This is a genomic window from Bradyrhizobium neotropicale (genome assembly GCF_001641695.1).
Lineage (GTDB): Bacteria > Pseudomonadota > Alphaproteobacteria > Rhizobiales > Xanthobacteraceae > Bradyrhizobium > Bradyrhizobium neotropicale.
In genome coordinates this window covers 249,750-299,710 of record NZ_LSEF01000100.1, presented here as the reverse complement: position 1 = coordinate 299,710, position 49,961 = coordinate 249,750, and the positions used below count along the sequence as shown (strand labels likewise).

The following is a 49,961-nucleotide window of genomic DNA, read 5'->3' as shown; positions in this document are numbered from 1 at the left end:
CCCTCACCCCAACCCTCTCCCCGCAAGCGGGGAGAGGGAGTGGAGAGAGCGCGCAATGACCGTATTCCAATCCGTTGCGATGATCGGCGCGGGCGCCTGGGGCACGGCGCTTGCGACAGTAGCGGCACGCGCCGGGCGCGCCGTGACGCTGTGCGCGCGCAACGCCGAGCACGCGGCACGGATCGCGTCGACCCGCGAAAATCCGCGGCTGCCCGGCGTGCAGGTCGCTGCTGAGATCGTCGTCACGAGCGAGCTGGCCCTGGCGGCCCGCGCCGACATGTTGCTGATCGCAACCCCGGCGCAGCACTTGCGCGGCGCAGTCAACATGCTGGCCGCACATCTGACGAAACCGACGCCCATCGTCGCCTGCGCCAAGGGCATCGAGCATGGCACGCGCAAATTCATGACCGACGTGATCGCGGAGGCGGCGCCGCACGCGCAGCCGGCGATCCTGTCGGGCCCGAGCTTCGCCGATGATGTCGCGCGCGGCCTGCCGACGGCGGTGACGCTGGCGGCGAAGGATGAGGCCTTGGCGAGCGCGCTGGTTCAGGCGCTGGGCTCGCCGACGTTCCGGCCCTATCATTCGACCGATGTTCGCGGCGTCGAGATCGGCGGCGCAGCCAAGAACGTCTTGGCGATCGCGGTTGGCATCGCGGTCGGGCGCAAGCTCGGCGCCTCCGCCCAGGCTGCGCTGACGACCCGCGGCTTCGCCGAGCTCGCCCGCTTCGGCCGCGCGCTCGGCGCGCGCAGCGAAACGCTCGTTGGCCTTTCCGGCCTCGGCGATCTGATTCTGACCTGTTCGAGCCTGCAGTCGCGCAATTTCGCGCTCGGCCTCGCGCTCGGACGGGGCGAGCAGCCGCCTGCCGGCAAGCTCGCCGAGGGCGAGTTCACCGCACCGGTCCTGATCGAACTCGCATCTTCGCAAAACATCGAGATGCCGGTATCAGAAGCCGTCGCGGCGATCCTGAGCGGCAGGAGCACGATCGACGCCGCGATATCGGGACTTTTGACGCGCCCCTTCAAGGCAGAGGAATGAACATGGCGTACTGGCTGGTGAAATCCGAACCGTCGGTGTGGTCCTGGGACCAGCAGGTGGCCAAGGGCGCCAAGGGTGAAGCCTGGACCGGCGTGCGCAACTTCACCGCGCGACAGAATCTCGTGAACATGAAGAAGGGCGACAAGGCATTCTTCTATCATTCCAACGAGGGCAAGGAGATCGTTGGCATCGCCGAGATCATCAAGGAGGCCTATCCCGATCCGACCGACAAGACCGGCAAGTTCGTCTGCGTCGACATCAAGGCCGACAAGCCCTTGCAGACGCCGGTGACGATGGCCGCGGTCAAGGCCGAGAAGAAGCTCGCCGACATGGCGCTGGTGAAATATTCGCGCCTGTCGGTGCAGCCGGTGACTTCCGAGGAGTGGAAGCTCGTCTGCAAGATGGGCGGGGTATAAGCAGCCTCGAATGGTAGGGTGGGTTAGCGCAGCGTAACCCACCGCTCCTCTCACCCGCGGGATGGTGGGTTACGCCTTCCGCATTCGCTCGTTGAACGACCGCATCTGTGGTCGGCCAACCCACCCTACGGCGTCGGCGTCCCATCCTCTTCCAACACCAGCGGCAGCCCGAACTCGGCGAACATCCGCGGCTCCAAGAACATCGTCACCGTCGAAATCCGCTCGCCCTCCAGCGTGAGCACGTGGATCGCGTTGGCGGCGAGGCGCGGGTCGGCCTCGGTGCGAGCATAGACGGCGAAGGCCGGCTGGCCGTTCGCAGCGGTCGGAACGAGACGCATGCCGCGACAGCTCTGCCACGCAATCGCGAAGAAGGAACGGATCGCCTCGCGTCCCGCATACCATTGCAGCCACGGCGGCATGGTGAAGGTCGCATCCTCCTTCAAGAGCGCAACGAAGCCATCGAGATCGTGACCTTCCCAGGCGCTGAGATAGCGGCTGAGAAGTTCTTGCTGGGCGGTATCCGGCCTCGCCGCGACTTGCGGCCGGCCGTCGGGATACCGCTTCGCCAGCGTCTCGCGCGCGCGTTGCAACGCGCTGTTGATCGAAGCTGTGGAGCCGCCGAGCAAGGTGGCCGCTTCGGTCGCGGCCCAGCCGAGCACGTCGCAGAGCAGAAGCACCGCACGCTGGCGCGGCGGCAATTGCTGGATGGTCGCGACGAAAGCAAGCTGGACAGCCTCACGCGACACATAGCGCGCTTCCGGATTTGGCCGATCGTCGGCGATACCGTCGAGCTGCGAGTCCGGATAGGGCTCGAGCCACGCGATTTCGGTCGCAGGACCGCTCTCCGGCATCCCTGAGGCGGCCGGACCTTGCCGATCCGGCAACACGCGTTGCGCGATCTTGCGGCTTTCGAGCGCGTTGAGGCAGGCATTGGTCGCGATCCGGTAGAGCCAGGATCGAAACGTTCCACTGCCTTCAAAGCTGTCGAAACTGCGCCAGGCACGAAGGTAGGTTTCCTGCACGAGATCCTCGGCCTCGTGCAGCGAGCCCAGCATGCGATAGCAGTGCAGCCTGAGCTCGCGCCGGAACGGTTCGGCGAGGCGTTCGAACGCCGCGCTCGTGCGCTCCGGCAGCGGCACTTGCTGCGATGTCTCAGCCGCGGTCATGGTCATTGAGATTAGACCTCCAACGCTTTTGTTCAAGGCCCGCTGCTTCAGGACGTAGCTTCGAGACCCTTGCCGGTCACGATGAACGCGTTGCCCTTGGCACGGTCCGGCTGGGTCACGAGCTCGATGACGCCGTTTGCGACATGAGACGGTCCGGGCGCAGAGGCCATGCCACCGATAAAGTCCGCAGGGGTGATGCCGAGATAGCGGGCATAGCCGGCAACCGCATGCCTGCCGAGATCGGTGTCGGGCATCATGCGCGGCGCGAGCGCAGAGAAATGCAGCCCGAGGCCGAGGCGATCGGATTCCTTCTGCGCGTAATTCGCGATGAAGAGCTGCGTGCGCTTTGCGCCGGCATAGCCGCCTGAATTCGGCGAGCCCGCGAGCGCCGCGCCGGAGGAGATGACGATCACCGACGTACCAGGCGCGAGCGGCCAGCACAGCGCCGCCTTGCAGAAGTGAAACGCGATTCTGACATCGGTCTCCCAGTTGATCGCGAACTCGTGCCAGTTCTGCTCGTAGAACGGCGCCGCCGGCGGAAGCGCTCCGGCGCACAGAACCAGGACATCCGGCTTGTGGACGCCGAACGCGCGTGCCGGTGCGTCCTCGTCCGTTGCATCGAGTGGAAGAATGCTGATGCCGGAGACCTGTTCGGCGAGCTGCCTGAGCATGCGCTCCTGCCGCGCCACCGCGAGCACCTGGGCGCCCTGATCGTGCGCGACTTCCGCGATTGTCCGTCCGACGCCGCGGCTGGCGCCGATCACCGTCACCCTCTTGCCTGCCAATGAATGCATGGCGCCCTCCATCACGCGAGACCATAGGTGAGGCCGAGCTTGCCGCCCGGAAGCTGCTGGACCTTGCAAAGCTCCAGCTCGCGGCGCTGCTCGGTCAGCGCGAACAGTCCTTTGCCTGGACCTGCGATCAGCGGATAGACGATCAGCCTGATCTCATCGACGAGGCCGGCATCGATGAAGCTTGCGGCAATCTGCGCGCCACCCATCAGATAGATGTCCTTGCCGGCCTCTTGCTTGAGCGCAGCGATGTCGTCGCGCTTGCGCAGGATGCGCGTGTTCGGCCAGGCCACGGACGTCACCGTGGTGGAGAGGACGTAATGCGGGGTTTTTGCGGCGAAGCGGGCCCATGCGAGCTCGCCCGGCGTCGGAGCAGTGCCGGTGATCCAGGCCGGCTTGTCCGGCTCGGTCTGGATCCCCGTCCAGTACCGCTCATAGCCGGGATACATTTTGCCCCCGAGCACGCAGGCGTCGATCTCATCCGTCAGGCCGTAATCGTCCGACCAGGCCTCGGCCCAGTCGGCCATGTCCTGCGCTGCCTCCACCTTGCCGTCGACGGACACCTTGAAGGCCGTAATCAGCTTCCGCATCTCAACTCTCCCTGGCGCCGGCCGCAATGGCCGGTCTCATCGGGTAAGACCGGCGGAGGGGCGGGAATTCATCGGTATCCGGAAGAAATTTTTTGGACGGGTTGGCGCGGAAGACGCGCTCACGTCTCCGGCAGGGCGAACACCTTGCATGGCGATGCGATCCCGCGCAGCGGATGCTCGCCGAGCGGAACCAGCGGGAGGTCGGTTTCCGCCGCGAGCGCGCCAGATACCAGCACGGTCTCGCGAAGCGGCTTGCACAATCCCTCGAGCCGGCTCACCAGATTGACCGCCGGTCCGATCGCAGTGAAATCAAGACGATTGGCGGCGCCGATGTTGCCCCACAGCATCTCGCCGAGATGCAAGGCCAGACCGAACGACAGCGGCGGCAGGTTCTGGCTGCGCCGCTCTTCGTTCAGATGCGCCATCCCGGCCCGTGTGGCGGATGCCGCCTTCAGCGCAGCATCGCATGCGCCGCGGCGCGCTGCGCCCGTCACCGGAAAGATCGCGAGCATGCCGTCGCCGATGAATTTCAGCACCTCGCCGCCGAAGGCGTGAACCGCGCCGGCGATGCGGTCGAACCAGGCGTCGAGCGACGCGATGACGACACCAGGAGAAGCGGTTTCCGAGAGCGCGGTGAAATCGCGCAAATCCGCATAGAGCAGCGCCGCCTGAATGGTCTCGCCGACGTCGCGACGCAGCGGCGCCGACAGCACCCGCGCCGCGCTGCGACGGCCAAGATAGGCCTCCAGCGACGCGGTCAGTGTCGCGCGCGCGGCGAGCGTTGCGAGCGGCGCCGCCGCAAAACGCGCTGCCTGGCGCAGGGCATCGACCTCCTGCGGCGCGAACGGACGCGCGCCGGCCCACGCCAGCAGGGGCGCATTTTGCGCCTCGCCCACCGTATCCTCATGCACCGCGCCGGAGGCCAGTTCCGCAAGCCAGCGCCGACCGGCATCGCCGGGCGGGTCGGGTGCAAGTCCGGTCGGTGCGAAGCCGAGCGCCTCGATAACCTCGCCACCCTTCGCGCGCCACAACCAGGTTCGTCGCGCGATCAGGGGATGCGGCACCTCCAGCGTCAGGGCGCCGGCTGTGAGCGGCACGCCGTCGGCGACCAGATGCGCGCCGAGTTCCGCAAGCAGGCGGTCGGCACCTAGGCTATCCGAGGCGGCGTCAACGAGCCAGGCGAGGGTGGGGGCGAGTTGCATGGGCCGATGATGGCGAAGGCTGAGCATCTTTGTCACGGGCAATCCTTGACGAGCCGCTTTGCCGCCGCCATGTGCCAGTGTCAGCCCAGGGAAGATCGCCGATGACCGAGCCGTTCATACTGCGACGCGAAACCCAGATCGCGGCCCCGCGTGCCACCGTTTTCGCCTACCTGACCGACCCCGACAAAATCCTGAGCTGGATGGGATCCGACGCGACGATGGAACCGCATCCGGGTGGGGTCTACCTGCTCAAAGGCATCGGCCCGCGCGACGGCGTGGCCCGCGGGGCATTTCGCGAAGTCGTGCCGGTGCATCGGCTGGCCTACACGTTCGGCTGGGAGGGCGGCCAGGAAGTGCCGCCCGGCTCGAGTTTGGTCGAAATCGATTTGATCGAGCGCGATGGCGGCACGCTCTTGCGCATGACCCATAGCGGCCTGCCGTCCGCGGAACAGGCGGCCGCCCACAACAAGGGTTGGGCGCATTATCTGGGCCGGCTCACGGTCGCCGCTGCGGGCAGCGATCCTGGTCCGGACATGGGCGCGTCAACGAAGTCGTAGTTGCAACCGTAGGGTGGGCAAAGCGTAGCGTGCCCGCCATTCGTGCCTCGATTCGGAGCGGGATGGTGGGCACAGCGCTTCGCGCCTTTGCCCACCCGACGGCAGCACGACGCTACACCGCTGCGGTCGCCACCACCTGCGCCAGAAGCTGCTCGCGCCTGGCCTGCGAACGCTGGCCTTTCATGGTCGCGGCGAACCGCTCGAGGATGCCGTCCTCGAAGGCGGTGACGATGGTGTCGTGCACATAGCTCCGCCGGCAGATCGCCGGCGTGTTGGAAAGCTTATCGGCTGCGGCACGGATCGCTTCCAGCACCTGCTTCTTGCGACCGCGCTGGCTGGTCGCCGGCGTGATCCGCGACAGCGATTCCACGACCACCGCCGATGCCATCAGCGTGCGAAAGTCCTTCAGCGAGATCTTGATGCCGGCGATCTCGCGCAGGAACGCGTTCACCTGCGTGGTATTGACCGCGCGCACGATGCCGTAGGCATCGCGGTACTGGAACATGCGCTTGCCCGGGACGCCGCGCAAAATGCCGACGGCGCGCACCAGCTTGGCCGCGTCGCATTCTTTCCGCACCGCCTTGCCGCCCTTTGCCTTGAAGGTCAGGACGAAACTGTCGTCTTCCAGGGTGACGTTGGACTTGAGCAGCGTGGTGGCGCCGCGCGTTCCGTTGAGGCGGGCATAGGATTCATTGCCCGGACGGATCGCGGTGCGGGCGATCAGCTCGATCACGGCCGAGAGCGCGAATTCGCGCGTCGGCTCGTCGCCCGACAGGAACATCGAGACCTTGCGCCGGATTTTTGGCAACGCGCCGACGAGCTTTTCCAGGCGATGCGCCTTGCGGTGCTCGCGGACCTTTTCCCAGTCGGCGTGATAGCGATATTGCAGCCGGCCCGCGGCATCGCGTCCCACCGCCTGAAGATGCGAGCTCGGGTCGGCCGAGTAGCGCACCTCGCGATAGGCCGGCGGCACCGCCATGGCGTGCAGCCGGCGAATGGTGCGGGCGTCGCGGATATGCGCGCCGTTCGGGCGGACGAAGGAGTAGCCCTTGCCGCGCTTGATGCGCCGGATCGTCAGCTCGTTCTGGTCGCCGAGCCGCAGGCCCAGGCCCTTGGCGAGCGCCTCGACCGAAGGCGCACGTGCCGTATCGAAGGTCTTTTTCGGGCTCAGACGCCCGGGAGCGGGCGGTTTTGGCCATTGTCCGAGGGCCTTGGCCAGCGCAACGGCTGCAGGATCGGCTGAAGCGGGCCGCATCGTCCCGAAATTCTGCTGATCCGTCATAGTCTTATGCCTTAACCCTGCCTGTTGTCGGTCAATGCCGCTGCTCTGATTTTTGTTCCGAAGGGTTTCTCTTGACCCCGGGGAGGCCATTTAGGGTGTTCCGAACGGCATTGCGAGTCCCGAATCAGTGAGGAACGGTTGCTAAATACCGCCATGGCGCGCATGGGGTCCCTGCGGGAGCCGGTTCTGTCGATTTGGGTAAAAAGGTCGAAGGGCTGCCGGCGACCTGTTTCGGTCCTGCGACAGTCAGGCGGACCGTCTTGATCCGCCGCATGGCCGTCCGCCCACCGAAGGTCCAGCTTGTGCTCCTTGTCGGGCACCGCTAGCCCGACGCATAATCAGCGCAACGATCAGGTCGGCTTGTCCGTCGCTCGTGTTCGGCTGGCCGCATGTGGAGGGAAGCATGTCCGAGAAGATCTACGACGTTCCTGCGGAGTGGGCGAAGCGCGCCTGGGTCGACCAGGCCAAGTACAAGGAGATGTACGCCCGCTCGATCTCGGACCCGAACGCTTTCTGGGCGGAACAGGCCAAGCGCATCGACTGGATGAAGGCGCCGACCAGGATCGAGAACGTCTCGTTCGCCCCCGGCAACGTCTCGATCAAATGGTTCGAGGACGGCGTCCTCAACGTCGCCTGGAACTGCATCGACCGGCATCTTCACAAGCGTGCAAATCAAACCGCGATCATCTGGGAGGGCGACGACCCCTCGCAGTCCCGGCACATCACCTACAAGGAGCTGCACGACGAGGTCTGCCGGATGGCCAACATCCTGCGCACCCGCAATGTCAAGAAGGGCGACCGCGTCACCATCTACCTGCCGATGATTCCAGAAGCGGCCTACGCGATGCTGGCCTGCGCGCGGATCGGCGCCATCCACTCCGTGGTGTTCGCCGGCTTCTCGCCGGACTCACTCGCCCAGCGCATCAACGACTGCCAATCCAAGGTCATCATCACCGCCGATGAAGGCCTGCGCGGCGGCAAGAAGGTGCCGCTCAAGGCCAATGTCGACGCGGCGCTCACCAAGGCCGAAGGCGTCGACTGGGTCATTGTCGTCAAACGCACCGGCGGCAAGGTCGAGATGAATCCGTCGCGCGACCTCTGGTACCACGACGCCGCCAAGATGGTGACGACGGAGTGCCCGGCCGAGCACATGCATGCCGAGGATCCGCTGTTCATCCTCTATACGTCAGGGTCGACCGGAACGCCCAAGGGCGTGCTGCACACGTCTGCCGGCTATCTCGTCTATGCCGCGATGACGCATCAATACGTCTTCGACTATCACGACGGTGACGTCTACTGGTGCACCGCCGACGTCGGCTGGGTCACTGGCCACAGCTATATTCTCTACGGGCCGCTGGCGAACGGCGCGACCACGCTGATGTTCGAAGGCGTGCCGAACTATCCCGACAATTCCAGGTTCTGGAATGTCATCGACAAGCACAAGGTCAACACGTTCTACACCGCGCCGACCGCGATCCGCGCCCTGATGCAGGGCGGCGACGAGCCGGTGAAGAAGACCTCGCGCGCCTCGCTGCGCCTGCTCGGCTCGGTCGGCGAGCCCATCAATCCGGAAGCGTGGGAGTGGTATCACCGCGTCGTCGGCGACGATCGCTGCCCGATCGTCGACACCTGGTGGCAGACCGAGACCGGCGGCATCCTGATCACGCCGCTGCCTGGCGCGACCAAGCTGAAGCCGGGCTCGGCGACGCTGCCGTTCTTCGGCGTGGTGCCGGAGATCGTCGATGCCGACGGCAAGGTGCTGGACGGCGAGACCACCGGCAACCTCTGCCTCACCCGGTCATGGCCGGGCATGATGCGCACGGTCTATGGCGACCACGCCCGCTTCGAGCAGACCTATTTCTCGACCTACAAGGGCAAGTATTTCACCGGCGACGGCTGCCGGCGCGACGCCGACGGCTATTACTGGATCACCGGCCGCGTCGACGACGTCATCAATGTCAGTGGTCACCGCATGGGCACCGCCGAGGTCGAGAGCGCATTGGTGGCGCATGAGAAGGTGTCGGAGGCCGCGGTCGTCGGCTTCCCGCACGACATCAAGGGCCAGGGCATCTACGCCTATGTCACCCTGATGGCCGGCATCGAGCCGAGCGAGGATCTGCGGAAAGAGCTCGTGACCTGGGTGCGCAAGGAGATCGGCCCGATCGCCTCGCCCGACCAGATCCAGTTCGCCCCCAGCCTGCCCAAGACCCGTTCGGGCAAGATCATGCGCCGCATCCTGCGCAAGATCGCCGAGGACGAGCCGGGCAGCCTGGGTGACACCTCGACGCTGGCCGATCCTGCCGTCGTCGACGACCTCGTCAAGAACCGGCAGAACCGCAAGTCGGCGTAAGCCATCCCCTGTCGTTCCGGGCGCGCCATCGCGCGACCCGGAATGACAGCGGTACACACCCTCACGCACTTGTCAGGACACACGCCGGGCGCGGCGGTCCCTTTCCCGCCGAGTGTTGTTTTCTAGTCATTTACTTTATTTCGAACATTTCCGTTGTTCCCCCTGCCGATTGGCCTGCTGTGGCGGCGCACGGAAACCATCCGGTTAACAAGCGCGGTTAAGTTTATGTGGGTGAGGCGACGATTGCCGGTTTTGCGTAGATTTGGACGACCCGTTCGGTACAGGGGGAAGCATTGATGTCGATGAGGATTGCTGTGGCGCTAGCTGCCACCATCGGGGCAGGGGTCTTGATGTCGACGGCGGCCGAGGCGCGGCCGGAAATAGTTGGGCTGCATGCAGGCGAATATTCGCCGGGCACAATCGTGGTCAGAACTAACGAGCGCAGGCTCTATCTCATTCTCGATGACGGCCACGCCGTGCGCTACCCGGTCGGCGTCGGCAAATCCGGTAAGCAGTGGGCCGGCACCACCCACATCGAGGGCAAGTACCGCAATCCAGCCTGGTCGCCGCCCGCCGAGGTGAAGCGCGACAAGCCGCAGCTTCCCGACGTGATCCCGGGTGGCTCGCCGCGCAATCCGATGGGCGTTGCGGCGATGACGCTGTCCGGCGGCGAATATGCGATCCACGGCACCAACGTGCCGGGCTCGGTCGGCGGCTTCGTCTCCTACGGCTGCATCCGCATGCTCAACGACGACATCACGGATCTCTACGGCCGCGTTTCCGTCGGCACGACGGTGGTCGTGACACGCTGACGCCTTAGCTCAGAACAGAATTGCGAGAGCCGCGTTTCGACGCGGCTTTTTCATTGCCAGAAGCGCCAGCCTCGCGCGCACCAGCCGTCGCGATGGCCGCCATTGTAGCTGCGCGCATAACCGCCCGCGAGCAGTGCGGCCGAGACATTGGCAGTGTGTCTGGTCGCGACGTCGGCGAGAATGCGGCCGTATTTCTCGGGCCCGAGATTGTAGATCGTCACGCTGCCCTGGCCGAGCAGGCTGCGCAGCGCGTCAGTGGCGGCTTCAGCCTTGTCCAGCTCTTCCTGACAGGACGCTTTCATTTCGGGCGCATCGATGCCGCGCAGGCGAACCCGCGCGACGAGCCCACGCCCGTCGCGCTGATGCACGCGCGCCAGAAAGGTGTCGCCGTCGATGGTGCGGATGACATCGACAGGCTGGCGCGCGTCGGGACTGCCGCTCTGCAGGATGATCTCTGCATCCTGCGCCCGCTCATCGGCCGCATGCGGTAGCGGCCAGTTCGTCCCGTGCCGAAAGGTGAGCACCACCGCCGTCACGACAACGACCACGAACATCCACGGCAGCAGTCCGGAGAAACGACGACCGAATGGCGAACCGCTGAACTGCGGTCGAAATGAATTGCCTGGGTCGAAGCGCGACATCCACGCACGCTATGGCTGAGTCGGCCAGGCCTGCAAGAGAACCTGAAAAACCAGAGCCTCAGAAGTCCGAGGCGATGCCCTTGCGCTCCCAGTCACCGTAGCGAGTCGGCTCGGGTCCTTTCGGACCCTGTAGTTCCTTTGGCGCAGCCTTGGCAGCAGCCTTGGCATGAGCCGCGGCGGCCTGCCGGCGCGCTTCGGCTTCGGCCAGCGCGCGCTGCGCGGCCGGCGACAGCGGCTTGCGGTCGGAAACGGAGGGCTGATCAGTCATCGTCTGGCTTCCTAGCGCAGGACGGTGGCGCGCGCGACGCCCAATAACGCATTGCTGAAATGGTCGTGACGGGCTGAAAACACCAGGGAAGATTCTTACATTTGGCATATTCGCATGCCACAGATGAGCTTGTTAAGGCATGCGCCCATTATGGCGGAACTGCCGCTCGCTCAGAACCTTACCTCCGCATGCCATCTCAACGTTTCGCCCCTCCGCCCGAAGTGCCTGGTCTTGCGGCACGGCGGATCGCCGCCGACATCGTCGACGGCGTGCTGCACAAGCACCGCACGCTCGATGACCAGCTCGACGGTGGCGGCGCCCATCCCGGGCTGAAGACGCTCGCCGATCGCGACCGCGCGCTCATGCGGCGTCTGGTCGCGACGATCCTGCGCCGGCTCGGCACGCTCGGCCATGTGCTGTCGCGCCTGCTCGACAAGGGCATTCCATCCGACGCACCGCGCGCGCAGAGTGCCCTCCTGATCGGCGCAGCGCAGATCCTCTGGATGGACGTGCCTGATCACGCCGCGGTCGATCTCTCGGTCCGGCTGGTGCAGTCCGACCGGCGCGCGGCGCGCTATGCCGGCCTCGTCAACGCCGTGCTGCGGCGCTGCGCACGCGAGGGCAAGGCGCTGGTGGACGAAGTCGCTACGCAATCGCTCGACTTGCCGCCATGGCTGCTGGCGCGCTGGACTGCGCATTATGGCGAGGCCACCGCACGCGACATGGCGCTCGCGCTCGGCCACGAGCCCTCGCTCGACCTGACCGTGAAAGCGGAAGCTGCGCAATGGGCGAGCCGCCTGCATGGCGAGGTGCTGCCGACCGGAACGGTGCGCACGCTGCTGCATGGTTCGGTGACGATGCTGCCCGGCTTCGCCGAGGGCCAATGGTGGGTGCAGGACGCTGCCGCCGCGCTGCCGGCCCGCCTGTTCGGCGACATCGCCGGCAAGTCCATCGCCGATCTCTGCGCCGCTCCCGGCGGCAAGACCGCGCAATTGGCGCAGGCCGGCGCACAAGTCACGGCGATCGACCGCTCGCCCGCCCGCGTGGCGCGCCTGCGCGAAAACCTGGGGCGACTGTCGCTCCAGGCCGAGACTGTCGTCGCTGACGCCGTCGAATGGGCCGGCCCTGCGGATGGCTTCGACGGCATCCTGATCGACGCGCCCTGCACCTCGACTGGCACGATTCGCCGTCACCCGGATGTGGCGTGGCTCCGGCAGGAGACGGACATCGCGGCACTGACCGCGCTCCAGCAGCGGCTGCTGCGCAAATCCGTCTCGCTGTTGAAGCCGGGCGGAATGCTGGTCTACTGCACCTGTTCGCTGGAACCGGAAGAGGGCGAGCAGGCCATCGCCTCGCTCCTTGGCTCCGAGCCCGCGCTTCGGCGCGTGCCGATCGCCGCGTCCGAGGTCGCCGGCCTCAGCGAGATCATCACGCCCGAGGGCGACCTGCGCACCCTGCCCAGTCACCTGCCGCACACCGACCCGAGGCTCGGCGGGCTGGACGGATTTTTCGCCGCCCGACTCGTTAAATCCTGATTTTGCACCGGATTTCGTTTCGCCAACGCTGATTCGCACCCTTTCAAGGTGGTGTCGGCCGTCCGATTTTGGGATTAATAAGGATTCGTCGGAATCCCTCTCCCCCTTCAAGGCAAGGCGTGTCGGTCGCTCAACGCAGACGTATCTCGACGCTGGTCATGAACCGCTTTGCGCGGAACATGCTTGCGCGCGCGAGCGGCGGCTCCGTCGCCTTGTCGCGGGTCTGGCCGGGCCGGAGCGACCGGCTGATTATCGCGCCCCACGATCTGCGCACGGCGGACGCCACGCGCGCCGCCGAGATCTATGCCGGGCGCTTCGTCTTTGCCGGCAAGATCGTCAACTGCCATGGCCGCTCGATCTTCGATCTCGAGCCACCGTCGGAAGACTGGGAGGTTGCCCTGCTCGGCTTCGGCTGGTTGCGCCACCTGCGCGCCGCCGACACCGCGCTGACGCGAGCGAATGCGCGCGCGCTGGTCGAGGACTGGATCTCCAACCCCGCCAACAAGCGCCGTCCGGTCGCCCGCCGCGCCGACGTGCTGGCGCGGCGCGTGATCTCGCTGCTGTCGCAGGCGCCGCTGGTGCTCAACGACACCGACAACAAATTCTACCGCCGCTATCTGCGGGCGCTGGCGCGCGAAATCCGTTTTCTACGCTTCACCATGGTCGACATTCCGGACGGGGTGCCGAAGCTCCAGGTGCTGATCGCGCTGTGCTATACCACGCTCTGCCTTGCCAACCAGGCGCGCCACATCCGCAGCGCCTCGAAAAAACTCTCCGATGAATTGCAGCGGCAGATCCTGCCCGACGGCGGACACATCTCCCGCAATCCCGGCGCGCTGATCGAGCTGCTGATCGACCTGTTGCCGCTGCGGCAGACCTTTGCCGCGCGCAACATCGCGCCGCCACCGGCCCTGCTCAACGCGATCGACCGGATGATGCCGATGCTGCGCTTCTTCCGGCACGGCGACGGCAATTTCGCGCTGTTCAACGGCATGAGCGCGACGCCTTCGGACCTGCTCGCCACGCTGCTCGCCTATGACGACACCCACGGCGCGCCGATGGCGAACATGCCGCATACCGGCTTCCAGCGCCTCGACGCCGGCCAGACCACGCTGATCATCGACACCGGCCCGCCGCCGCCGGCCAATGTCAGCCACGACGCCCATGCCGGCTGCCTGTCGTTCGAATTGTCCTCGGGCATCAGCCGCATCGTCACCAATTGCGGCATGCCAACCACCGGCCGTGACAACTGGCGGCCGTTTGCCCGCGGCACCGCCGCGCACTCGACGCTGACCTATCACGACACCTCGTCGTGCCAGTTCGTCGAAATGTCGGCGATGAAGCGGCTGCTGCACGGCGCGCTGGTCGTCAGCGGCCCCGTCGAGGTCGAGAGCTACCGCGAGATCGTGCAGAACGGCACGCTGCTCACGACCTCGCATGACGGCTATCTCGGCAAGTTCGGCGCGATCCATCGCCGCGTGCTGATGGTCGCCAATGACGGCGCGCGGATCGACGGCGAGGACACGCTGTCGCCGCCGCAGGGCGGACGCCTCAAGGGCGGCGATGCCGACTTCGCTCTGCGCTTCCATCTGCATCCGGCTGTGAAGGCGAGCCGGCTGTCGGATGCCCGCGGCGTCATGCTGGTGCTGCCGAACCGCGACGTCTGGACCTTCGAGGCGCTCGACGACAAGGTCGAGCTCGAGGACAGCGTGTTCCTGGCAGGCAATGACGGCCCGCGCCGCACCGCGCAGATCGTGATCCGGCAGGATGCCCGGCAGGCGCCCTCGATCCGCTGGAGCTTCGTCCGCTCCACCGCTTCGCCGGCTGTCACCAATGCCCGCCGCAACGCGCGGCGGGAGCCGGAACTTCCGCTGTAGACGCGCGGCCCGCAGCCCTATCTGGTCGTTGTGAAGAACGCCGAAAGCTGCTAACGAGCACGCGCTCGCGCGACTGGCGACCTTGGATGGAGCACCATCGGGAAGCGCGGGACTAAGCTGCCGCGCGCCTGGGCATAGGTACTCCCTTAGACAGAGGATCTTGCTCATGACTGAGACTGACCGTCCCCGCCGTGTCACCCGCGCCCTGCTTTCCGTTTCCGACAAGACCGGCCTGATCGAGTTCGCCCAGGCGCTTGCCGCTCATGGCGTCGAGCTTATCTCGACCGGCGGCACCGCCAAGGCGATCGCCGCGGCCGGCCTCAAGGTGAAAGACGTCTCCGAGCTGACCGGCTTTCCCGAGATGATGGATGGTCGCGTCAAGACGCTGCATCCGAAGGTGCATGGCGGCCTGCTAGCGATCCGCGACAACAAGGAACATGCCGAGGCGATGAAAACGCACGGCATCGCGCCGATCGATCTGCTCGTCGTCAATCTCTATCCGTTCGAGGCGACCGTCGAGAAGGGCGCCAACTTCGAGGAGTGCATCGAGAACATCGACATCGGCGGCCCCGCGATGATCCGCGCCGCCGCGAAGAATCATGACGATGTCGCGGTCGTGGTCGAGGCGCAGGATTATAAGGCTGTGCTCGACGAGCTCGCCGCCAACAACGGCGCAACCACGCTTGCCTTGCGCCGGCGTCTGGCCGCAAAGGCTTATGCGCGCACCGGCGCCTACGACGCCGCAATTTCTAACTGGTTCAACCGGCAGCTCGAAATCGACGCGCCCGACTTCCGTGCCTTCGGCGGCAAGCTGATCCAGTCGCTGCGCTATGGCGAGAATCCGCACCAGACCGCGGCGTTCTATGCAACGCCGGACAAGCGGCCGGGCGTGTCGACCGCACGGCAGTTGCAGGGCAAGGAGCTCTCGTACAACAACATCAACGATACCGATGCGGCCTATGAATGCATCGGCGAGTTTGACGCCAAGCGCACCGCGGCCTGCGTCATCGTCAAGCACGCGAACCCCTGCGGCGTCGCGGAAGGCTCTGACCTCGTCAGCGCCTATCGCAAGGCGCTCGCCTGCGATTCCACCTCAGCCTTCGGCGGCATCATCGCGATGAACCGCGCGCTCGATGCCGACACCGCGCGCGAGATCACGAAGATCTTCACCGAGGTGATCATCGCGCCCGACGCCAGCGAAGAGGCGATCGCCATCATCGGCGCGCGCAAGAACCTGCGCCTGCTGCTGGCGGGCAGCCTGCCCGATCCGCGCGCGCCAGGCCTCACCGCCAAGACGGTCGCCGGCGGCCTTCTCGTGCAGAGCCGCGACAATGCGGTGGTCGACGACATGACCTTCAAGGTCGTCACCAAGCGTGCGCCCACGGATGCCGAGATGCGCGATCTCAGATTCGCGTTCCGGGTGGCAAAGCACGTCAAGTCCAACACCATCATCTACGCCAAGGACCTCGCCACCGTCGGCATCGGTGCGGGCCAGATGAGCCGGGTGGATTCAGCGCGGATCGCAGCACGCAAGGCGCAGGATGCAGCGAACGAGCTGAAGCTCGCCGAGCCGCTCACCAAGGGCTCGGTCGTGGCCTCGGATGCGTTCTTCCCCTTCGCCGACGGCATGCTCGCCTGCATCGAGGCCGGTGCCACCGCCGTGGTGCAGCCCGGCGGCTCCATGCGCGACGACGAGGTGATCAAGGCCGCCGACGAGCACGGCATCGCCATGGTGTTCACGGGGACGCGGCACTTCAGGCACTAACTCTCAACGAGCTAGCGTAGCCCGGATGGAGCGCAGCGAAATCCGGGTTTCGCAACTTCGCAACGACGGCCCCGGATTGCGCTTCGCTCCGTCCGGGCTAGGCGGCTAATCGCGCACCCGCATCAACAGCCCCAATCCCGCGGTGAAGAACACCACGAGCACGGCCATGCCGGCCTTCTGGCTCGCGGTCGAGGCGGTGAGCACGCCGATCAGGAGCGGGCCGATGAAGGACGTCACCTTTCCGGTCAGCGCGAACAGTCCAAAATACTGCGCGATGCGGTCCTTCGGCGCGAGATGGATGAGCAGCGTACGCGATGCGGCCTGCAAGGGTCCGCCGGCGGCGCCGATGAGACAGCCCAGCACGAGATAGGCGCGCTCGGCGGCGCTCGCGAACAAGGCACCGCCCGGCTCGGGCGGTGCAACCTTGACGAACAGGACGCTGTCCTTGTCGACCAGAAGGATCGCCGCCACCGCGAGCAGGAGGATCAGCAGGCTGCAGGCAATCACGCGCTTGGGTCCCAGCAAATCGTCGAGCTTGCCGCCGAGCCATGCGCCAAAGGTGCCGGCAATCGCCAGGATGATGCCGAAGGTGCCGATCTGGATCGTGTGCCAGCCGAAGGTGCCGGCCGCATAGATGCCGCCGAAGGCGAACAGCGACACCAGCCCGTCGGTATAGATCATGTTGGCGAGGAGAAACGCCGCGAGCGACTTCTGCTTCGGCAGAGAACCGAGCGATTGCTTCAGCTCCAACAGACCCTCGCGCAGTGCCGCGCGCACCGGGCGCTTCGCCGGATAATCCGGCGTGAACAGGAACATCGGGGTCACGAAGATGATGAACCACAGCCCGGTCAAGGGTCCGGTGATGCGGTCGCCCTCGTGCATGGCGGGATCGAGCCCGAACAGCGGCGTGAACCCGAGCAGCGTGCGCCCGGTCTCGGGATTGGCTGCGAGGAAGCCGAGCACGATGATCAGGCTGACGATGCCGCCGACATAGCCCGTGGCCCAGCCGGTGCCGGAGAGGCGGCCGATCCGCTCCGGCGGCACCAGGGTCGGCATCATCGCATTGTTGAAGACGGTGGCGAATTCCGCGCCGACGCTGGCGAGGGCAACCGCCGTGAGCAGCGGCGGAATGATGGCATGATCGCCGGGCTTGCCGATCCACAGCGCCGAGGAGGCTAGCACCAGGAGCGTGCCGAACGCGGCGATCCACGGCTTTCTGCGGCCCGCAGCATCCGCAACGGCGCCGAGCACCGGCGACAGCAGCGCGATCGCCATGCCAGCTGCTGCCATCGCAAAGCCCCACAGCGATTGCCCGGTGGCAGGATCTGGCGCGACGCTGGTGGCAAAATAGGGCGCGAACACGAAGGTCGTGATCAGCGTGAAATAAGGCTGCGCGGCCCAATCGAAGAAGATCCAGCTGACGACGGCGGCACGCGGCGGATAGGTCCGCGTCGCGCCGGCCATGCGCGCATCCGTGGCGATCGTCGTCATCGTCCAGTCCCCATCACGAACAGTTTTGCCTGTCTTAGCGCAAACCGTATAGCATTGCAGTGACGCGTGTGAATTAGCCCGAAGACCGGCGGAACTGTGATCATGTCGTTATTTTCGACGCGGCGGGCATTCCTCGCATCCATTGCCGCTCTCGCAGTTGGTCTCGCGCCTGTCATAGCGCAGGACGCGCGGCGCGCCTACACGCCGCCTCCCCTCGACGCGGTTCATTCCGTCGCCGCCGAGCATGGCATGGTGGTGGCGCAGGAGAAATTGTCCGCGCAAGTCGGCGCCGAGATCCTGCGTCGCGGCGGCAATGCGGTCGATGCCGCGGTCGCCACCGGCTTTGCCATGGCCGTGACCTATCCGCGCGCCGGCAATATCGGCGGTGGCGGCTTCATGGTCATCCATTCGGCCGAGCGCAATGAGGACATCGCGATCGACTATCGCGAGGCCGCGCCGGCGGCGACCACGCCGCAAATCTTTCTCGGAGCCGACGGCAAGCCTGACGCCGCGAAGTCGCGCGATTCGGCACTCGGCATTGGCGTCCCCGGCACCGTCGCAGGTCTCTCGCTGGCGCTGGAGAAATACGGCTCGGGCAAGTTCACGCTCTCGCAGCTGGTCGAACCCGCCATTTCGCTCGCGCGCGATGGATTTGTCGTCGACAATGACATTGCTGACACGCTGCCGGGCTGGCACCAGCGACTCACGCGCTGGCCGTCCACGGCCAGGATATTTTCGCGGCCCGACGGCACGCCGCTGCGCGAAGGCGACCGTCTGGTGCAGAGCGATCTTGGTGAGACGCTGAAGCTCGTCGCTGCGCAAGGCCCGCGCGGCTTCTATGAAGGCACGGTCGCGGAGAAGCTCGCCAAGGCCGTGTCCGACGCCGGTGGCATCATGACATCGGCAGATCTCAGGTCTTATCAGGCGATCATCCGCCAGCCGTTGCGCGGCACTTATCGCGGCTACGACATCGTCTCGATGCCGCTGCCGTCATCCGGCGGCGTAGTGCTGATCGAAGCGCTCAACATGCTCGAAGGCTTTCAGCTTGCGGATCTGAAACAGGGTTCGCCGCAATCGCTGCATCTCTTGATCGAAGCCATGAAGCGTGCCTATGCCGACCGCGCGCGCTATCTCGGCGATCCCGCCTTCGTCAACGCGCCGATCGAGACCCTCATCGCAAAGGACTACGCCGCCAAGCTGCGCGCCGGCATCTCGAGCGACGAGGCCACGCCGTCGAGCAAACTCGCTTCGGCTGCCACCTCGCCGCACGAAGGCAGCAACACCACGCATTTCTCCGTCGTCGACGCCTACGGCAATGCCGTCAGCAACACCTACACGCTGAACTTCAGCTACGGCGTTGGCCTCGTCGCCGACGGCACCGGCGTTCTCCTCAACAACGAGCTGGACGATTTCACCGCCGCGGTCGGCGCCTCCAACGCCTATGGCCTCGTCGGCTTCGAGCCCAACTTGCCGGGACCCGGCAAACGGCCGCTGTCGTCGATGTCGCCGACCATCGTGCTCAAGGACGCCAGACCGGTGCTGGTCACGGGTTCGCCGGGCGGCAGCCGTATCATCTCGACGGTGCTCCAGGTCGTCGTCAACGTCCTCGACTACAAGATGGATGTGGCTGCCGCCGTTGCAGCGCCGAGACTGCATCATCAATGGTTGCCGGACGAGGTACGCGTCGAGCGCGGCTTTCCCGACGACGTCTTGTTCAAGCTCAAGGCCATGGGCCACCTCGTCGTCGAGCCGATGGGACAAACATCGGCCAACTCGATCGCTGTGACGCCGAACGGTCCGTTCGGCGCGCCCGACCCGCGCACCCGCGGTGCGGAGGCGGCGGGACAGTAATCCCGACGCTTTGTGCAGCGCAGACTAGACGTATTTGCCGGATGACATCGGCGTCGAGGCGCGGCAGTTTGTCGGCGCTGGAGCACGTGGCAGGCACGCACCCAGCCAACGAACCGGCCTTTAGGAAACGCACATGACCACAGCCGATCCGACCGAGCGCATCGAACGCGCCGAGATCGAGGACACCAGCCTTCTCGCCTTCTATCGCGACATGAATCCGTCGGAACGCCGGACGTTCTGGGCTTGCGCTGCGGGCTGGGCGCTCGACGGCATGGACTTCATGATCTATCCGCTGGTGATCGGCACCATCATCGCGCTGTGGAAGGTCGATCCCGGCGCAGCCGGCTTTGCCGGCACCGTGACGCTGCTGGCATCCGCCATCGGCGGTTGGCTCGGCGGCTATCTCTCCGACCATATCGGCCGGGTCAGGACGCTTCAGATCACCATCATCTGGTTCTCGTTCTTCTCGCTGGTCTGCGCCGTCGTGCAGAATTTCGACCAGCTCCTGATCGCGCGCGCGGTGCTGGGCCTCGGGTTCGGCGGCGAATGGGCGGCAGGCGCGGTGCTGATGGGCGAGGCGATCCGGCCGCAATATCGCGGACGCGCGGTCGGCTCGGTGCAATCGGGCTGGGCGGTCGGCTGGGGACTTGCGGTGCTGTCGCAGGCGATCCTGTTCTCCGTGATGCCGGCGGAGACCGCGTGGCGCTGGATGTTCGTGATCGGCGCGCTGCCGGCACTCCTGGTGTTCTACATCCGCCGCTCCGTCACAGAGCCGGAGATCGCGGCCGCGGCGCGCGCCAAGCAGGCCGCCAGCGGCGATCGTCCCGCACTATGGGAGATCTTCTCCGGCCCGATCCTCAAGACCACGATCCTGGCCTCGCTGATGGTGACGGGCTGCCAGGGCGGTTACTACGCGATCACCTTCTGGGTGCCGCAGTTCCTGACCAAGGAGCGGCATCTGTCGATTGTCGGCTCGACCGGCTATCTCTCGGCGCTGATCATCGGCTCCTTCATCGGCTATCTCGTCGGCGCCTGGCTCGCCGACCGGATCGGACGGCGCAACCTGTTCCTGACCTTCTCGCTCGGCGCCATCGCGGTGGTGCTGCTCTACACCCAGCTGCCGCTCACCAACGAGATCCTCTGGGTGCTCGGTTTCCCGCTCGGCTTCTTCGCCTCGGGCTATTTTTCCGGCGTCGGCGCGTTCCTGACCGAGCTCTATCCGACGCGGCTGCGCGGCTCCGGCCAGGGTTTTTGCTACAATTTCGGCCGCGGCATCGGCGCGCTGTTTCCATTTCTGGTCGGCGCGCTGTCGGCATCAACGTCGCTCGCCACCGCGATCGCGATCTTCGCGGTGGTGGCCTATGCGGTGTTCTTCATCGCCGCATTCGCGCTGCCGGAGACGAAGGGCCGCGTGCTGCACGCGGACTAGCGAGGCTTACCGCCCCACCTGATACGGCCCGCCCTTTTCCAAAGCGCGGGTGTAGGCCGGACGCGCGTGGATGCGGTCGAGGAACGCCATCGCCTTGGGATGGCCCTGCTCCAATCCCCCGCGCGCTTGCGCAGCTTCGAGCGGGAAGCTCATCTGGATGTCGGCCGCGGTGAACTCGCTGCCGGCGAACCACTCGCTCTTTCCGAGTTCGCCTTCCCAATAGTCCATGTGCTGCTTGAGCTGCGGATTGACCAGGGCGGTGAGTGCCTGGTTCGAGACCTTGCGCACCAGCGGGCGCAGCAGCGCGGGCGCGCGTTTGGGCATCAGGGTGAACAGCAGCTTCAGGAGCAGTGGCTGCATCGCGGAGCCTTCCGCATAGTGCAGCCAATAGGTGTAGCGCAGCCGCTCCGGCGTGTTCGGCGGCGGGATCAGCCGGCCGTTGCCGTAGGTGCCGATGAGATATTCGATAATCGCGCCGGACTCGGCGATGGTGTTGCCGTTGTCGGTGATGACAGGCGACTTGCCGAGCGGATGTATGGCGCGCAGCTCCTTCGGCGCGCGCATGTCGGGCTGGCGCTGATAGCGCACGAGCTCATACGGCACGCCCAACTCTTCGAGCAGCCACAGCACGCGCTGCGATCGTGAATTGTTGAGGTGATGAACGGTCAGCATCGCAGGGTCCCCGGGGCTCGGCTTGGTCACTTGGCCGCGCGTTCGTGCCAGCCCGGGAACACAATGTCGAGCTATCCGGAAGGATATTTCCACCCGGGTATATTGACGCCGCCAATTTACCCGGGTATTAAATTCCGACTGCGACCAATATGGCAATGATTCCAATGCTAGGGACTTTCACAGCCTTCATCGGCCAGCGCCGGCTGGCCTCGGGCCCGGCGGGCGATGTCGCGCTTGCCGTCAAGCACGCGGCGCCGCGGCCGGACGAGCCGATCATCATCTTCGACGACGGGACCGGGCGGACGATCGATTTCGACCTGCGCGGCGGGGACGACGAGGTGCTGGCGCGGCTGGCGAAGCTTGCTCCGCCGCCGTCAGCCGAGGAGGCTACGCCGCCGAGCGAGTCGCGCGGCCGCGGCCGGCCGAGGCTCGGCGTGGTCGCGCGCGAGGTGACGCTGCTGCCGCGGCACTGGGAATGGCTCAACGCCCAGCCCGGCGGCGCCTCGGTCGCGCTGCGAAAACTCGTCGACGAGACGCGGCGGGCGAGTGGCGACAAGGATCGCGAGCGGCAGGCGCGCGATGCGGCCTACCACTTCATGTCGACGATGGCGGGTAATTTTGCGCGTTTCGAGGAAGCCTCGCGGGCGCTATTTGCGGATGACCGGCGACGCTTCACCGGGCTGATCGCCGACTGGCCCGCCGACATCCGCGACCACGTCGTCAAGCTCGCCTACCGCGACCGCGCTTAATCGATCGACCAACGATCTTCCAACGCCGCCACGGACCGTGGCGGCGATCAATCACTCATGCATAAGAGGCAATCCGTGTCGCCTGCTGCTGACTCGCGCAAAGATTCTGGCTTGCGCAAGAATTTCGTCGCCTTCCTCGCACCGATGATGCTGAGCAACATCCTGCAATCGATGTTCGGCACCATCAACAGCGCCTATCTCGGCCAGATGATCGGGGTCGACGCGCTCGCCGCGGCGTCCGTGTTCTTTCCGGTCATGTTCTTCTTCATCGCCTTCGTGATGGGCCTGAGCTCCGGCGCAACCGTGCTGATCGGGCAGGCCTGGGGCGGCGGCAAGCCGGACAGGGTGCGCGCCGTGGCGGGGACCACCTACACGGTCGCGATGCTTCTCGCGTTCCTGATCGCGATCGCCGGCGCACTGTTCAGCCGTCCGCTCGTGATCATGCTCGCGACGCCCGCCGGCATCGTGGACGAGGCCGCATCCTATGCAGAGGTCATGATGGTGGCGATGCCCCTGACTTTCGCCTTCGTTCTCGTCACCTCGATGTTGCGCGGCGTCGGCGATACGGTGACGCCACTGATTGCGCTGGCAATCTCGACCGCGATCGGGCTCGTGGTCACGCCGACCCTGATCCGCGGCTGGTTCGGGCTGCCGCAACTCGGGGTCGCCAGCGCTGCCTGGGCTTCGGTGGTTTCGAGCGCGCTGACGCTGATGTGGCTACACATCCGACTTGCCCGCCGCGGGCATCCGCTCGCGATTGATGCCGCGGCCCTGCGCGCGATGCGCCCGGATGCCGCGCTGCTCGGGACGATCCTCCGGCTGGGCATCCCGGCCGCGCTCGGCATGGTCGTGATGTCGATTGCCGAACTCGTGCTGCTCGGCCTGGTCAATGGTTATGGCGCGGATGCCACGGCGGCTTATGGCGCTGTCAACCAGGTCTTCAGCTACACGCAGTTTCCGGCGCTCTCGATCGCGATCTCGGTCTCGATCCTGAGCGCGCAGGCGATTGGTCGCGGCCAGACGGTTCAGATCGGGCGCATCGTTCGGACCGGGCTGGAGATGAATTTGCTGCTGACGGGTGGGCTGGTCGCGCTCGGCTACATATTTTCGCGCACACTGATGGGCTTCTTCATCGTCGACGCCGGCGTGATCGAGCTCTCGCAGCGCCTGCTGCACATCGTGCTCTGGAGCTCGATCCTGTTCGGCATGTCGACCGTGTTTTCCGGCGCCATGCGCGCCAGCGGCACGGTCTGGCTGCCGCTCCTGCTCTCGAGCTTTGCGATCGCCGCGATCGAGGTCCCCAGCGCGTTCATCCTGAGCCGGCACGTTGGCCTCGACGGCATCTGGATCGCCTATCCGATCACCTTCGGCGCCATGCTGATATTGCAGATGAGCTACTACATGCTGGTGTGGCGAAAGCGCAGGATCGAGCGCCTGATCTGATCAGGCCGGATCGCTACAATATTATGACCGTCATTAAACGGTGGACCTGTGGCGCGCCCTGCGCCACAATGCGAAAAAGAGCCGTCAGGGAGGACGAGTTTGACCCGCACAGCCCCGCAATTCCTGTTCGATTTCGGCAGCCCCAACGCCTATCTCAGCCATGAGGCGATCCCGGCGATCGAAAAGCGGATCGGCGTCAAGTTCGAGTATGTGCCGATCCTGCTCGGCGGAATCTTCAAGGCGACCAACAACAAGTCGCCGGCCGAGACGCTCGCCGGCATCAAGAACAAGCGCGAATTCCAGGTGGTCGAGACCGAGCGCTTCGTCAAGCGCTTTCATGTCCAGCCCTATGTCTGGAATCCGCATTTCCCGGTCAACACGCTGAACCTGATGCGCGCGGCGATCGCAGCGCAGCTCGAGGGCGTGTTCGAAAAATATGTCGAGGCCGCCTTCCATCACATGTGGCGCGAGCCGAAGAAGATGGACGATCCCGAGGTCGCGATGAAGGCGCTCGCATCATCCGGGCTCGATGCACAGAAGCTGCTCGCCCGCTCCCAGGAGCCGGAGGTGAAGGCGAAGCTGATCAAGAACACCGAGGAGGCCGTCGCCCGCGGCGCGTTCGGCTCGCCGACCTTCTTCGTCGGCAACGAGATGTTCTTCGGCAAGGAGCAATTGCGCGAGGTCGAGGAGATGGTGCTCGGAAAGTAAGCCGGCAAAGCTATCTGCGAACCAGAATGTGATTGCGGCAATATTCTGGATTGCTTCGCTTCGCTCGCAATGACGACTATAAATAGCCGCCAATAGCAATAATGGAGCATCCCATGCGTATCCTCGTGGTCGGCGCCGGCGCCATCGGCGGCTATTTTGGTGGCAGGCTGTTGCAGGCCGGCCGCGACGTAACTTTCCTGGTCCGGCCGCGCCGCGCCAGCGAGCTTGCAAGCGCCGGCCTCATCATCAAGAGCCCGAACGGCGACGTGACGCTGAAGGATCCGCCGCGGGTCGAGGCGGACAAGCTCAAGGACAAGTTCGACGTCGTGCTCTTGAGCTGCAAGGCGTTCGATCTCGACGACGCCCTCAAGTCCTTTGCGGCGGCGGTCGGCCCGAACACGGCGATCATCCCGATGCTCAATGGCATGAAGCATCTCGACATCCTCGACCAGAAGTTCGGCGCCGAACGCGTGCTCGGCGGGCTCTGCGCCATCGCCGCCACGCTGAACGAGAAACGCGAGGTGGTGCAGCTCCAGCCGATGCAGTCGATCAATTACGGCGAGCGCGACGGCAAGCTGTCGGATCGCGTCAAGGCGATCGACGAGGCCTTCAAGAGCGGCATCAATGGTGCCACCGCCAGCCAGAACATCATGCAGGACATGTGGGAGAAGTGGGTGTTCCTCTCGACGCTTGCGGCGTCCACCAGCTTGATGCGGACCTCCGTGGGCAACATCCTCGCTGCTCCCGGCGGCAAGGATTTTCTGCTCGGCATGCTCGATGAGACCAGCGAGATCGCTGCCGCCTCAGGCTACCCTCCGGGCGGGCCGTTCTTCGCGCGCGTCAAGGGCAACCTGACCACCGAGGGCTCGCCGATGACGGCGTCCATGTTCCGCGACATCAAGGCGGGCCTGCCGGTCGAGGCCGATCACGTCATCGGCGACCTCATCGCGCGCGGCGATGCCGCCAAGGTGCCGGTGCCGAAGCTGCGCGTCGCCTATACGCATCTGAAGGCGTATGAGAAGCAGCGGGCGGGATAGGGCATCACACTCCACTGTCGTCCCGGGGCGCGAAGCGAGCCCGGGACCCATGCCTCCAGGACGTGGTTGCGGCGCGAGCTGGTAACAACGAGTCTTCGCCAAACTACTCCCTGTGGTTATGGGTCCCGGATCTGCGCTCGCTAAGGCTCGCTTGTCCGGGACGACGGTGGAGTTTGCTGCTACGCATTCCCCGCTACTGCAAATGCGCCAGGTAATGCGCGAGCGCGGTGATTTCCTCCTCGCTCAGCGAATAGGCGATATCGGCCATCGCGGCGACGCCGCCACCTACGCGCTGACCGGCCTTGTAGTCATGCAACGCTTCCACGAGATATTCCTCACGCTGGCCGGCGAGACGCGCCACCGCCTTGGTGCCGGCGTAAGTGTCGGTGTGGCATGAGGCGCAGCGCCGGCCGACGGCCGCCTGTGCGCCCTTCTTCGAGAGATCGGGGTCCTTGTCCTCCGGTCCCTTCGGCGGCGTCAGCGCGGAATAGTAGGCGCCGAGATTGCGGATGTCCTCGTTGGTGATCTCCTCGGCGATCGGCTGCATCTGATCGTTCTTGCGCGAGCCGGCGCGGAAGAACACGAGCTGCCATTGCAGGAATTGATCGGGCTGGCCGGCGATCGAGGGGATGTTCTCGGTCTGCGAGATGCCGTTCTCGCCATGACAGCCGGCGCAGACCGCCGCTTTCTCCTTGATGGCGGCGGGGTCCGCGGCGCGGGCAAACGGCACCGCCAGCACAGTGGCGAGGACAGTGATGGCGAGCGAAGCGAATTGCCGACGCATGATGGGAATTCCAATTTATGGGGATCATCGCTCCGGGGCTCGCGAAGGGCGAACCCGGAATGACGGCGTCAAGTCTCAAAAAGAGAGGCTGCGGCCGTCTCCTGGCCGCAGCCTCTTTTTCCTGTCGCGCTACTTCTTGCTGTAGCTGATGCGATAGATCGCGCCGGCCCAGTCGTCGGCGACGAGGATCGAGCCGTCCTTGGCGAGGATGATGTCGTCGGGACGGCCGAGATAGCCCTGGTCACCCTCGATCCAGCCATAGGCGAACACCTCCTGCTTGGCGTTCTTGCCGTCGGGCCCGACGATCACGCGCACAATGCGGCCGCCCTGGTACTTGTGACGGTTCCAGGAGCCGTGCTCGGCGATCAGGATGTTGTTCTTGTACTCGGCGGGGAATTGGTCGCCGGTATAGAACTTCATGCCGAGCGGAGCGACGTGCGCGCCGAGATTCAGCGCGGGCGGCGTGAACTCGGAGCATTTGTGGCCCATCGCGAACTTCGGATCGGGCAGGTCGCCTTGATGGCAGTAGGGATAGCCGAAGTGCTCGCCGATCTTGTTGATCACATTCAGCTTGTCTGAGGGCAGATCATCGCTGATCCAGTCGCGGGCGTTCTCGGTGAACCAGTACTTGCCGGTGCGCGGATCGACATCGCCGCCGACCGAGTTGCGAACGCCGAGTGCATAGGTTTCGGCATTGCCGGTCTTGGGATCGACGCGCCGGATCTGCGAGACGCTGGTCGGGGGAATGCCGACGTTGAAGGGCGGTCCGAACGGGATGTAGAACCAGCCGTCCTTGTCGACCGCGATGTACTTCCAGCCATGCGCGGCATAGGACGGCATGTCGTCATACACGACCTTGCCCTCGCCGAGATTGTCGAGCTTGGCTTCGGCGTCGTCATAGCGGATCAGCCTGTCGACGGCGATGACGTAGAGCGCGCCATCCTTGAAGGCGAGGCCGGTGGGCATGTTCAGCCCCTTCAGGATGGTCTTGACCTCGCGCTTGCCGTTGTTGTCCTTGATCGCATAGACGTTGCCGAGGCCGAACGAGCCGACGAACAGCGTGCCCTTGTCACCCCAGGCCATCTGTCGCGCCGCGAGAACGCCCGGCGCCCAGACTTCGATCTTGAAACCCGGCGGCAGCTTGATCTTCTTCATCATCGCGGCGAGCTCGGCCTCCGACGCGCCCGTCGGCGGACCCGAGGGCGGCGCCAGACCCTTCTGCGCCTCGGTCTCGTCGCCGAGGAACCAGTCATCCGGTGGATGAGTCCAGAACTCCTTGGTGCCGGACTCGTATTTCTTTAGCGCCCGGTTCTTGTCCTGCTGTTGCTGCGCATTGAGAACGCTCGTCCCCGCGAGAAGGGCAACCGCTGCAAGCGCAAAAACGGATCGATGGAATTTCATCGCGTCACTCCCCTAAGGCAGCCATCCGGGCTGCACATTATTTTGTTTTGCTGGTCGAGTAGGCGAAGTTCGGAGTCTGTCGAGAGATCAGACCGAAAAAGGTTAGCACATCTGCGAGCGGTGAGAAGCGCGGCACACGCGCGGCAGTTGGCTCAATAAAAATTGAGACGGAATTTTCGCGAACGCACGACTGGCAACGACAACATTCTCGCTGCAACGCGGAATCAAAAGACACGCGCGACTAATCTGCGGGCAGCGACCGAGGCGATCTACGAAAAGACCGGATAAGGCCCGTCCGCGAACACCGTGTCATGATAGCCCTTCGATCCGACCTCACACGCCAGCGCGCTGCGAAAGTCTCTGGCATTGCGAAGGCAGTTCAGGACATGGGCGAAGTCGAATTCGGGCCGCCACCCCAATTCGCGACGCGCGCGATCATTGACATAGACGCGGTCGATCGCCGGAAACAGACGCCAGCCCCGCGCAGTAAAGAGCTGCTCGCATTCGGGATAGAGCGCGCGCACCACGCCGGCCGCGTCGCGGGCGAGTGCCGCGACATGGTGCGGCTCGAACGGGCTCGTGGCTGAGACGATGTAGCGCGCGAAACCGATTCGTTCAGCCTTCTCTCTCGCGAGCAGATGGGCGCTCACGGCGTCCGCTATGTCCAGCCGGCGATAGAGCAGCTCATTGGCCTGCGCGTTCGCTAGCGCGTAAGCCGAACGCATCGCCGGATCGTCATCGTCTTCCGGGAAGAAGCGGGATGTCCTCAAGATGACGATCGGCAGACGGTGCTCGCGAGAGAACAGCTCGCACAGATTCTCCGCCATCAGTTTGGTCGCGCCGTAGATGTTCTTCGGCACCGACGGCAGATCCTCGGTGACCCACACCGCTGCCTGTCCCGCCTCGGGCCGGAGCTGCGAGCCGAATGCGCTGGTGGTGCTGGTGAAGACGAAGCTGCGCACGCCGCCGGCCACGGCCGTCTCGAGCAGGTTGAGCGTGCCGGTGACGTTGGTGTCGACAAAATCTTGCCTGGCGTGGGTCGCCACATGCGGCTTGTGCAGCGTCGCGGTGTGGATGACGGCGGTGACTCCGTCCATCTGCTCCCGCACGAAGCCGGGGTCGACAATGGAACCGGCCGCATCGGTGAAGGCTGATTTCTTCAAATCAACCCCATGCACAGTAGAACCGCGCCGCCGCAATGTCCTGACGATGGCCTCCCCGAGGCGACCCGCGCTGCCCGTAACCAGTATTGTCATTGCAGATCCCGACCAGCCGCCAGAGGCGTGGCGAACCACGATCCGTTCCGGTTTGGCTGGATGCTCTGGGAAAAATTGGAGCGGGCGAAGGGGCTCGAACCCTCGACCCCGACCTTGGCAAGGTCGTGCTCTACCACTGAGCTACACCCGCATCCTGTGTCGGTCGCATGACGCGCCGGCAACGGCTGTCGTATGCCAAAAGCGGGCGGCGAATGCAACAGCTACCGGCGGCATAGATTCGTATTTGGGGCCCCCATATGGACCCAATCCCGGTCGAATCGACCGAAAACGGCTCGGAACTGCCGAATCGACACCCCCGGATTGAAATTCGGCCGTCCCGGCCCAATTTTAGGAGCCGACAGCGAAGCATATGCATTGGCGACGTGCTAAAGAGCCGCCATTCCAGACATCAGACGAGGGGATCCCGTGACGATCATCGACCAGGGTAACGGAGCGGCAGGCCCGGCTGCGGCCGACCTGATCAAGGACACGACCACCCAGACCTTCGTGAAGGACGTCATCGAGGAATCGAAGCGCCAGCCGGTGCTGATCGACTTCTGGGCGGAGTGGTGCGGCCCCTGCAAGCAGCTCACCCCCGTGCTGGAAAAGGCGGTCAAGGCCGCCAAGGGCAAGATCAAGCTGGTCAAGATGAACATCGACCAGCATCCGGCGATCCCGGGCCAGATGGGCATCCAGTCGATCCCGGCCGTGATCGCCTTCGTCAACGGCCAGCCGGCCGACGGTTTCATGGGCGCGGTGCCGGAGAGCCAGGTCAACGCCTTCATCGAACGGCTGACCAAGGGCGTCACCGCCCCGGGCGAGGTCAATGTCGCCGAGATCGTGCAAGAAGCCGAGGCCGTGCTCGCCGAAGGCGACGCGGCTGCGGCAGCGCAGATCTATGCCGAGGCGCTGCACCACGATGCGACGAACATCGCGGCCCTTGCGGGCCTCGCGAAATGCTACGCCGTCTCCGGCGCCATGGAGCAGGCCAAGCAGACCCTGGCCATGGTCCCGGAATCCAAGCGCAACGACCCCGCGGTGAAGGCGGTGCAGACCGCGATCGATCTCGCCGAGCAGGCCGAGTCGCTCGGACCGGTCGGCGAGCTGGAACAGAAAGTCGCCGCAAACCCGCTCGATCATCAGGCGCGATTCGATCTTGCGACCGCCCTCAACGCGCAAGGAAATCGCGCGGCCGCCACCGATCAGCTCCTCGAGATCATCAAGCGCGACCGCAAATGGAACGACGACGGCGCCCGCAAGCAGCTCGTGCAGTTCTTCGAGGCCTGGGGCGGCACCGACGATGCCACCATCGAGGGGCGGAAGCGCTTGTCGACGATCCTGTTTTCATAGGCGCGAGGCTATTGTTTGAGCATGATCTTGTCGGAAAACCGCTGCACACTTTGCACTGACGGGGTCCTCCGCATCCGGATCATGCTCTAGCGACGTCAGTGGGGACCGGGCACAGATGCCGATCAATATCGAATATCGCGGGCCCGCCGACCTTCCGGAGATCATTCCGGTGTTTCCGCTGCCGGGCGCGCTGCTGTTGCCGCGCGGCCAGATGCCGCTCAACATCTTCGAGCCGCGCTACCTCGCCATGGTCGACGACGCCTTGCGCGACGGCCACCGCCTGATCGGCATGATCCAGCCGGACGTGGCGCATTCGCCCAAGAACGCCGACAAGCCGGCGCTGTTCCGAATCGGCTGCGTCGGCCGCATCACCCAGCTCGCCGAATCCGGCGACGGCCGCTACATCGTCGAGCTCACCGGCGTCGCGCGCTTCAAGATCGTCGAGGAGCTCGAGGTTCTCACGGCCTACCGGCAGTGCAAGGTGGATTTCTTCTCCTTCGCCGACGATTTCACCGCTCGCAAGGGCGAGGATGACGTCAACCGCGAGGCGCTGCTCGCGGCGCTGGCTGACTTTCTGAAGGCCAACAACCTCAAGGTCGACTGGGAAGGCGTCGAGAGCGCGCCCAATGAGGCTCTCGTCAACGCGCTGGCGATGATGTCCCCTTACGGCCCGGCCGAGAAGCAGGCCATGCTGGAGGCGCCGGACCTCAAGACCCGTGCCGAGATCCTGATCGCGGTGACCGAGATGGATCTCGCCAAGAAGCGCACCAGCGGCGATCCGCCGCTGCAATAGGCTGGCCCACGGCGCTACCGCTGCTCCCGTCGACCCAGCCAGATGTGAAGCGGAAACATCAGGGCCAGGGAAAATCCGACGCCAAGATGGATCCAGCTCATCCATGGCCGCACCGCTTCGGATCCCAAATAATAGAGCCCGAACGCGGTCACGATCAGCACGGCATTGAACGCCGCCATGACTGATCCGGAAACGAGATTCTTGCCGCTTCGCCACGATCGCCGCAGGTGCACGGGAATGAGGGCGCCCACCAGCAACAGCGCGAGCATCGCGATGCCGCCATGGACCATCAGCATGTTGGCAGCGATGTGCTGCCAGATCTCGTCGCCGGCAACGTCCTTCTGCCAGTCGGCCACGAGCCAACCGGCGCCGGTCAAAAGCAGCGCCGCGAACGCCGCATAGAGCGAATAGCGAAACGATGTTCTAAGCCGCAAGGTGCACCGCGTGATGCCAGTCGGAGGTGATCTGAACGTCGCCGTCGGCCGAGATCAACAAGGCGCCGGCCTGGTAACATTCGAGCAGTTGGCCCGCGTCGGTCCCGGAGATCATGACGATCTTGGTCAGGGCGTCGGCAACCATGCAGGAGGGCGCGCGAACCGTGACGCCGTCGATCAGGCATGCCGGCCTCTGAGTTGCGGGATCAATCACCGCCGAACAACCTGGCTCACTGCTGTCGAACAGCACGACGCGGCGCGCCGTTGAAGCCAGCGCTTCGTCGGCCACGTCGATGCGGCAGATCGATCGGCCGGGGGCGCGGGGATCACGGACGTGAACCGCGCGCAGCTCCGCGCCAAAGGCCCGAAGGTCGCCACCGGCGTTCACCATGCCGCCGGGAATGCCAAAATCGCGCAGCGTGGCCACCGCGCGGTCGACGGCGAAGCCCTTCGCTATGCCACCAAGGTCAATCGTGACATCGGTCGATCGAAAATGGACCTGCTGGTCCGGAAGCAGCCCAATCGCGTCGGCGGAGCGCGCAATCGGCGCCGACGCCGGCTTGTCCTTCAGGAGCGGCAACAACCCCATCGTCTGCAACGCTGGTGCGATCGTGATATCGAAAAGCCCGCCGGAGCGGCGATGCAGCTCAACGGCGGTCTCGAGCACCTCGAACGTCCACGCATGAACGCTCAAGGGGCGAATGCCGGCTTCGCGGTTGAGCCGGCTGACGTCGCTATCCGGCTCATGAAAGCTCATCAGCCGATGCACCTGCGCAATGGCATCGAATGCGGCGTCGATGGCGCCGTCCATGTCGGATCTGCGAGCGCCCGCAACCTCGATCTCCACGAAGGAGCCGAGCAGCGGCCTTGCGCGACGGATGCTATCGAAGGCGATTGCCATAAGCCGCCAGTATTCTTTTCACGCCTTCGGTGACATGGGTCGACGACAGCGTCGCGCCGGCGATGTTCCTGATATCGCCGTTGATCTTGAGCGCACTGCCGCTGGTCTTGCCGACGAACTGTGCGAGCCAGCTCGGGCTCCTGATATCGCCGCCATAGGATTCGCGATATTCGAGGATCTCGACCTTGTGGACCGCACCCGCCGGCGTCAGCGCCACCGCGTAGTCGATGAAAAGGTGCTTGCCGACGACCCGGTCGAACACGAAGAAGCCGACGACCTTGCCGCCGGCCTCGGCTTTCCAGACTCGGCCCGCCTGGACTTCGGAAAAATGTGTCGCGGACGGAAATGCCTCCTTCTGCGCTTCCTCGATCGACAGATATCGAACGGCATAGGCGGGAGAGGCGGCAGACAAGATCGCTGCAGCCGGCAGGGTGTATCGAACCCAATTCATAGTCACCTCGCTTCTGGTCCTGTCATCATGTCTTGCAAAGCTGTCCCAAGCGACCCGGTCGGCATCAAAAGAAGAACCCGACGCCGCCGAGGAACGAATCCGAAAGCGCGCCGGTGACGCTCTTGTCGATCACACGCTGGTAGGTCGCCTTCAGCACAATCTTCGGGGATGGAAACACCGCAAAGCCGGCCGTGTGGTACTGTCGCTGACCCTGACCAGTCGGCAGATTGGCATCGGTGCCGGCGAAGCCGCTCGTTTGCAGATTCTGATAGGTGTAGCGATAGAACGGCACAGCCTCCCACTCGCTGTTGAGAATCGTGCCGAGCGGGACATGGTAGGCAATCTCGCCGGAATAGCCGTACATCGACTTGCCGACATTGTTGGTCGGATCCGAGTCGTTGTTGGCGCGCAGGTTTTCCGGGTGTCCGAAGCCGGCGAGGACATATTCGCCGCGAAACTCAAGACCTGTGTCGGGCACTCTGTAGCGGAATTCGGCATCAAACATTGTGAGACTGGACCTGCCGAGGAAGTTACCGAGATCGTCATGCGCTCCGCGCGGCGTCGTGTTCGGCGAGAAATAGGCGCTGACGCTTCCGGCGAAGCCTGGCCAGAATGTCGGCGTGAAGTCGAGCCGGCCGGACACGGCCATGGCGTTGTTGAGTTGCTGGAAGTCGCCGAGCGGGGGCCTTGAGAATGCGAGCGCGGTTACGCCGTCAATGCCGGCGACGTACGCCGTCCCGGGAAGCGGGACAGTCTTTGCCTCAGTGCGATTGTCGAAGGAGTCGCCGAAATCCTCGTTGCTGGTGCTGAGCATGACCTGATATTTGAGGTCCTCGGTGATCGTCCCATAGACGCTGGTGGATGGGACCTTCCAGGTCGACGGAATGAGGCCGTTGTAGAGTGCGGGCCGGAGTACGCTGTAAAATTGCGTGGGTTCGTGATGCTGATTGATGTACCCGATCGGCACCAGATCGATGCCCGGCGAACGCCAGTTGAATTGGTCGATGATCTTGAAATCGACCCAGAGCTGCTCGATCTCGGCGGTGCCGTGCAGCTTGTCGTCGTTGTCAAATCCGGAGCCCGCGTGCTCGAACTCGATCTCCGCATTGAAGATGATGTTCGGGGTGATCGCATAGGTGGGCAGGAGAACGAACCTGGCCGCGTCAAAACCCTTCTGCCACTGGCCACCGGCAGCAGAATTCTGGATGGTGCCGAAATTCATCTCGCCATAAGCCCCGATGCTGAGGCCGGAGACCGGAGAATCCGCAAGCCCGAGGATCGGTTTGTCCGACGCTGACGGCAGTGGCGGCAGAGGGATGAAGTCTTTCGACTTCGACTTGGCCGACTTCTCGGACGATTGGGCTTCAGGCTTTTGAGCGTCAGACTTTTGGACGTCAGACTTGGCTGGAGCGTCCTTTGCCTCAGCGGATGGCGCGGCTGCATTGGTGCTCGTCAGCGATGCCGTTTTGGCTACCCGCTTTGCGTCTGCATCAACGGTCGGGCGATCCTGCTTCTGCTTCAGCTCGGCTTCGAGCTGCTGGATGCGCTGCTCCATCTTCTCCAGCTTCTTCAGCAACATGGCGTTCGCGTCACCATCCGCTGCGAAAGCTCCACCAGAACTCAGGATCGATATTGCGGTCGCCGCCAGCAGAGCTGATCGGCTGGGGCATCGACGGCGTTCGAATCGAAATGCAAACGGATCAGTGGAAACGTGCCGTGACATTCGTGCCCCCAGGAATTGCGACATCCGGCCGCAGGAAAAACAGGCAAGAGCGTTCTTGGGAAGCAGAAGAAGGAAATTCGTGACTAGAATCACTCCACATTAGAATTAGAATAAATAAAAGAAACTCCTTCCCGCTACAGCGTCAGCAGTTGATATGATTGGAATCCCTACAGAAAGAGACGAGTGGGACTAGGAGACGCACTCGCGCATTTCGGATTGACTGTCCAGGCCTCAATCGGCGCCGTTGCCATCGCGCTCCAACAGTTCGATCGGAAGCCACCCGTGCTCAGGAGTGACCGCGGATGCGCTTGCGTCCCGTGATCATCGCGCGCACGAGGTTTTCGCGTTGGAGAATCGCCATCAGCACCACGCCCGCGACATGCAGCACGACGAGCACGATGACGGCATCCGAGGCATAGGCGTGAGTGTCCTCGACCCACCAGACGCCGAAGAAGGTGACCGTCACCGCCATCGCACCTGAGATCGCAGAGACGGCGAGCGTCAGCAGTAACGCCACCAGCATCAACGTGCCGGCGGGGTTGAGCCCGATATAGCGGCCGGTCATGCCGCGGCGCAGATTCAGCAGATAGCGCGGCGCGGCGCGAAGCCTGACCCCGACCATGCGAAAGCGCGCATAGCGGCTGCCATAGACGCCCCAAATCAGGCGGAAGGCCAACAGCCCGATCACGCTGTAGCCAGCGAAGCGGTGAAAGGTGTCATGGACGGTGGGCGTGAACCACGCGACCAGGACGAAGCCGGCGAGGAGCCAGTGCCAGAGCCGCAGCGGGAGGTCCCAGACCTCGACCATCCGCGGAGCGGTTCGGTCCGCGGGGGGCCGTCCGGCCACCCCGCGCGCATCTGGCACCGCTTCTTCCTTCAAGCCAGGATCACCTTAGACCGTCACTTTGCGATCGTGTGCTTCAGGCTGAGATCCTCGGGGCTGTAGAACAGCTCGTAGAGCTTGCCTTCCTTCACGCCATAGACCTCATAGCACGAACCCTCGATCTTGGAGCGCCGCACCTCATAGCCGGCCGCCTTGGCCTTGGCTTCGGCGTCACTTGCCGGCTTCCATGACGCTTTGTCGAGCTTGGTGCAATTCTTGAAGCCGTCGGCCATGGCCGCCGACCCCATGCTCATCCCGATCGACAGTGCAATGGCAACAACGCGAATGACCCTCACGAAAATCTCCTCCTGTTTCGTGTGCGCAACGCCTAGCGCGAAGCGCGATCGAAGGAAGCAAAGGAGATAGCGGAGTCAACTCGGTTCGGGCCTGAAAATGCTTTAGATATATTCTAACGTCGGCCAAAACCTCTGTGCCGCCCGCATGCAACGTGTATTTGATACCTCGCTGCGGCCTTACGCCTCATGAGTTGAGATCAGCTCCTAACCTGAACCTCGCATGCCCTGATACCGACGCTGCAGCCAATCCGCCCAGGAGAGCCGTCCGCGCACGCCACCGCTGACGACGAAGCCCATACCCTGTGCCCTCGCCTCCGAAAGGGCCAGCGGCAGGATCTTGCGGCTGAGTCCGCGGGCATCCCGGTATTGGCTGGCAAGCACAACAAGGCTGAGATCCTGGGGACCGCCGATCTCCGCGCGTTCGCCGCGTCCACCGTCGAACGCATATGCCACGACATGATCGGCGACATCCGACGTGTCGACGGGATTGAACAACGTCGTCGGCACCGGCCATGCCGGAAGCCAGGCGAGGCCAGAGAGCATGGCGTCAAGCAGATAGTAGAACGGCATCGCGCGAACGACAGACCACGGGGTCGCGGAGGCGCGGACCAGCCGTTCGCCGGCGAGCTTGACCCGGGCGTAAGGCAACGTGGCCCCTTCAAGGCCGACGATCGAGACGTGCAGGACGTGTCGCACCGACGTCTCCTGACAGAGCGACAGCAAGCGCTCCGTTCCCTCGACATCCACGGCAGAGGGAGACCGGAAGAAGTCCACGGGACGAATGCCGCCGCGCCGCGCGATGGGCGAGAAGGTCGCCGCATTGATGACGGTGTCAACGTCACGCAGCGCCTCGCGCAGTCCCGCGCCCGTGGCAAGATCGCCGATGACCCATTCGATATCCGATCGCGTGCCCGGCGATCTCGCAAAAACCCGAACGCGGTGCCCGTCTCGGACGAGGCGACGGACGATATCCTGACCCAAATGGCCCGTGCCGCCGGTGACTAGCGTCAATGCCATGCTTCAACATCCGTCAGCCCTGGGCACCGGCTCGCCCGTGGTCCGTCAGTCGTGCTCATGCGCGGCTCCATTGCGGCGTCCATAGCACGGCTCCATTTGGAGGCGTGGCATTTGAAGGCATGGCGCCTTGTTCGAGGGACGGTCAGTAGCCGGCAAGTGCCATCGCGACGACGGCGCTCATCCCGATCCAGCCGAAATGGCGTCCACGGTGCGCCCAGGCGTTGGCTAGTGCCGCAAAGCCGAACACAATCGCGAGCGTCACGATGATCCAATGACGCGCGAGATTCGACTCCATCCAAGGGACGGCGAAAAGCAGCACGCCGCCGCCGATCCACGCCACCGTGCCGGCCTGCCAGACCAGGCGAATGAGGGTGCGCAGACGTGGCGGTTCGATGCTGGCGCGGGTGAACACTTTTGTTTCGCCGAGCAGACCATGGATCAGCGCGATCACGATCGCGGCGGCGCCGGAACATTGGAGCAACAGATCGCGCATCGATAAGCCTCCATTCGATGGTTTTCCATACAGTACTGTATGGTGAGATAGGCGCTGGCGCGGCGCCTGTCAATACACTACTGTATGGTCAGGTAGCGGAACCAGACATGACCGAACAGCTCTCCGCCGACGACTGGATCAAACAAGGCCTCAAGGCGCTCGGCAAAAGCGGCTTCACCGCGCTCAAGGCCGATCCGCTGGCCAAAGCCATGGGCGTTTCGCGCGGCAGCTTCTACTGGCATTTTGCCGATCTCGGCGCGTTCCATGCGGCCGTGCTGAAGCGCTGGCGCGAAATCGCGGCCGAGCAGATCATCGCCGACGTCGAGGCGGACAGTGATGAGCCGCTGAAATCCTTGCTGCGCAGGTCGTTTGGCGCGCGGCTCGATCTCGAGCGGGCCGTGCGCAACTGGGCGGCGTTCGATCCGGCGGCGCAAGCAGCGGTCCGCGCCATCGACCGCCGCAGGCTCGACTATATCGAGGCGCTGCTGGCGAAGCGGGGGCTTGCCCCGGCGATGGCGGAGGCCCGCGCGCAGATCCTGTACTGGACGTTCCTCGGTTTCGCCCTGTCGGGCACGCCTATGCCGGCGGCACGGCTGAATATCCAGCTCGGCGAGCTCCTGCGGATGGTCTCTGCCTCGTGATCCGCGCGTAGCAATTCCGTTACATGGACGTTGGGCGGCTGCCGCTTCTGTGCTACAGGCAGCCGACCGCCGGAGACCATAATGAACGCGCCCACCGAACGCCCCGAAAACAGCGTCGATCCCAAGCTGCTGGAAATCCTGGTCTGCCCATTGACCAAGGGCCCGCTCGAATTCGACGCTGCCCGGCAGGAGCTGATCTCGCGCAGCGCAAAACTCGCCTATCCGATCCGCGACGGCATCCCGATCATGCTGCCGGAAGAGGCGCGCAAGATCGATTGAGGGTGGCGAACGGTGAGTGGCGAATAGGCCTACTCGCTATTCCCCACTCACAATCCGCCTCCTCACAACGCCTCGCCCTTCAGCAACCGCGGCACTTCGCCGGTGAGGCCGGCGGCCTGGCGGATGAACATGTTCTTCAGCGGCGGGGCGCGGTCGACGATACCGAGGCCGATATCGCGCACGGTACGCAGCAGCGTCGACTTGTTGGAGAACAGGAAGTTCAGCGAGTTGGTCGCGACACCCATCGCCATGGTGTCGAAGCGGCGCCAGCGCTGGTAGCGTTCGAGCACATCGGCCTGGCCAATGTCCATGCCGAGCCGCGCGGCGTCGACCACCACCTCGGCCAGCGCCGCGACATCCTTCAGCCCCATGTTGAGGCCCTGGCCGGCGATGGGGTGGATGACGTGGGCGGAATCGCCGACCAGCGCCATGCGCTCGGCAATGAAGGAACGCGCCACGAAATAGGACAGCGGGAACGCGCGCGGCTTGTCGAGCGCCTTCACCTCACCGAGATGCAGGCCGAAACGCTGCTCGAGCTCGCCATGGAAATCCTCCTCGCTCAGGCCAACGATGCGCGCAGCTTCCGCGCGTCGTTCGGTCCATACCAGCGATGAACGCTTGCCCGTGAGCGGCAGGATCGCGAACGGGCCCGCGGGCAGAAAGTGCTCTTCGGCGCGTCCCTCGTGGTCGCGCTCATGACCGACGGTGACGACGATGCCGGATTGATCATACTCCCAGCCATGGGTGGGGATGCCGGCGCGTTCGCGCAGCCTCGACCTCGCGCCATCCGCGGCGATCAGCAAGCTCGCTGCAATAACGCTGCCATCACCGAGCGTCACGTCGATGCCATCCGCGCGTGAGTCGTAGGACGTCACCGCAGTGGCGCGGAGATCGACGCCCTCGGCTGTCGCGCGCGCCACCAGCGCATCGATCAGGCGGCGGTTCTCGATCATATGTGCGAACGGCTCGCCCGGCGCGACATCGCCGGCAAAGTTCAAAAACACCGGACGGGTGGCGTCCTCGAGCTGCGAATCCGTGACGACCATGTCGAGGATCGGCTGCGCCTCGCCCTTGACGTCGTCCCAGGCGCCGATCACCTCGAACAGCCGCCGACAGGCGGCAACGATCGCGGTGGCGCGCGGGTCGCGGCTCGGCCGTGTGCTGAGCGCGGGATCGGCGACGATGACGGGCACGTCGGGCCCGAGCCCCTGGCGCAGCGCCAGCGCCAGCGCCAGGCCCGCAAACGCGCCACCACCAATGACAATGCTACCCTGTACCGACATACCCAAATTCCCGGCAAACGCTTCGGCTTTCCTGGGCCTTGCTAGCAGACTTGAGGTGGGCGAAACAGTGCGGTGAAACAAGGGCGGAACGGCCCAGTGTGTCATTCCGGGGCGATACGATGGGACCGCGCGAAGCGCGGCCCGGGTATCACCCGGAATCTCGCGCAATAACTTCCGGTTTTCCGGGTTCGCGCTGACGCGCACCCGGAAACACGGCAAGCAGGAAAGCACCGCCATGTCTAAAGGCCTGATCGACCTCATTTCGATCCTCGACCTCGAGCAGCTCGAGGTGAATCTGTTCCGCGGCAACAGCCCGAAGACGAGCTGGCAGCGGGTGTTCGGCGGGCAGGTGATCGGGCAGGCGATGGTTGCGGCCTGCCGCACCGTCGAAGGCCGGCTGCCGCACTCGCTGCATTGCTATTTCATCCTGCCGGGCGATCCGCAGATCCCGATCATCTACCAGGTCGAGCGCCTGCGCGACGGCAGGAGCTATTCGACCCGCCGCGTCACCGCGATCCAGCACGGCAACGCGATCTTCTCGATCATGGTTTCGTTCCATGCCGAGGAGGAGGGCGTCTTCGATCACCAGGACAAGATGCCCGACGTGCCGCCGCCGGAGAAGCTCACGGCGGAGGAGGTGGCCAAGCAGCCGATGTTCCGCGAGATGCCGGAATTCATCCGCCGCTACTACGAATCCGATCGTCCGATCGAGCTGCGCCCGGTCGAGATCGGCCGCTATTTCGGCCAGAAGATCGAGGACGGCCGCATCAATGTCTGGATCAAGACAGCGGCCAAACTGCCCGACGATCCGGCGCTGCACATGTGCGCGCTGGCCTATGCGTCCGACTTCTCACTGCTGGATGCGGTCATGGCGCGTTACGGCCGCACGCTGTTCGACAAGCGCATGATGCCGGCGAGCCTCGATCACGCGATGTGGTTTCACCGCCCCTTCCACGCCGACGAATGGCTGCTCTATTCGCAGGATTCGCCGAGCGCTCAGGACGGCCGCGGATTGACCCGCGGCCTGATCTTCAAGCCCGACGGCACGCTGGTGGCGTCCGTCGCGCAGGAAGGCTCCGTGCGCGAGCGGAAGTAATTCAGAAACCGTGATTCACCGCGCCGCGATCGGCGAGCGCGAATTGCGACACGTACCAGCGGCCGTACCAGCGCAGCATCCACGGAATCGGGATGATGAAGCTCGAGGCCAAGGAGAACACGAACGTTCGCCACAGGATCTCCCAACCGCTGCCGCTGAACACAACCTCGCGCCGCGTGCCTTCGATGTTGCGGCAGATCCAGCGCATCCAGAACGCCATCACCCACGCCCAGCCGATGATGGTGATGGTGGAAATGAACAACAGCAGGTACCAGCCGACATAGCCGACCGCACTGCCCTGAAACGAGATCGGCAGCCGCTCGCCATTCGAGGTGAGATTGGCCGCAATCCATCGGATGATCATCCAGGCGAGGAAGGCGTTGATCACCGTCGCAACGAGCGGCGCGAACGAAATGCCGGTGAAACTGGCATAAGTCAGGAGGCCGTTGGCCATGAACACCCACCAGATGTCCATCGGCTGGCCGGCAAAGCCGAAATTCGGGCGACCCGGCACGTGGATGTGCGACGTGATCCATTTGTAGAACCAGACGGCGACCCAGGGTGCGGGGATCACCAGCAGCATGCCGATGATGAACACGATGGTGCGACCGAGCAGACCGAAAACACTGAAATCGGCCGTGAGCGGTTGGTCAGTCCCGGCGCGCATCGGCGGGCCGCCGGCGGTCGGGATCATCGGCGGCGCACCGGCGCCCCCGATCAGTCCGGGAATTTCGGCGGCCTTCTGCCAGCCGGCCATGCCCTCGGTCCACACCAGCGTGTCCGGGCGGACGACACCCTGGCTTACGAGATCGCGGAATTGCGCTTCGGGATAGGGCCCCTGCTGCTTGCCCTCGGATGCGTAGAACCAACTCGCCATGAAGCGCCCCCTCAAGTCCCAAAATACTTATGTACCGTTCGGCACGCGCAGGTTCACCGCATCCATGCCAAAAATGCATTGTGAGGGATGAACGGCTGCCATGTACAGAGGCGACGGCCGGAGACCACCCGCGTTTTTCCCCTTCAATCTGCAACTTTTTTGTGCCATTTGCCCGGAAAGATGCCAGATTGACGCAGCGCCGGGGACATTCGGCGTGGCGTAGCCCGGGGAATAGGCCTGACCATGAAACTCGTCGTCGCGATCATCAAACCCTTCAAGCTCGATGAGGTCCGTCAGGCGCTGACGGCGATCGGCGTCCACGGCATGACCGTGACCGAAGTGAAGGGCTATGGCCGCCAGAAGGGGCACACCGAGATCTATCGCGGCGCCGAATATGTCGTGAACTTCCTGCCGAAGCTGCGGATCGAGATCGCGGTCCCGTCCGACATCGCCGACAAGGCCGTCAGCGTGATCACCGCGACGGCGCGCACCGGCCAGATCGGCGACGGCAAGATCTTCGTCACGCCGATCGACCACGCGCTGCGCATCCGCACCGGCGAAACCGACAGCGACGCGCTCTAACAATCGTCTTCTTCGATCGCACCGGGCGACGACGCCACAGGGTGCGACGCGACTTCTATGCTGGGGGAAACGACATGGCGGGATTCTTGCGCCGCGCAGCGACATTTGCTGCGCCGATTGGACTTGCGTTGACAGTTTCGCCGGCAACGCCCGCGCATGCCGCCAGCTCCGAGATCAACACCGCCGACACCGCCTGGATGATCGTCGCCACCGCCCTGGTGCTGATGATGACGATCCCGGGGCTGGCGCTGTTCTATTCCGGCATGGTGCGCAAGAAGAACGTGCTCGCAACCATGGCGCAGAGTCTCGCCGCGGTGACGCTGATCTCTATTCTCTGGGTCGCGTTCGGTTACTCGCTCTGCTTCGTCGGCGACGGTCCGTGGCTCGGCACGCTCGACCGCTGGTTTCTCGTCGGCATGACGATGGACAGCGTGAACCCCGCCGCCAAGACGATTCCGGAAGCGCTGTTCATGCTCTACCATATGACCTTCGCCATCATCACGGTGGCGCTGGTGGCGGGCTCGGTCGCCGACCGCATGCGTTTCTCCGCCTATCTGTTGTTCTCCATCGCCTGGTTCATCTTCGTCTACATTCCGCTGGCGCATTGGGTGTGGGGCGGCGGCTTCCTCGCCGGCATGGGCGTGCTGGATTTCGCCGGTGGCCTCGTGGTGCATCTGTCGGCCGGCACCGGCGGTCTCGTGGCGGCGAAGGTGATGGGACGCCGTCATGGCTACGGCATCGACAACCTCTCACCGTTCGATCTCTCGCTCGCCGTCATGGGCACGGGCCTGCTCTGGGTTGGCTGGTTCGGCTTCAACGGCGGCTCGGCGGGCGCGGCCAATGCGCGTGCCGTGATGGCGATCATCGCGACGCATCTCGCGGCCTGCTCCGGCGCGCTAACATGGGGCGCGATCGAATGGTCGACGCGGCGCAAACCCTCGGTGCTCGGCATGATCTCCGGCGCGGTGGCAGGCCTCGGCACCATCACGCCGGCCTCGGGTTTCGTCGCGCCGTGGCACGGCATCGTCATCGGCGTCATCGCCGGGGCGGTCTGCTACTGGGCCTGCACCTGGCTGAAGCACCGCTTCAAGTACGACGACTCGCTGGACGTGTTCGGCGTCCACGGCATCGGCGGGCTGACCGGTACCCTGCTGGCCGGCGTGTTCGCGACCAGCGCCATCGGCGGCACGGCGGGCCTGCTCGAGGGCCATCCCCAGCAGCTGCTGATCCAGCTCTACGGCGTCGCCGTTACCTTTGCGTGGTCGGCGGGCGTGAGTTTCGTCCTGCTCAAGCTGGTCGCCCTGTTCGTGCCCTTGCGCGTATCTCGTGAGCACGAGCTGGAAGGGCTCGATATTTCGCAGCACGGCGAGGCCCTGCAGTAAGCCTACCCCCACCAAAGTACCGGAAGGCTGCCCGGCGCGTGAGCAACATTGTGTCGGCAGCCTGTCATGCCTGCACTTTGAGCAGGCCTGACTACGTTTTGAGCGCGACGTAATAGCGCACCGCGCCGCACCACCCGTCGAGCGCGAAAACCCCCGCTTTCATAGTCCGTTAGGCAAGGCGGACGATCTGGCACGGCATTTGATTCTACGGGTCCCGGCTGTGCCCGCGTAGTGAAACTTCTCCCTCGTGGCGAACCAGTCGAGAAACGCCCGGCCACGTCCGGACCGGGCCCAAGCGGGGATAGGACCCATGAAAATTGTTATGGCGATTATCAAGCCATTCAAGCTGGAAGAAGTCCGTGACGCCCTGACCGCCATCGGCGTTCACGGTCTTACGGTGACGGAAGTCAAGGGATACGGCCGTCAGAAAGGCCACACGGAAATCTATCGCGGCGCCGAATACGCCGTGAGCTTCCTGCCCAAGATCAAGATCGAAGTCGCTGTCGCCTCCGAGCAGGTCGACAAGACCATCGACGCCATCACGTCCGCTGCGAAAACCGGACAGATCGGCGACGGCAAGATCTTCGTCATCAACCTCGACCATGCGGTTCGCATCCGCACCGGCGAGGCCGACGCCGCGGCCCTTTGATTTCGCGCTCAACCTTATCCAATCAGGAGTAAATGAAATGACGTTTAAGCGTCCCTATGGCGCGGGATTGGCGGCTCTCGCAGTCGGCATGTTCGCTGCGACCGCGGCCTACGCCGAGCCAACGGTCAACAAGGGAGACAACGCCTGGATGCTGACATCGACAGTGCTCGTGCTGTTGATGACGATCCCCGGCCTCGCGCTGTTCTATGGCGGCCTCGTCCGCTCCAAGAACATGCTCTCGGTCCTGATGCAGGTGTTCTACACCGTCTGCGTCGTCACCGTGATCTGGGCCGTGTACGGCTACAGCCTCGCCTTCACCACCGGTTCCGACTTCATCGGCGGCTTCTCGAAGGCCTTCATGATGGGTGTCACGACCGACTCGAAGGCCGCGACGTTCAGCGTCGACGCCAACATCTCGGAGCTCATCTACGTGTGCTTCCAGATGACCTTCGCGGCGATCACGCCCGCCCTCATCGTCGGCGCCTTCGCCGAGCGCATGAAGTTCTCGGCGATCGCCCTGTTCATCCCGCTCTGGGTCACGCTGATCTACTTCCCGATCGCGCACATGGTCTGGTACTGGCCCGGCCCGGACGCGATCCAGGATGCGGCCAAGGCACTCGCTGCGGCGGGTGATGCGGCGGCGAAGACCGCGGCGCAGGCCAAGCTCGACGAGATCAACGCCGACGCCGGCTGGATCTTCAAGAAGGGCGCGATCGACTTCGCGGGCGGCACCGTCGTTCACATCAACGCCGGTATCGCCGGTCTCGTCGGCGCGCTTCTGATCGGCAAGCGCATCGGCTACGGCAAGGAGCTGATGGCTCCGCACTCGCTGACCATGTCGATGATCGGCGCCTCGCTGCTCTGGGTCGGCTGGTTCGGCTTCAACGCCGGCTCCAACCTCGAAGCCAATGGCGGCGCAGCCCTCGCCATGACCAACTCCTTCGTCGCCACCGCGGCCGCCGCGCTGTCGTGGATGTTCGCGGAGTGGATCGTGAAGGGTCATCCGTCGGTGCTCGGCGTCATCTCCGGCGCCGTCGCGGGCCTCGTGGCGGTCACCCCGGCGGCCGGCTATTCCGGCGTGATGGGTGCGATCGTCCTCGGCCTCGTGGTCGGCGTGGTCTGCCTGTTCTTCTGCACCGTCGTGAAGAACGCGCTCGGCTACGATGACTCCCTCGACGTGTTCGGCGTGCACTGCGTCGGCGGCATCGTCGGCGCTCTCGGCACCGGCATCCTGGTCAACCCGGCGCTCGGTGGTGCGGGCATCATCGACTACACCGCGATCCCGCCGAAGGTTGCCGATTACGACTTCGCGGCGCAGATGCTGTCCCAGACCTGGGGCGTCTGCACCACGCTGGTGTGGTCGGGCGTCGGCTCGGCGATCCTCTACAAGGTCGTCGACGTGATCGTTGGCCTGCGCACCAATGTCGAGAGCGAGCGTGAAGGCCTCGACATCACCGAGCACACCGAGCGCGCCTACAACATGTAACTCTTCTCCCGGGGCGCGATCTCCTCGGGGATCGCGCCCAGAACTACGGTTTGGGCACATACCCGGCAATGCCCCGACCGTTGAGGGGCTCCAGCGCAAGTTGGAGCCCCTTTCTTTTTGTGCCGCCGCAGCGCGTCCAGCGACGGGATCACCGTAAGTCAAATTGCAAAATGTCAAAGTCGGCGAATATCATGCTCCCCATTTGGAGCTGAGTTTCATGCGTTTGTTTCAATGCCTGGCTTTGTGCTTCCTGTCGTTTGCTCTGTCGGCGCTTGACGCCCATGCCGATAAGCGCGTCGCGCTGGTGATCGGCAACGGCGCCTACAGGAACGTTCCTACGCTGCCCAATCCGACCAACGACGCCGCCGACGTCGGGGCGGCGCTAAAGCGGGCCGGATTCGATCCTCTGGTCGCAACCGATCTCGACCAGGCCGCAATGCAGGAGGCCGTCCTTCGCTTTGCGCGCGACGCCCGCGGCGCGGACGTTGCCTTGTTCTATTACAGCGGGCACGCGCTCCAGTTCGCCGGCGTCAATTATCTCGTGCCCGTCGATGCGGTCGTCCGCGACGAGGTCGACCTGCGACGCCTCGTGCGCGCCGACGAAATCCTTGCAGACCTGCAGCAGGCGAAGAACCTGCGCATCCTCGTGCTCGATGCCTGCCGCGACAATCCATTTGCCGACGAGCTGCGCCGCAACGTAGGGCAGGGCCGCGGGGTAGCGGTGGCGCGCGGGCTGGCCAAGATGGAGAGCCCGGACGGCACGATCATCTCCTACGCAACCCAGGCCGGCCGGACCGCCGACGACGGCGACGGCCGCAATAGTCCCTATACCAGCGCGTTCCTCGAACACATCCGCGACAGGGACAACATCAATACGGTGTTTCAGACCATCAGCGCCGGCGTCTACCAGCGGACCAAAGGCACGCAGGTGCCTGAACTCTCACTGTCATTCTTTGGCGAGTATTATTTGAACGGCAAGCCCGAGACGGCTGCGCTGGCGCCATCGGCGCCCCAGGCCGATCCCTGCGCGGATGCCGCCGATCATTGGCGTAGCGCGGAAGCGCTCGGAACGCTTGCGGCATTCAAGGACCACCTCGTCCGCTTCCCGGCCTGCGCGTTCGCGGACCTCGCGAAATCGCGCATCGCAGCGCTGGCAAAATCCGCAGATGACGACAAGCGCACGACCGCCTTCGACGGCACCTGGATCGGCAAGGAAACCTGCGAGAGCAAACCGCCCTTTCCGGAGGGCTATTACCAGTACGCCTTGCGCATCAAGGATGGGGTCCTTCACTCCGTTTTCGGCGAGGAGGGCAAGCCCGGTTCGTCCGTCTTTGATGGAAGGATCGAGGCCGATGGCAGCGCCAGCATCACAGTCAAAGGTCTCTTTGCCGACAATGACCCGCTGCGCCGACCCGCCGGCAGTCCCTACCAGTACAAGGTCGCACTCGCGCTGAAGGAAACGAGCGGGGCCGGCGTTCGCACCGAGACGCCGCGGCCGTGCCGGATGGAATTGTCGAAGCTCGCACCGGATGCAAACCCACCTCATGTCGATTCAAAACGGGCGACCAAGCGCGACGACAAGACGGCCGTCATCCCGCCCGAACAGCGGGAAGGTGGAAAGGCCCGGCAGACCGGGGGAGGGTTGAGCTGTTCGATGATGCGGAGCAAGTGCGCCGTAAACTGCGTCGGTATCAGCGGCAATCCGAATTGCGCTTCAACCGCTTGTCCGCGGCTGGAAGCGGAGTGCATGAGCAGCGGATGCTGGCGCGGGCGCGGGTTCAGCGGCTGCGGACTGGCCAAAAGATAGCTGCCGCAGGCCTGTTGCGGGGCGATGTCTTTTTCGTCCGCGCGCGCAAAAGAAAAAGATTGCCATTCGAGGCCGCCGGCGCAGAAATATCGGCCTCAACGAACAACAAAAGGGAGGTCGCCATGCGACTGGAAGGTGGATGCTATTGCGGCGAGGTGCGGTACGTCGCCGAGGGCGACCCGATGATGCAGGCGCAGTGTCATTGCCGCGAGTGCCAGTACATCTCGGGCGGCGCGCCCAACACCTTCATCGCAATGCCTGCGGCCGGCTTCACCTACATCACCGGGCACCCCAAGCAGTTCACCCGCAAGGACCTCGAACGCGCCGTCACCCGAGAATTCTGCGCCGAGTGCGGCACCCATCTGGTGACCAAGGTTCCGGGCCTCCCTGCCGCGATCCTAAAGGTCGGCACGCTGGATGAGCCCGCGCAGTTCCACCCACAAATGGCGATCTACACCTGCGACAAGCAGGAGTTCCATCAGATCCCCACGGGCATGCCGACATTCGAGAAGCTGCCGGGTCACTAGGGAAGCTGCACTGATCACGCCCGATCAAGCGTCAGCGCGCGTCGGTCATGACGACGCGCGAAAGATCGGGATGACGATCCGTATCGGCGCGGACCGTGCGCTGCACGACGGGCTCGTCCAACATCGAGCCATCGGGAACCGGCGGTCCTCGCGGAAGGGCGCATCCCATTGTTCCCGTCTAATTATTCCGGTCTGGACGGACCCGCCCGCCGATGGTTAATCGCGTCTTAACCTCGCCCTATCTATGGTGAACTGAACCGCTTCCCGCCGGCGCCTTTCCGTGACCGGCAGTTCCAAGAGTGCTGGCGCCCAACGAATGGCCATGACCGCTTCATCCCGTGCGCCGCTGGGCGGTGGAAGCTCCGATTCCCAACGCTCGCCCTTCGTCCGGCTGAACGAGCTCCTCGCGCCGCATCAACCCGGCAAGCCCTTGATTTCGCTTGCCGTTGGGGAGCCGCAGCATCCGGTGCCGGACTTCGTCGGCCCGGTGCTGGCCAAGCACACCGCCGATTTCGGCCGTTACCCGATGAACCAGGGCACCGAGCCGTTCCGCCAAGCAGCGAGCGCCTGGCTATCGTCGCGCTTCAAGCTGCCGCGACCGCTCGACCCCAAGAGCGAGATTCTCGTCCTCAATGGCAGCCGCGAGGGGCTGTTCCTCGCCGCGATCGCAGCAGCGCGCTATGTCGGTCCGCGTCCCGGCAAGCCGGCCATCCTGATGCCGAACCCGTTCTATCCGGTCTATGGCGCCGGCGCCGGTGCCGCAGCCTGTGAGGCGGTCTATCTGCCGACCACCGTCGAAAACGGCTTCCTGCCTGATCTCGACGCCATCGACGAGGCGACGCTGGCGCGCACCGTGGCGTTCTATCTGGCCTCGCCCGCCAATCCGCAAGGCTCAGTCGCCAAGCCCGACTATTTCAAGCGCTTGAAACAGCTCGCCGATCGCTACGGCTTCATGATCCTCAGCGACGAGTGCTACTCGGAAATCTATACCCGCGAAGCACCGGGCAGTGCACTCGAATGCGCCGGCCCCGATTTCACCCGCGTGGCTGCGTTCCAGTCGTTGTCGAAGCGCTCGAACCTTCCGGGCCTGCGCGTCGGCTTCGCCGCTGGCGACAAGAAGTTCATCGGCATGTTCCTGGAGCTGCGCAACATCGCGGCGCCGCAGGTGCCGGTGCCGCTGCAGCATGTCGGCGCGGTCGCCTATGGCGACGAGGCGCATGTCGAGGAGAACCGCAGGCTCTATCGGATCAAGTTCGATCTCGCCGACCAGATCATCGGCAATCGTTATGGCTATCGCCGGCCCGACGGCGGCTTCTGCGTCTGGCTCAACATCTCCGAACTCGGCGACGACGTGGCCGTGACCGTTAAGCTCTTCAAGGACGCCGGCGTGCGTGTGGTGCCAGGCAGCTACCTGGCGCGGCTGCAGCCCGACGGCTTCAATCCGGGCGCGGGCTTCATTCGCCTCGCGCTGGTGCAGGACGGTGAGACCACAGCCCAGGCGCTGCATCGCCTGGTCGAGACTCTGGGTTAGGCGGGGCCCATGAGCATGTCGGCAATCGAACGTGTCATTCCACTGGTCGGCCATCTGCCACCCTCGATCCGGGAGGCGCTGACGCGGCGTATGCGCGAGCTCACCGGCCTCGGCCTGATCGGATTGTCGGGCGTCGCCGCGACCGCGCTGATGACCTGGTCGGTGCAAGACCCCAGCCTCAGCCACGCGACCTCGCGGCCGATCCGAAACATTTTGGGCTATGCCGGCGCGATCGGCGCCGACCTCGCCATGCAGATCCTAGGGCTGGGCGCGATCATGCTGGTCCTGACCGTCGCGGTCTGGGGCTGGCGCATGCTGACCCACCGTCCCTTCGACCGCGAGGCGTTGCGGCTCGGTTCCTGGATTCTCTG

Annotated in this window: 48 protein-coding genes, 1 tRNA gene, 1 pseudogene and 1 riboswitch; of the genes and pseudogenes, 27 read left to right on the top strand and 23 right to left on the bottom strand. The window is 64.6% G+C overall.

The window, feature by feature from the left end:
* Positions 1-55 precede the first annotated feature (55 nt).
* Together AXW67_RS34875 and AXW67_RS34870 are read left to right on the top strand one after the other, a co-directional pair.
* Complete coding sequence (locus tag AXW67_RS34875) at positions 56-1,036, top strand: NAD(P)H-dependent glycerol-3-phosphate dehydrogenase (RefSeq protein WP_063681548.1); 981 nt, start codon at positions 56-58, stop codon at positions 1,034-1,036.
* Positions 1,037-1,038: 2 nt separating this feature from the next.
* Complete coding sequence (locus tag AXW67_RS34870; RefSeq protein WP_063681547.1) at positions 1,039-1,452, top strand: EVE domain-containing protein; 414 nt, start codon at positions 1,039-1,041, stop codon at positions 1,450-1,452.
* A gap of 125 nt (positions 1,453-1,577) precedes the next feature.
* On the opposite strand, the gene AXW67_RS34865 is transcribed toward AXW67_RS34870, so the two are convergent.
* The 4 genes from AXW67_RS34865 to AXW67_RS34850 all read right to left on the bottom strand — a co-directional run bounded on the left by AXW67_RS34865 (position 1,578) and on the right by AXW67_RS34850 (position 5,201).
* Entirely contained in the window at positions 1,578-2,624 is a 1,047-nt protein-coding gene (locus AXW67_RS34865; protein WP_245315813.1) for a sigma-70 family RNA polymerase sigma factor, read from the bottom strand.
* A 41-nt stretch (positions 2,625-2,665) separates the two neighbouring features.
* Positions 2,666-3,412: an SDR family NAD(P)-dependent oxidoreductase gene (locus AXW67_RS34860; RefSeq protein WP_063681575.1), complete on the bottom strand. Its 747-nt coding sequence runs from the start codon at positions 3,410-3,412 to the stop codon at positions 2,666-2,668.
* 11 nt (positions 3,413-3,423) lie between these two features.
* The gene (locus tag AXW67_RS34855) at positions 3,424-3,999 is read right to left on the bottom strand and encodes a dihydrofolate reductase family protein (protein WP_063681546.1); all 576 of its coding nucleotides are present in this window, start codon (positions 3,997-3,999) and stop codon (positions 3,424-3,426) included.
* Between the two features lie 119 nt (positions 4,000-4,118).
* Positions 4,119-5,201, bottom strand: a complete 1,083-nt coding sequence (locus tag AXW67_RS34850) for an adenylate/guanylate cyclase domain-containing protein (protein WP_063681574.1) — start codon at positions 5,199-5,201, stop codon at positions 4,119-4,121.
* Between the two features lie 101 nt (positions 5,202-5,302).
* Here AXW67_RS34850 and AXW67_RS34845 point away from each other — a divergent pair, with 101 nt between their 5' ends.
* Positions 5,303-5,758: an SRPBCC family protein gene (locus AXW67_RS34845; protein ID WP_027553985.1), complete on the top strand. Its 456-nt coding sequence runs from the start codon at positions 5,303-5,305 to the stop codon at positions 5,756-5,758.
* Positions 5,759-5,870: 112 nt separating this feature from the next.
* Here the strand turns inward: AXW67_RS34845 and AXW67_RS34840 are convergent, their stop codons facing one another.
* On the bottom strand, positions 5,871-7,040 hold the full coding sequence (locus AXW67_RS34840; protein ID WP_063681545.1) for a DNA topoisomerase IB: 1,170 nt from the start codon (positions 7,038-7,040) through the stop codon (positions 5,871-5,873).
* A gap of 403 nt (positions 7,041-7,443) precedes the next feature.
* Between AXW67_RS34840 and acs the strand changes: the two genes are divergently transcribed.
* A complete protein-coding gene (acs, locus tag AXW67_RS34835) occupies positions 7,444-9,390 on the top strand; it encodes an acetate--CoA ligase (protein ID WP_063681573.1) in 1,947 nt (648 codons plus the stop codon).
* Between the two features lie 296 nt (positions 9,391-9,686).
* Positions 9,687-10,202, top strand: a complete 516-nt coding sequence (locus AXW67_RS34830; RefSeq protein WP_063681544.1) for a L,D-transpeptidase — start codon at positions 9,687-9,689, stop codon at positions 10,200-10,202.
* A 50-nt stretch (positions 10,203-10,252) separates the two neighbouring features.
* Here AXW67_RS34830 and AXW67_RS34825 read toward each other — a convergent pair whose 3' ends face one another.
* Positions 10,253-10,843 carry a thermonuclease family protein gene (locus AXW67_RS34825; protein ID WP_063681543.1) on the bottom strand — a complete coding sequence of 197 codons (591 nt, stop codon included), beginning with the start codon at positions 10,841-10,843 and terminating at the stop codon, positions 10,253-10,255.
* Positions 10,844-10,901: 58 nt separating this feature from the next.
* Positions 10,902-11,111, bottom strand: coding sequence for a DUF1674 domain-containing protein (locus AXW67_RS34820; protein ID WP_063681542.1), 210 nt, complete (start codon positions 11,109-11,111; stop codon positions 10,902-10,904).
* Between the two features lie 188 nt (positions 11,112-11,299).
* Between AXW67_RS34820 and AXW67_RS34815 the strand changes: the two genes are divergently transcribed.
* The 3 genes from AXW67_RS34815 to purH all read left to right on the top strand — a co-directional run bounded on the left by AXW67_RS34815 (position 11,300) and on the right by purH (position 16,288).
* Complete coding sequence (locus tag AXW67_RS34815) at positions 11,300-12,646, top strand: RsmB/NOP family class I SAM-dependent RNA methyltransferase (RefSeq protein WP_063681541.1); 1,347 nt, start codon at positions 11,300-11,302, stop codon at positions 12,644-12,646.
* A gap of 158 nt (positions 12,647-12,804) precedes the next feature.
* Complete coding sequence (locus AXW67_RS34810; protein WP_063681572.1) at positions 12,805-14,523, top strand: heparinase II/III family protein; 1,719 nt, start codon at positions 12,805-12,807, stop codon at positions 14,521-14,523.
* 59 nt (positions 14,524-14,582) lie between these two features.
* A riboswitch (ZMP/ZTP riboswitch) is annotated at positions 14,583-14,664 on the top strand.
* A 25-nt stretch (positions 14,665-14,689) separates the two neighbouring features.
* On the top strand, positions 14,690-16,288 hold the full coding sequence (gene purH / locus AXW67_RS34805; protein WP_063681540.1) for a bifunctional phosphoribosylaminoimidazolecarboxamide formyltransferase/IMP cyclohydrolase: 1,599 nt from the start codon (positions 14,690-14,692) through the stop codon (positions 16,286-16,288).
* A 105-nt stretch (positions 16,289-16,393) separates the two neighbouring features.
* On the opposite strand, the gene AXW67_RS34800 is transcribed toward purH, so the two are convergent.
* On the bottom strand, positions 16,394-17,779 hold the full coding sequence (locus AXW67_RS34800; protein ID WP_027553994.1) for an MFS transporter: 1,386 nt from the start codon (positions 17,777-17,779) through the stop codon (positions 16,394-16,396).
* A 102-nt stretch (positions 17,780-17,881) separates the two neighbouring features.
* Between AXW67_RS34800 and ggt the strand changes: the two genes are divergently transcribed.
* Both ggt and AXW67_RS34790 read left to right on the top strand, forming a co-directional pair.
* Positions 17,882-19,630 (top strand): gamma-glutamyltransferase, encoded by a 1,749-nt coding sequence (gene ggt, locus AXW67_RS34795; protein ID WP_063681539.1) that lies wholly within the window; start codon positions 17,882-17,884, stop codon positions 19,628-19,630.
* Between the two features lie 133 nt (positions 19,631-19,763).
* A complete protein-coding gene (locus AXW67_RS34790) occupies positions 19,764-21,059 on the top strand; it encodes an MFS transporter (protein ID WP_063681538.1) in 1,296 nt (431 codons plus the stop codon).
* A gap of 6 nt (positions 21,060-21,065) precedes the next feature.
* On the opposite strand, the gene AXW67_RS34785 is transcribed toward AXW67_RS34790, so the two are convergent.
* Positions 21,066-21,731, bottom strand: a complete 666-nt coding sequence (locus AXW67_RS34785; RefSeq protein WP_063681537.1) for a glutathione S-transferase family protein — start codon at positions 21,729-21,731, stop codon at positions 21,066-21,068.
* Positions 21,732-21,880: 149 nt separating this feature from the next.
* On the opposite strand from AXW67_RS34785, the gene AXW67_RS34780 reads away from it, so the two are divergent.
* From AXW67_RS34780 to panE, 4 genes are all read left to right on the top strand, one after another.
* Positions 21,881-22,480 (top strand): DUF2239 family protein, encoded by a 600-nt coding sequence (locus AXW67_RS34780; RefSeq protein WP_145928066.1) that lies wholly within the window; start codon positions 21,881-21,883, stop codon positions 22,478-22,480.
* Between the two features lie 144 nt (positions 22,481-22,624).
* A complete protein-coding gene (locus tag AXW67_RS34775) occupies positions 22,625-23,923 on the top strand; it encodes an MATE family efflux transporter (protein WP_063681570.1) in 1,299 nt (432 codons plus the stop codon).
* A 99-nt stretch (positions 23,924-24,022) separates the two neighbouring features.
* Complete coding sequence (locus AXW67_RS34770; protein WP_063681536.1) at positions 24,023-24,631, top strand: 2-hydroxychromene-2-carboxylate isomerase; 609 nt, start codon at positions 24,023-24,025, stop codon at positions 24,629-24,631.
* Between the two features lie 113 nt (positions 24,632-24,744).
* Entirely contained in the window at positions 24,745-25,668 is a 924-nt protein-coding gene (panE, locus tag AXW67_RS34765) for a 2-dehydropantoate 2-reductase (RefSeq protein WP_063681569.1), read from the top strand.
* A gap of 193 nt (positions 25,669-25,861) precedes the next feature.
* On the opposite strand, the gene AXW67_RS34760 is transcribed toward panE, so the two are convergent.
* The 4 genes from AXW67_RS34760 to AXW67_RS34745 all read right to left on the bottom strand — a co-directional run bounded on the left by AXW67_RS34760 (position 25,862) and on the right by AXW67_RS34745 (position 29,260).
* Entirely contained in the window at positions 25,862-26,452 is a 591-nt protein-coding gene (locus AXW67_RS34760) for a c-type cytochrome (RefSeq protein WP_063681535.1), read from the bottom strand.
* Positions 26,453-26,581: 129 nt separating this feature from the next.
* A complete protein-coding gene (locus tag AXW67_RS34755) occupies positions 26,582-27,853 on the bottom strand; it encodes a PQQ-dependent sugar dehydrogenase (protein WP_063681534.1) in 1,272 nt (423 codons plus the stop codon).
* Between the two features lie 269 nt (positions 27,854-28,122).
* Complete coding sequence (locus tag AXW67_RS34750) at positions 28,123-29,109, bottom strand: NAD-dependent epimerase/dehydratase family protein (protein WP_063681533.1); 987 nt, start codon at positions 29,107-29,109, stop codon at positions 28,123-28,125.
* Between the two features lie 76 nt (positions 29,110-29,185).
* A tRNA-Gly gene (locus AXW67_RS34745) sits at positions 29,186-29,260 on the bottom strand.
* 275 nt (positions 29,261-29,535) lie between these two features.
* Between AXW67_RS34745 and trxA the strand changes: the two genes are divergently transcribed.
* A complete protein-coding gene (gene trxA, locus AXW67_RS34740) occupies positions 29,536-30,459 on the top strand; it encodes a thioredoxin (protein ID WP_063681532.1) in 924 nt (307 codons plus the stop codon).
* Between the two features lie 115 nt (positions 30,460-30,574).
* Positions 30,575-31,252, top strand: coding sequence for an LON peptidase substrate-binding domain-containing protein (locus tag AXW67_RS34735; protein WP_063681531.1), 678 nt, complete (start codon positions 30,575-30,577; stop codon positions 31,250-31,252).
* Positions 31,253-31,266: 14 nt separating this feature from the next.
* On the opposite strand, the gene AXW67_RS34730 is transcribed toward AXW67_RS34735, so the two are convergent.
* The 8 genes from AXW67_RS34730 to AXW67_RS34695 form a co-directional block, all read right to left on the bottom strand.
* Positions 31,267-31,686 (bottom strand): hypothetical protein, encoded by a 420-nt coding sequence (locus AXW67_RS34730; RefSeq protein WP_082908136.1) that lies wholly within the window; start codon positions 31,684-31,686, stop codon positions 31,267-31,269.
* Entirely contained in the window at positions 31,676-32,587 is a 912-nt protein-coding gene (locus tag AXW67_RS34725) for an FAD:protein FMN transferase (RefSeq protein WP_063681529.1), read from the bottom strand. The genes AXW67_RS34730 and AXW67_RS34725 overlap by 11 nt, the downstream gene beginning before the upstream one ends.
* A complete protein-coding gene (locus AXW67_RS34720) occupies positions 32,568-33,038 on the bottom strand; it encodes an FMN-binding protein (RefSeq protein WP_063681528.1) in 471 nt (156 codons plus the stop codon). The genes AXW67_RS34725 and AXW67_RS34720 overlap by 20 nt, the downstream gene beginning before the upstream one ends.
* Positions 33,039-33,102: 64 nt before the next feature.
* On the bottom strand, positions 33,103-34,617 hold the full coding sequence (locus tag AXW67_RS34715) for a hypothetical protein (protein WP_245315811.1): 1,515 nt from the start codon (positions 34,615-34,617) through the stop codon (positions 33,103-33,105).
* Positions 34,618-35,047: 430 nt separating this feature from the next.
* Positions 35,048-35,641 (bottom strand): cytochrome b/b6 domain-containing protein, encoded by a 594-nt coding sequence (locus AXW67_RS34710; RefSeq protein ID WP_063681527.1) that lies wholly within the window; start codon positions 35,639-35,641, stop codon positions 35,048-35,050.
* A 20-nt stretch (positions 35,642-35,661) separates the two neighbouring features.
* Entirely contained in the window at positions 35,662-35,940 is a 279-nt protein-coding gene (locus AXW67_RS34705) for a PepSY domain-containing protein (protein WP_027554011.1), read from the bottom strand.
* Between the two features lie 204 nt (positions 35,941-36,144).
* Entirely contained in the window at positions 36,145-36,957 is an 813-nt protein-coding gene (locus tag AXW67_RS34700; RefSeq protein ID WP_063681526.1) for an SDR family oxidoreductase, read from the bottom strand.
* A gap of 142 nt (positions 36,958-37,099) precedes the next feature.
* Positions 37,100-37,450, bottom strand: a complete 351-nt coding sequence (locus tag AXW67_RS34695; RefSeq protein ID WP_027554013.1) for a hypothetical protein — start codon at positions 37,448-37,450, stop codon at positions 37,100-37,102.
* 107 nt (positions 37,451-37,557) lie between these two features.
* On the opposite strand from AXW67_RS34695, the gene AXW67_RS34690 reads away from it, so the two are divergent.
* Together AXW67_RS34690 and AXW67_RS34685 are read left to right on the top strand one after the other, a co-directional pair.
* A complete protein-coding gene (locus AXW67_RS34690) occupies positions 37,558-38,091 on the top strand; it encodes a TetR/AcrR family transcriptional regulator (RefSeq protein ID WP_063681525.1) in 534 nt (177 codons plus the stop codon).
* Positions 38,092-38,172: 81 nt separating this feature from the next.
* Positions 38,173-38,370, top strand: coding sequence for a Trm112 family protein (locus tag AXW67_RS34685; RefSeq protein ID WP_027554015.1), 198 nt, complete (start codon positions 38,173-38,175; stop codon positions 38,368-38,370).
* A 62-nt stretch (positions 38,371-38,432) separates the two neighbouring features.
* Here the strand turns inward: AXW67_RS34685 and AXW67_RS34680 are convergent, their stop codons facing one another.
* Entirely contained in the window at positions 38,433-39,653 is a 1,221-nt protein-coding gene (locus tag AXW67_RS34680; protein ID WP_063681524.1) for a ubiquinone biosynthesis hydroxylase, read from the bottom strand.
* A gap of 235 nt (positions 39,654-39,888) precedes the next feature.
* Between AXW67_RS34680 and tesB the strand changes: the two genes are divergently transcribed.
* Positions 39,889-40,749 carry an acyl-CoA thioesterase II gene (gene tesB, locus AXW67_RS34675; RefSeq protein ID WP_027554017.1) on the top strand — a complete coding sequence of 287 codons (861 nt, stop codon included), beginning with the start codon at positions 39,889-39,891 and terminating at the stop codon, positions 40,747-40,749.
* A 1-nt stretch (position 40,750) separates the two neighbouring features.
* Here the strand turns inward: tesB and AXW67_RS34670 are convergent, their stop codons facing one another.
* Entirely contained in the window at positions 40,751-41,626 is an 876-nt protein-coding gene (locus AXW67_RS34670; RefSeq protein WP_063681523.1) for a DUF4339 domain-containing protein, read from the bottom strand.
* Between the two features lie 243 nt (positions 41,627-41,869).
* On the opposite strand from AXW67_RS34670, the gene AXW67_RS34665 reads away from it, so the two are divergent.
* The 8 genes and pseudogenes from AXW67_RS34665 to AXW67_RS44530 form a co-directional block, all read left to right on the top strand.
* A complete protein-coding gene (locus tag AXW67_RS34665) occupies positions 41,870-42,208 on the top strand; it encodes a P-II family nitrogen regulator (protein ID WP_027554019.1) in 339 nt (112 codons plus the stop codon).
* 74 nt (positions 42,209-42,282) lie between these two features.
* Positions 42,283-43,590, top strand: a complete 1,308-nt coding sequence (locus AXW67_RS34660) for an ammonium transporter (RefSeq protein ID WP_063681522.1) — start codon at positions 42,283-42,285, stop codon at positions 43,588-43,590.
* Between the two features lie 310 nt (positions 43,591-43,900).
* Positions 43,901-44,239 (top strand): P-II family nitrogen regulator, encoded by a 339-nt coding sequence (locus tag AXW67_RS34655; protein WP_027535364.1) that lies wholly within the window; start codon positions 43,901-43,903, stop codon positions 44,237-44,239.
* A 37-nt stretch (positions 44,240-44,276) separates the two neighbouring features.
* The gene (locus AXW67_RS34650) at positions 44,277-45,725 is read left to right on the top strand and encodes an ammonium transporter (protein ID WP_063681521.1); all 1,449 of its coding nucleotides are present in this window, start codon (positions 44,277-44,279) and stop codon (positions 45,723-45,725) included.
* A gap of 217 nt (positions 45,726-45,942) precedes the next feature.
* Positions 45,943-47,532, top strand: coding sequence for a caspase family protein (locus AXW67_RS34645; RefSeq protein ID WP_063681567.1), 1,590 nt, complete (start codon positions 45,943-45,945; stop codon positions 47,530-47,532).
* A 122-nt stretch (positions 47,533-47,654) separates the two neighbouring features.
* Positions 47,655-48,059, top strand: coding sequence for a GFA family protein (locus tag AXW67_RS34640; RefSeq protein ID WP_063681566.1), 405 nt, complete (start codon positions 47,655-47,657; stop codon positions 48,057-48,059).
* Positions 48,060-48,375: 316 nt separating this feature from the next.
* Positions 48,376-49,590 (top strand): aminotransferase class I/II-fold pyridoxal phosphate-dependent enzyme, encoded by a 1,215-nt coding sequence (locus AXW67_RS34635; RefSeq protein WP_063681520.1) that lies wholly within the window; start codon positions 48,376-48,378, stop codon positions 49,588-49,590.
* Between the two features lie 9 nt (positions 49,591-49,599).
* Positions 49,600-49,961: pseudogene (locus tag AXW67_RS44530) on the top strand (DNA translocase FtsK 4TM domain-containing protein); the annotation flags it as partial.

Excerpts from the sequence above, each read along its gene's own strand:
- AXW67_RS34755 (WP_063681534.1), bottom strand. The coding sequence starts at position 27,853 with ATGAAATTCCATCGATCCGTTTTTGCGCTTGCAGCGGTTGCCCTTCTC.
- AXW67_RS34780 (WP_145928066.1), top strand. The coding sequence starts at position 21,881 with ATGGCAATGATTCCAATGCTAGGGACTTTCACAGCCTTCATCGGCCAG.
- AXW67_RS34810 (WP_063681572.1), top strand. The coding sequence starts at position 12,805 with ATGAACCGCTTTGCGCGGAACATGCTTGCGCGCGCGAGCGGCGGCTCC.
- AXW67_RS34715 (WP_245315811.1), bottom strand. The coding sequence starts at position 34,617 with ATGTTGCTGAAGAAGCTGGAGAAGATGGAGCAGCGCATCCAGCAGCTC.
- AXW67_RS34855 (WP_063681546.1), bottom strand. The coding sequence starts at position 3,999 with ATGCGGAAGCTGATTACGGCCTTCAAGGTGTCCGTCGACGGCAAGGTG.
- acs (WP_063681573.1), top strand. The coding sequence starts at position 7,444 with ATGTCCGAGAAGATCTACGACGTTCCTGCGGAGTGGGCGAAGCGCGCC.
- AXW67_RS34760 (WP_063681535.1), bottom strand. The coding sequence starts at position 26,452 with ATGCGTCGGCAATTCGCTTCGCTCGCCATCACTGTCCTCGCCACTGTG.
- AXW67_RS34800 (WP_027553994.1), bottom strand. The coding sequence starts at position 17,779 with ATGACGACGATCGCCACGGATGCGCGCATGGCCGGCGCGACGCGGACC.
- ggt (WP_063681539.1), top strand. The coding sequence starts at position 17,882 with ATGTCGTTATTTTCGACGCGGCGGGCATTCCTCGCATCCATTGCCGCT.
- AXW67_RS34645 (WP_063681567.1), top strand. The coding sequence starts at position 45,943 with ATGCGTTTGTTTCAATGCCTGGCTTTGTGCTTCCTGTCGTTTGCTCTG.
- AXW67_RS34830 (WP_063681544.1), top strand. The coding sequence starts at position 9,687 with ATGTCGATGAGGATTGCTGTGGCGCTAGCTGCCACCATCGGGGCAGGG.
- AXW67_RS34635 (WP_063681520.1), top strand. The coding sequence starts at position 48,376 with ATGGCCATGACCGCTTCATCCCGTGCGCCGCTGGGCGGTGGAAGCTCC.
- AXW67_RS34785 (WP_063681537.1), bottom strand. The coding sequence starts at position 21,731 with ATGCTGACCGTTCATCACCTCAACAATTCACGATCGCAGCGCGTGCTG.
- AXW67_RS34720 (WP_063681528.1), bottom strand. The coding sequence starts at position 33,038 with ATGAATTGGGTTCGATACACCCTGCCGGCTGCAGCGATCTTGTCTGCC.
- AXW67_RS34815 (WP_063681541.1), top strand. The coding sequence starts at position 11,300 with ATGCCATCTCAACGTTTCGCCCCTCCGCCCGAAGTGCCTGGTCTTGCG.
- AXW67_RS34700 (WP_063681526.1), bottom strand. The coding sequence starts at position 36,957 with ATGGCATTGACGCTAGTCACCGGCGGCACGGGCCATTTGGGTCAGGAT.
- AXW67_RS34825 (WP_063681543.1), bottom strand. The coding sequence starts at position 10,843 with ATGTCGCGCTTCGACCCAGGCAATTCATTTCGACCGCAGTTCAGCGGT.
- AXW67_RS34725 (WP_063681529.1), bottom strand. The coding sequence starts at position 32,587 with ATGGCAATCGCCTTCGATAGCATCCGTCGCGCAAGGCCGCTGCTCGGC.
- AXW67_RS34690 (WP_063681525.1), top strand. The coding sequence starts at position 37,558 with ATGACCGAACAGCTCTCCGCCGACGACTGGATCAAACAAGGCCTCAAG.
- AXW67_RS34695 (WP_027554013.1), bottom strand. The coding sequence starts at position 37,450 with ATGCGCGATCTGTTGCTCCAATGTTCCGGCGCCGCCGCGATCGTGATC.
- AXW67_RS34775 (WP_063681570.1), top strand. The coding sequence starts at position 22,625 with ATGATGCTGAGCAACATCCTGCAATCGATGTTCGGCACCATCAACAGC.
- AXW67_RS34660 (WP_063681522.1), top strand. The coding sequence starts at position 42,283 with ATGGCGGGATTCTTGCGCCGCGCAGCGACATTTGCTGCGCCGATTGGA.
- AXW67_RS34685 (WP_027554015.1), top strand. The coding sequence starts at position 38,173 with ATGAACGCGCCCACCGAACGCCCCGAAAACAGCGTCGATCCCAAGCTG.
- AXW67_RS34680 (WP_063681524.1), bottom strand. The coding sequence starts at position 39,653 with ATGTCGGTACAGGGTAGCATTGTCATTGGTGGTGGCGCGTTTGCGGGC.
- AXW67_RS34665 (WP_027554019.1), top strand. The coding sequence starts at position 41,870 with ATGAAACTCGTCGTCGCGATCATCAAACCCTTCAAGCTCGATGAGGTC.
- AXW67_RS34670 (WP_063681523.1), bottom strand. The coding sequence starts at position 41,626 with ATGGCGAGTTGGTTCTACGCATCCGAGGGCAAGCAGCAGGGGCCCTAT.
- AXW67_RS34865 (WP_245315813.1), bottom strand. The coding sequence starts at position 2,624 with ATGACCATGACCGCGGCTGAGACATCGCAGCAAGTGCCGCTGCCGGAG.
- AXW67_RS34840 (WP_063681545.1), bottom strand. The coding sequence starts at position 7,040 with ATGACGGATCAGCAGAATTTCGGGACGATGCGGCCCGCTTCAGCCGAT.
- AXW67_RS34655 (WP_027535364.1), top strand. The coding sequence starts at position 43,901 with ATGAAAATTGTTATGGCGATTATCAAGCCATTCAAGCTGGAAGAAGTC.
- AXW67_RS34750 (WP_063681533.1), bottom strand. The coding sequence starts at position 29,109 with ATGACAATACTGGTTACGGGCAGCGCGGGTCGCCTCGGGGAGGCCATC.
- AXW67_RS34860 (WP_063681575.1), bottom strand. The coding sequence starts at position 3,412 with ATGCATTCATTGGCAGGCAAGAGGGTGACGGTGATCGGCGCCAGCCGC.
- AXW67_RS34650 (WP_063681521.1), top strand. The coding sequence starts at position 44,277 with ATGACGTTTAAGCGTCCCTATGGCGCGGGATTGGCGGCTCTCGCAGTC.
- AXW67_RS34850 (WP_063681574.1), bottom strand. The coding sequence starts at position 5,201 with ATGCAACTCGCCCCCACCCTCGCCTGGCTCGTTGACGCCGCCTCGGAT.
- AXW67_RS34875 (WP_063681548.1), top strand. The coding sequence starts at position 56 with ATGACCGTATTCCAATCCGTTGCGATGATCGGCGCGGGCGCCTGGGGC.
- AXW67_RS34735 (WP_063681531.1), top strand. The coding sequence starts at position 30,575 with ATGCCGATCAATATCGAATATCGCGGGCCCGCCGACCTTCCGGAGATC.
- AXW67_RS34790 (WP_063681538.1), top strand. The coding sequence starts at position 19,764 with ATGACCACAGCCGATCCGACCGAGCGCATCGAACGCGCCGAGATCGAG.
- AXW67_RS34640 (WP_063681566.1), top strand. The coding sequence starts at position 47,655 with ATGCGACTGGAAGGTGGATGCTATTGCGGCGAGGTGCGGTACGTCGCC.
- purH (WP_063681540.1), top strand. The coding sequence starts at position 14,690 with ATGACTGAGACTGACCGTCCCCGCCGTGTCACCCGCGCCCTGCTTTCC.
- AXW67_RS34845 (WP_027553985.1), top strand. The coding sequence starts at position 5,303 with ATGACCGAGCCGTTCATACTGCGACGCGAAACCCAGATCGCGGCCCCG.
- AXW67_RS34820 (WP_063681542.1), bottom strand. The coding sequence starts at position 11,111 with ATGACTGATCAGCCCTCCGTTTCCGACCGCAAGCCGCTGTCGCCGGCC.
- AXW67_RS34870 (WP_063681547.1), top strand. The coding sequence starts at position 1,039 with ATGGCGTACTGGCTGGTGAAATCCGAACCGTCGGTGTGGTCCTGGGAC.
- panE (WP_063681569.1), top strand. The coding sequence starts at position 24,745 with ATGCGTATCCTCGTGGTCGGCGCCGGCGCCATCGGCGGCTATTTTGGT.
- tesB (WP_027554017.1), top strand. The coding sequence starts at position 39,889 with ATGTCTAAAGGCCTGATCGACCTCATTTCGATCCTCGACCTCGAGCAG.